This window comes from Rhodovulum sp. MB263 (genome assembly GCF_002073975.1).
Taxonomy (GTDB): domain Bacteria; phylum Pseudomonadota; class Alphaproteobacteria; order Rhodobacterales; family Rhodobacteraceae; genus Rhodovulum.
In genome coordinates this window covers 1,865,706-1,923,376 of record NZ_CP020384.1, presented here as the reverse complement: position 1 = coordinate 1,923,376, position 57,671 = coordinate 1,865,706, and the positions used below count along the sequence as shown (strand labels likewise).

44 protein-coding genes and 1 pseudogene (2 of these 45 cut by a window edge) are annotated in these 57,671 nt (G+C 67.7%); 24 read left to right on the top strand and 21 right to left on the bottom strand.

Going from position 1 to position 57,671, the window contains the following annotated elements; all coding sequences use genetic code 11:
• The 4 genes from B5V46_RS08980 to B5V46_RS08965 form a co-directional block, all read right to left on the bottom strand.
• On the bottom strand, positions 1 to 850 hold the 5' portion of the coding sequence (locus B5V46_RS08980) for an alpha-amylase family glycosyl hydrolase (protein ID WP_080616291.1). It extends 785 nt beyond the left edge of the window; 850 of the gene's 1,635 nt are visible here — the first part of the coding sequence; its start codon is at positions 848 to 850; its stop codon lies beyond the left edge, outside the window.
• A gap of 10 nt (positions 851 to 860) precedes the next feature.
• Positions 861 to 2,000, bottom strand: a complete 1,140-nt coding sequence (locus tag B5V46_RS08975) for a carbohydrate ABC transporter permease (RefSeq protein WP_080616290.1) — start codon at positions 1,998 to 2,000, stop codon at positions 861 to 863.
• Positions 2,000 to 2,980, bottom strand: coding sequence for a carbohydrate ABC transporter permease (locus tag B5V46_RS08970; RefSeq protein WP_080616289.1), 981 nt, complete (start codon positions 2,978 to 2,980; stop codon positions 2,000 to 2,002). The genes B5V46_RS08975 and B5V46_RS08970 overlap by 1 nt, the downstream gene beginning before the upstream one ends.
• 105 nt (positions 2,981 to 3,085) lie before the next feature.
• Positions 3,086 to 4,450 carry an ABC transporter substrate-binding protein gene (locus B5V46_RS08965; protein ID WP_080616288.1) on the bottom strand — a complete coding sequence of 455 codons (1,365 nt, stop codon included), beginning with the start codon at positions 4,448 to 4,450 and terminating at the stop codon, positions 3,086 to 3,088.
• 393 nt (positions 4,451 to 4,843) lie between these two features.
• Between B5V46_RS08965 and B5V46_RS08960 the strand changes: the two genes are divergently transcribed.
• From B5V46_RS08960 to B5V46_RS08915, 10 genes are all read left to right on the top strand, one after another.
• Positions 4,844 to 6,187, top strand: coding sequence for a GH1 family beta-glucosidase (locus B5V46_RS08960; RefSeq protein WP_080616287.1), 1,344 nt, complete (start codon positions 4,844 to 4,846; stop codon positions 6,185 to 6,187).
• Positions 6,184 to 7,125, top strand: a complete 942-nt coding sequence (locus B5V46_RS08955) for a glucokinase (protein WP_080616286.1) — start codon at positions 6,184 to 6,186, stop codon at positions 7,123 to 7,125. The genes B5V46_RS08960 and B5V46_RS08955 overlap by 4 nt, the downstream gene beginning before the upstream one ends.
• Positions 7,126 to 7,210: 85 nt before the next feature.
• The gene (gene mtnA, locus B5V46_RS08950; RefSeq protein WP_080616285.1) at positions 7,211 to 8,314 is read left to right on the top strand and encodes an S-methyl-5-thioribose-1-phosphate isomerase; all 1,104 of its coding nucleotides are present in this window, start codon (positions 7,211 to 7,213) and stop codon (positions 8,312 to 8,314) included.
• A gap of 292 nt (positions 8,315 to 8,606) precedes the next feature.
• A complete protein-coding gene (locus B5V46_RS08945; protein ID WP_080616284.1) occupies positions 8,607 to 9,107 on the top strand; it encodes a hypothetical protein in 501 nt (166 codons plus the stop codon).
• Between the two features lie 32 nt (positions 9,108 to 9,139).
• Positions 9,140 to 10,411, top strand: a complete 1,272-nt coding sequence (locus B5V46_RS08940; RefSeq protein WP_080616283.1) for an imelysin family protein — start codon at positions 9,140 to 9,142, stop codon at positions 10,409 to 10,411.
• Positions 10,412 to 10,469: 58 nt separating this feature from the next.
• Positions 10,470 to 10,745: a bacterioferritin-associated ferredoxin gene (locus B5V46_RS08935; RefSeq protein ID WP_080616282.1), complete on the top strand. Its 276-nt coding sequence runs from the start codon at positions 10,470 to 10,472 to the stop codon at positions 10,743 to 10,745.
• The gene (bfr, locus tag B5V46_RS08930; protein WP_080616281.1) at positions 10,712 to 11,197 is read left to right on the top strand and encodes a bacterioferritin; all 486 of its coding nucleotides are present in this window, start codon (positions 10,712 to 10,714) and stop codon (positions 11,195 to 11,197) included. Before B5V46_RS08935 ends, bfr begins: the two co-directional genes overlap by 34 nt.
• A 22-nt stretch (positions 11,198 to 11,219) precedes the next feature.
• Complete coding sequence (locus tag B5V46_RS08925) at positions 11,220 to 12,686, top strand: di-heme oxidoredictase family protein (RefSeq protein WP_080616280.1); 1,467 nt, start codon at positions 11,220 to 11,222, stop codon at positions 12,684 to 12,686.
• Positions 12,683 to 13,708, top strand: a complete 1,026-nt coding sequence (locus B5V46_RS08920; RefSeq protein WP_080616279.1) for an imelysin family protein — start codon at positions 12,683 to 12,685, stop codon at positions 13,706 to 13,708. The genes B5V46_RS08925 and B5V46_RS08920 overlap by 4 nt, the downstream gene beginning before the upstream one ends.
• 1 nt (position 13,709) lies before the next feature.
• Positions 13,710 to 14,798, top strand: coding sequence for a DUF1513 domain-containing protein (locus tag B5V46_RS08915; RefSeq protein WP_080616278.1), 1,089 nt, complete (start codon positions 13,710 to 13,712; stop codon positions 14,796 to 14,798).
• Positions 14,799 to 14,844: 46 nt separating this feature from the next.
• Here B5V46_RS08915 and B5V46_RS08910 read toward each other — a convergent pair whose 3' ends face one another.
• Positions 14,845 to 15,690: a GNAT family N-acetyltransferase gene (locus B5V46_RS08910; protein ID WP_080616277.1), complete on the bottom strand. Its 846-nt coding sequence runs from the start codon at positions 15,688 to 15,690 to the stop codon at positions 14,845 to 14,847.
• A complete protein-coding gene (locus B5V46_RS08905; RefSeq protein WP_155773996.1) occupies positions 15,687 to 16,397 on the bottom strand; it encodes a GntR family transcriptional regulator in 711 nt (236 codons plus the stop codon). Before B5V46_RS08905 ends, B5V46_RS08910 begins: the two co-directional genes overlap by 4 nt.
• 238 nt (positions 16,398 to 16,635) lie before the next feature.
• On the opposite strand from B5V46_RS08905, the gene B5V46_RS08900 reads away from it, so the two are divergent.
• The 4 genes from B5V46_RS08900 to B5V46_RS08885 all read left to right on the top strand — a co-directional run bounded on the left by B5V46_RS08900 (position 16,636) and on the right by B5V46_RS08885 (position 20,832).
• Positions 16,636 to 17,619, top strand: a complete 984-nt coding sequence (locus B5V46_RS08900) for an ABC transporter ATP-binding protein (protein WP_080616276.1) — start codon at positions 16,636 to 16,638, stop codon at positions 17,617 to 17,619.
• 28 nt (positions 17,620 to 17,647) lie between these two features.
• Complete coding sequence (locus B5V46_RS08895) at positions 17,648 to 18,922, top strand: PotD/PotF family extracellular solute-binding protein (RefSeq protein ID WP_080617994.1); 1,275 nt, start codon at positions 17,648 to 17,650, stop codon at positions 18,920 to 18,922.
• A gap of 160 nt (positions 18,923 to 19,082) precedes the next feature.
• A complete protein-coding gene (locus B5V46_RS08890) occupies positions 19,083 to 19,991 on the top strand; it encodes an ABC transporter permease (RefSeq protein ID WP_080616275.1) in 909 nt (302 codons plus the stop codon).
• Position 19,992: 1 nt separating this feature from the next.
• A complete protein-coding gene (locus tag B5V46_RS08885; protein WP_080616274.1) occupies positions 19,993 to 20,832 on the top strand; it encodes an ABC transporter permease in 840 nt (279 codons plus the stop codon).
• A 385-nt stretch (positions 20,833 to 21,217) separates the two neighbouring features.
• Here B5V46_RS08885 and B5V46_RS08880 read toward each other — a convergent pair whose 3' ends face one another.
• Genes B5V46_RS08880 through B5V46_RS08855 form a run of 6 tightly spaced genes read right to left on the bottom strand, consistent with a single transcriptional unit; the run spans position 21,218 to position 32,514 of the window.
• Positions 21,218 to 23,092 carry a 4-alpha-glucanotransferase gene (locus B5V46_RS08880; protein WP_080616273.1) on the bottom strand — a complete coding sequence of 625 codons (1,875 nt, stop codon included), beginning with the start codon at positions 23,090 to 23,092 and terminating at the stop codon, positions 21,218 to 21,220.
• Complete coding sequence (gene glgX, locus B5V46_RS08875) at positions 23,089 to 25,194, bottom strand: glycogen debranching protein GlgX (protein WP_080616272.1); 2,106 nt, start codon at positions 25,192 to 25,194, stop codon at positions 23,089 to 23,091. The genes B5V46_RS08880 and glgX overlap by 4 nt, the downstream gene beginning before the upstream one ends.
• Positions 25,191 to 26,621, bottom strand: coding sequence for a glycogen synthase GlgA (gene glgA / locus B5V46_RS08870; protein ID WP_080616271.1), 1,431 nt, complete (start codon positions 26,619 to 26,621; stop codon positions 25,191 to 25,193). Before glgA ends, glgX begins: the two co-directional genes overlap by 4 nt.
• Positions 26,618 to 27,880: a glucose-1-phosphate adenylyltransferase gene (glgC, locus tag B5V46_RS08865; protein ID WP_080616270.1), complete on the bottom strand. Its 1,263-nt coding sequence runs from the start codon at positions 27,878 to 27,880 to the stop codon at positions 26,618 to 26,620. Before glgC ends, glgA begins: the two co-directional genes overlap by 4 nt.
• A 13-nt stretch (positions 27,881 to 27,893) precedes the next feature.
• A complete protein-coding gene (glgB, locus tag B5V46_RS08860; RefSeq protein WP_080616269.1) occupies positions 27,894 to 30,107 on the bottom strand; it encodes a 1,4-alpha-glucan branching protein GlgB in 2,214 nt (737 codons plus the stop codon).
• Positions 30,108 to 30,150: 43 nt separating this feature from the next.
• On the bottom strand, positions 30,151 to 32,514 hold the full coding sequence (locus B5V46_RS08855; protein ID WP_231119274.1) for a glycogen/starch/alpha-glucan phosphorylase: 2,364 nt from the start codon (positions 32,512 to 32,514) through the stop codon (positions 30,151 to 30,153).
• A gap of 674 nt (positions 32,515 to 33,188) precedes the next feature.
• Here B5V46_RS08855 and B5V46_RS20825 point away from each other — a divergent pair.
• The 3 genes and pseudogenes from B5V46_RS20825 to B5V46_RS08845 all read left to right on the top strand — a co-directional run bounded on the left by B5V46_RS20825 (position 33,189) and on the right by B5V46_RS08845 (position 36,834).
• A pseudogene (locus B5V46_RS20825) lies at positions 33,189 to 33,737 on the top strand (NAD-dependent epimerase/dehydratase family protein).
• Positions 33,734 to 34,231, top strand: a complete 498-nt coding sequence (locus B5V46_RS20820; protein ID WP_369822827.1) for an NAD-dependent epimerase/dehydratase family protein — start codon at positions 33,734 to 33,736, stop codon at positions 34,229 to 34,231. Before B5V46_RS20825 ends, B5V46_RS20820 begins: the two are co-directional and overlap by 4 nt.
• Before the next feature lie 239 nt (positions 34,232 to 34,470).
• Positions 34,471 to 36,834 carry an ATP-binding protein gene (locus tag B5V46_RS08845; RefSeq protein ID WP_080616267.1) on the top strand — a complete coding sequence of 788 codons (2,364 nt, stop codon included), beginning with the start codon at positions 34,471 to 34,473 and terminating at the stop codon, positions 36,832 to 36,834.
• Between the two features lie 208 nt (positions 36,835 to 37,042).
• On the opposite strand, the gene dinB is transcribed toward B5V46_RS08845, so the two are convergent.
• Entirely contained in the window at positions 37,043 to 38,203 is a 1,161-nt protein-coding gene (gene dinB / locus B5V46_RS08840; protein WP_080616266.1) for a DNA polymerase IV, read from the bottom strand.
• 318 nt (positions 38,204 to 38,521) lie between these two features.
• On the opposite strand from dinB, the gene B5V46_RS08835 reads away from it, so the two are divergent.
• The gene (locus tag B5V46_RS08835) at positions 38,522 to 39,823 is read left to right on the top strand and encodes a PAS domain-containing methyl-accepting chemotaxis protein (protein WP_231119272.1); all 1,302 of its coding nucleotides are present in this window, start codon (positions 38,522 to 38,524) and stop codon (positions 39,821 to 39,823) included.
• Between the two features lie 747 nt (positions 39,824 to 40,570).
• Here B5V46_RS08835 and B5V46_RS08830 read toward each other — a convergent pair.
• The 3 genes from B5V46_RS08830 to proS all read right to left on the bottom strand — a co-directional run bounded on the left by B5V46_RS08830 (position 40,571) and on the right by proS (position 44,885).
• Positions 40,571 to 41,248 carry an ABC transporter ATP-binding protein gene (locus B5V46_RS08830; RefSeq protein ID WP_080616264.1) on the bottom strand — a complete coding sequence of 226 codons (678 nt, stop codon included), beginning with the start codon at positions 41,246 to 41,248 and terminating at the stop codon, positions 40,571 to 40,573.
• Positions 41,241 to 42,521 (bottom strand): lipoprotein-releasing ABC transporter permease subunit, encoded by a 1,281-nt coding sequence (locus B5V46_RS08825; protein WP_080616263.1) that lies wholly within the window; start codon positions 42,519 to 42,521, stop codon positions 41,241 to 41,243. Before B5V46_RS08825 ends, B5V46_RS08830 begins: the two co-directional genes overlap by 8 nt.
• Positions 42,522 to 43,493: 972 nt before the next feature.
• A complete protein-coding gene (gene proS, locus B5V46_RS08820; RefSeq protein WP_080616262.1) occupies positions 43,494 to 44,885 on the bottom strand; it encodes a proline--tRNA ligase in 1,392 nt (463 codons plus the stop codon).
• 130 nt (positions 44,886 to 45,015) lie between these two features.
• Between proS and B5V46_RS08815 the strand changes: the two genes are divergently transcribed.
• Genes B5V46_RS08815 through B5V46_RS08800 form a run of 4 tightly spaced genes read left to right on the top strand, consistent with a single transcriptional unit; the run spans position 45,016 to position 50,647 of the window.
• Positions 45,016 to 46,146 (top strand): AI-2E family transporter, encoded by a 1,131-nt coding sequence (locus B5V46_RS08815; protein ID WP_080616261.1) that lies wholly within the window; start codon positions 45,016 to 45,018, stop codon positions 46,144 to 46,146.
• A gap of 1 nt (position 46,147) precedes the next feature.
• The gene (locus B5V46_RS08810) at positions 46,148 to 46,834 is read left to right on the top strand and encodes a DnaA ATPase domain-containing protein (RefSeq protein WP_080616260.1); all 687 of its coding nucleotides are present in this window, start codon (positions 46,148 to 46,150) and stop codon (positions 46,832 to 46,834) included.
• Positions 46,835 to 46,875: 41 nt separating this feature from the next.
• Positions 46,876 to 49,044, top strand: coding sequence for an RNA degradosome polyphosphate kinase (locus B5V46_RS08805; protein ID WP_080616259.1), 2,169 nt, complete (start codon positions 46,876 to 46,878; stop codon positions 49,042 to 49,044).
• A gap of 55 nt (positions 49,045 to 49,099) precedes the next feature.
• Entirely contained in the window at positions 49,100 to 50,647 is a 1,548-nt protein-coding gene (locus B5V46_RS08800) for a Ppx/GppA family phosphatase (RefSeq protein WP_080616258.1), read from the top strand.
• Between the two features lie 113 nt (positions 50,648 to 50,760).
• Here B5V46_RS08800 and B5V46_RS08795 read toward each other — a convergent pair whose 3' ends face one another.
• From B5V46_RS08795 to B5V46_RS08785, 3 genes are read right to left on the bottom strand one after another with little or no spacing between them, the layout of a single operon-like run.
• Positions 50,761 to 51,120, bottom strand: coding sequence for a hypothetical protein (locus B5V46_RS08795; RefSeq protein WP_080616257.1), 360 nt, complete (start codon positions 51,118 to 51,120; stop codon positions 50,761 to 50,763).
• A 44-nt stretch (positions 51,121 to 51,164) separates the two neighbouring features.
• A complete protein-coding gene (locus B5V46_RS08790) occupies positions 51,165 to 52,196 on the bottom strand; it encodes an endonuclease/exonuclease/phosphatase family protein (protein WP_080616256.1) in 1,032 nt (343 codons plus the stop codon).
• Positions 52,193 to 52,876 (bottom strand): molecular chaperone DjiA, encoded by a 684-nt coding sequence (locus tag B5V46_RS08785; protein WP_080616255.1) that lies wholly within the window; start codon positions 52,874 to 52,876, stop codon positions 52,193 to 52,195. Before B5V46_RS08785 ends, B5V46_RS08790 begins: the two co-directional genes overlap by 4 nt.
• A gap of 627 nt (positions 52,877 to 53,503) precedes the next feature.
• Between B5V46_RS08785 and nhaA the strand changes: the two genes are divergently transcribed.
• Positions 53,504 to 54,691 (top strand): Na+/H+ antiporter NhaA, encoded by a 1,188-nt coding sequence (nhaA, locus tag B5V46_RS08780; RefSeq protein ID WP_080616254.1) that lies wholly within the window; start codon positions 53,504 to 53,506, stop codon positions 54,689 to 54,691.
• A gap of 96 nt (positions 54,692 to 54,787) precedes the next feature.
• On the opposite strand, the gene scpA is transcribed toward nhaA, so the two are convergent.
• A complete protein-coding gene (gene scpA, locus B5V46_RS08775; RefSeq protein WP_080616253.1) occupies positions 54,788 to 56,920 on the bottom strand; it encodes a methylmalonyl-CoA mutase in 2,133 nt (710 codons plus the stop codon).
• Positions 56,921 to 57,016: 96 nt separating this feature from the next.
• Between scpA and B5V46_RS08770 the strand changes: the two genes are divergently transcribed.
• Positions 57,017 to 57,478: a DUF4174 domain-containing protein gene (locus B5V46_RS08770; RefSeq protein WP_080616252.1), complete on the top strand. Its 462-nt coding sequence runs from the start codon at positions 57,017 to 57,019 to the stop codon at positions 57,476 to 57,478.
• 30 nt (positions 57,479 to 57,508) lie between these two features.
• On the opposite strand, the gene B5V46_RS08765 is transcribed toward B5V46_RS08770, so the two are convergent.
• Positions 57,509 to 57,671: the final stretch of a DUF6492 family protein gene (locus B5V46_RS08765; RefSeq protein ID WP_080616251.1), read on the bottom strand. 842 nt of this gene lie beyond the right edge of the window; the window shows 163 of its 1,005 coding nt (coding positions 843–1,005); the start codon falls outside the window, past its right edge — the gene reads right to left on this strand; the stop codon is at positions 57,509 to 57,511.

Genomic DNA, 57,671 nt, shown 5'->3' with positions numbered 1-57,671 from the left:
CGAGGATTTCCAGATCGCTTTGCGCATCGCCCACCTCGCCCAGTGCCACGGCCGAGTAGTCGTCGAGAACGGATCTGAATTTCGTCAGGAATTCAATATTTTCCGGCTGATTCTTGTCATAGATGTGAAGCTGGTGATTATAGGGGTTCACCCGGGGCGCGATATTGTCATTCCGCTCTTCGGGCGGCAGCGCAGGGTTGGAGCGGAACTCCTTGTCACAGAAGTAGAAATTGATGGTGTCGAGGCGAAATCCATCGACGCCGCGGTCGAGCCAGAAACGCGCGGTCTCGAAGATGGCCTGCTGCACCGCCTCGCAATGCAGGTTCAGGTCGGGCTGCGAGGCCAGGAAATTATGCAGGTAATACTGCTCGCGCCCCGCATCCCAGGCCCAGGCGGGCCCGCCGAAGATCGACAGCCAGTTATTGGGCGGCGTGCCATCGGGCCTCGGGTCCGACCAGACATACCACTCGGCCCTCGGATTGTCGCGGCTCGAGCGGCTTTCGATGAACCAGGGATGGCGGTCCGAGGAATGCGACAGCACCAGATCGATCATCACCCTGAGCCCCAACCCATGCGCGGCCGCGACCAGCGCGTCGAAATCGGCAAGGCTGCCGAACATCGGATCGACATCGCAATATTCCGAGATGTCATAGCCGAAATCCTTCATCGGCGAGGGGAAGAAGGGCGAGATCCAGATCGCGTCTACTCCCAGCGAGGCGACATGCGGCAGCCGCCGGATGATGCCCGAAAGGTCGCCCACACCGTCGCCATTCGAATCCTGGAAGCTGCGCGGGTAGATCTGGTAGATCACCGCGCCGCGCCACCAGTCGGGATCGTCGTTCAGGGCCAAGGCTGCCTCCTCATTTCACCGACCCGGCCAGCAGGCCGCGCACAAGATACCGTTGCAGCGCGAAGAACACAGCCAGCGGCACCGCCATCGAGATGAAGGCCGCCGCCGCCAGGATGCCCCAGTCCCCCCCGCGCGAGCCCAGAAGATCGTCGGCGATCTTGACCGTCATCACCTTGGTCTCCGAGGCCGCGGGCAAGAAGACCTTGGCGACCAGAAGGTCGTTCCAGGTCCAGAGGAACTGGAAGATGGCGAAGCTCGCCAGGGCCGGAAAGCTCAGCGGCAGCACGATCCGGGTGAAGACCTGGAAATCGGTGGCGCCGTCGACCTTGGCGCTTTCGATGATGTCGCGCGGCAGCCCGGCCATGTAGTTGCGCAGCAGATAGACGGCCAGCGGCAGGCCGAAACCGGTATGGGCGAACCAGATACCCATGAAGCTCTGGCCGATCCCCACCGTCTCATGCAGCCGCAGAAGCGGCACCAGCGCCAGTTGCAGCGGCACCACCAGAAGCCCTACCACCGCCGCGATCAGCAGGCCCCGCCCCGGGAACTCCATCCAGGCCAGCGCATAGGCCGCGAAGGCCGCGATCAGGATCGGGATGACCGTGGCCGGGATCGTCACCGTCAGCGTGTTGATGAAGGCCCGGTCCATGCCATCGGCGCCCAGAACCATGCGGTAATTGTCGAGCGTCACCTTGGGCGGGGTCTCGGCCTCGAAATAGATCGTGGGGCCGCGCCGACCGAAGGGCGCCTCAGCCTCGGCGGTGAAGCTGCCATCGCGCGCCACCGTCAGCCGGCCGCCGCCGCGCAGGCCGGCGCTCTCGCCCGGGGCGAATTCGGCGGGCGCACGGCCCGTGACGCCGAAGCCCGTGACCCTGCCCGCCCCGGCGCTGTCCTCGCTGTCGAAGACATTGCCGCTCAGGATGACCCGCCCGTCGCGCTCGACCGCCGCGCCGGGATCGGTGCGGACCCGGTAGGTCTGCTCGACCGGCAGCGGCGCCTCCCACCAGCCCGAGGCCGAGATCTGGTCGCGATCGCGGAAGGAGGACACCAGAAGCCCCACCGTCGGCAGCAGCCAGAGCAGGACCAGCGCCGCCACGCTCAGATGCACCGCCCAGACCAGACCCGATTTCCGCCCCGCATGTCCCGGCATCAGCGCATCTCCTTGCGGGCCTGAACGATGTTCCAGACCATCACCGGCAGCACGATCAGCATGATCACGAAGGCCACGGCGGTGGCGCGGCCGTCATCCTTGAACATGTAGCTCATCATGTAGCTGGGCAGGATCTGGGTACCGAAATTGCCCCCCGTCATGGTGTAGACGATGTCGAAGACCTTCAGCACGAGGATGGTGATGGTGGTCCAGACCACGAGGATGGTGCCGGTGATCTGCGGCACCATGATCCGGAAGAAGATCTGCAACGGATTGGCGCCGTCGAGGATCGCGGCCTCGATGGTCTCGTCGGGGATGCCGCGCAGCGCCGCCGACAGGATCACCATGGCAAAGCCGGTCTGGATCCAGATCAGGATCGCCATCAGGAAGAAATTGTTCCAGAACGGGATCTGGATCACGTCGAGCGGATCGTCGAAGCCCAGCGCCGCCCGGATCGCGTTGAGAAGCCCGATATCGGCCTCGTTCGCATAGACGAATTTCCAGATCAGCGAGGCGCCGACGAAAGAGATCGCCATCGGCATGAAGATGATCGACTTGGCGATGTTGCCCCAGCGGATGCGGTCGGTCAGCTGCGCCGCGACAAGCCCGATGAAGGTCGAGGCCGCGGGCACCACCAGCACCCAGAGAAGGTTGTTGAAGACCGCGGTGCGAAAGGCCGGATCGGCCGCCAGATCGGTGTAGTTGCCAGGCCCGATGAAGGTGCCGCCATCCCGGTTGTAAAGCGAACGCCAGAACGAACCAACGACCGGATAGACCAGATAAAGCCCCAGCGCCGCCATCGCGGGCGCCAGGAACAGCCAGGGCCGGACCGCGTTCGCGCGCGAGATGTTGGCCCCCGGATCGCGCCCCCGGGGCGGAAAGATCACCCGGTCGAGCAGCAGATTGGCGCCGTAGAAATAGCCGACGCAGCCTCCGACCCCGATCAGGATCGTCGCGATCCCCTGCAGCAGAGGCGACATCGGCTCTCCTCCTTTCGTACGGCGTGCCGGCATCTCCGGCATGGCTTGCGGGCCGTCCTTCCGGCCCTTCCCCTCAGGCCCCCGAACAGGCGGGGCACGGCGGCCTCAGCGGATCGCGTTCCAGCGTCGCTCGATCTCCTGCGCCACGGTCTCGGCGTCGCTCCGGCCGGTGGTGTAGGCGATCATGCCTTTCCAGAACGCATCCGCCCCGATCTCGCCCGGCATCAGGTCCGAGCCGTCGAAGCGGAAGGTGGTGGCGCTGGTCAGGATCTCGCCCTGCGCGCGCATGCTGTCGGTGGCATAGGCCTCGGGACTGGCGCCGGTGAAGGGTGTCAGGAAGCCCGATTGCGCCATCCATATCTCATGCGCGATCGGGGTCTTCAGGAAATCGATGAAGACATGCGCGGCCTCGCTGTCGCGGGTGATCGCCCAGAGCGTGCCCGCGCCCAGAACCGGCCGGCCGAGATCGCGCCCGGCATAGGCCGGAAAGTAGAAGAAATCGACATCGAGCCCGATCTCGGAGCCTTCGGGAAAATAGGTGTCGATGAAACTGGCCTGACGATGCATGTAGCAGCCCGGCGGAAAGGTGAAGAGCCCGGCCGGGCTTTCGCGGAAATCGGTGGTGGCGGCCGCCTGCGCGCCGCCCTCGACGAAGGCGTCGTTCCGCGCGAACCAGCCGTAATCCTCGATCGCGCCGACCACCGCGGGGTCGTTGAACGGGATCTCGTGGCTGACCCAGGCGTCATAGGTCTCGGGCCTCTCGCGGCGCAGCATCAGGTCCTCGACCCAGTCGGTGGCGGGCCAGCCCGTGGCCGCGCCCGAGCCCAGCCCGATGCACCAGGGCGTACCGCCATCTGCGGCGATGCGTTCGGTCAGCGCCTTGAGATCCTCGAGCGTTCCAGGCACCTCGTAGCCCGCCTCGGCAAAGGCATCCGGCACGTACCAGACCAGCGATTTCACGTCGATCTTGTAGAAGAAGCCGTAAAGCGCCTCGGCGCCGGTCTCGTTCTCGTAGCTGCCCAGATCGACCCAGCTCTCGCCCGCGGCGTAGTTCCGGCGCACCCAGTCGGCCGTGTCCTCGCCCAGCGGCGTGAGAAAGCCGCGCCGCGCCATGTCGGCGGCAAGGCCCGGCTGGGGAAAGACCGCGATATCGGGCGCCGATCCGGCCTGGGCGGCGATGACGATATCCTGCTCGAAGCTCTCCGAGCCGGAATAGCGCACCTGCGCGCCGGTCGCGGCCTCGAAATAGGCCAGCACGCTTTCGACCAGGTCCTTGTCGGGGCCGGTCCAGACCCCCGAGATGTCGAGCGTTTGGCCGCTCAGATCATGGCTGTCGGCGAAGGTCTCGTAGCTTTGCCACGAGAAGCGATCATCCTCGCCGGGGGTGAATTCGAGACCCTGCGCATGGGCCGAACCCGTCGCAAGGGCAAGCGCGGCGGCCACGCGGCCCGCCATCGCGATCAGTTGCATATCGACCTCCCCTCGGACCTGAGCGCATCGGCCAGGCCCCTGTCGTTTTGTCTTGTCGTTCTGTCGTCTTGCTCCCGTCCGGGGGCAGGCACGCCCCGGGGGGAGTCGCCCCGAAACGGTGGCCGATGGTCGCGAAGCTGTCAACTGAGGCGCGAGAGATGACCGGCCCGGCTTCCGAAAAGACGTCCCGCCTGCCCGTTTCGGTCGCGCCCCTGCCGGCATCTGCCCGCATGCGCCCGGCTCTGCGCGGGCGACGCTCCGGCAGGCTTGACGCCTCCCTTGCCGCAGGCAAGCATGCGGGGGAAACAGATCGCAGCACCCCCGCCCGATGCCCCGGCCCACCGCGACCGGCCGACCGAACGGCCCGGTCCCCAGCCCGCCCCGGAGGAGCGCATGATCCCGACCCGCGCCGATTTTCCGCCCGGCTTCCTGTTCGGAACCGCCACCTCGGCCTATCAGATCGAGGGCGCGGCCCTGGGCGGCGCCGGCCCCTGCCACTGGGACAGTTTCGCCGCCACGCCCGGCAATGTCGCGGGCGCGGCAGACGGGGCGCGGGCCTGCGATCACCTCACCCGCTACGAGGCCGATCTGGATCTGGTCGCAGGCGCGGGCTTCGACATCTACCGCTTCTCGACCTCCTGGGCGCGGGTGCTGCCCGGAGGCGCGGGGGCGCCCAATCCCGAGGGGCTCGATTTCTACGACCGGCTCGTCGACGCGACGCTTGCGCGCGGGCTCAGGCCCGCGCTGACGCTCTATCACTGGGAGCTGCCCTCGGCGCTGGCCGATCTGGGCGGCTGGGCCAATCGCGACACCGCGCATCGCTTTGCCGATTTCGCGGCGCTGATGGCAAAGCGGCTGGGCGACCGGGTCTGGTCCTGGGCCACCGTCAACGAGCCCTTCTGCGCGGGCTGGCTCGGGCATTTCGAGGGGATCCATGCGCCGGGTCTGCGCGACATCCGCGCCACCGCCCGGGCGATGCACCATCTGGCGCTCGCGCACGGGCTGGGGCTTGCCGCGCTCCGGGCGGCCGGGGCCTCCGAGATCGGGATCGTGCTGAATTTCGAACCCGCCTTCCCGGCCGACCCAGGCGAAGAATCGCGCGCGGCGACCCTGCGCTATGACGCGGTCTTCAACCGCTTCTTTCTGGGCGGCGTGGCGCGCGGGGCCTATCCGGATCTCGCGCTCGAGGGGCTCGGGCCGCATCTTCCGCCGGGCTGGCAGGCCGACATGGCGGCGATCTCGGCACCGATCGACTGGCTCGGCGTGAATTATTACACCGTCAAGCGCATCGCGCCGGCCCCCGGCCCCTGGCCCGGCTGGGCCGAGCGGCCAGCCCCCGGGCGCAAGACCGACATGGGCTGGGAGATCGCCCCGATGGCCCTGCCCGATCTTCTGCGCTGGATCAGCGGCAGCCACACGGGCGATCTGCCGCTTTACGTGACCGAGAACGGCATGGCCGCCCCCGACACGGTGTTCGCGGGCGCGAACGGCCCCGAGATCCGCGACGAGGACCGCATCGCCTTTCTTGCAGGCCATCTGGCCGCGGCGCGCGAGGCCATCGCCGGCGGCGTGCCGCTGAAGGGCTATATGCTCTGGTCGCTGCTCGACAATTTCGAATGGGCCTTCGGCTACGGCAAGCGCTTCGGCCTTGTCCATGTCGATTTCGAGAGCTTGCAGCGCACCCCCAAGGCATCCTACCACGCGCTCAGACGCATGCTGCAGGAGAGCACGCCGTGACATCGCTTGTCGCCGATATCGGGGGCACCAATACCCGTGTCGCTCTGGCCGAAGGGCCCGGTCTGCTGGCCGGAACGGTCCGGCGCTACCGCAATGCCGACCATGCCGATCTGGGCGATGTGTTGACCGACTATCTGCGGGCGGCGGGCTCGCCCGAGATCGCGGGCGCCTGCGCGGCGCTGGCCGGGCCGGTCCGCCACGGGCGCGGGCGGCTGACCAATCTTGACTGGACGATCGAGGAAGCGGCCATCGCCCGGGTGACGGGCACGCCGCGGGTCAGGCTTCTGAACGATCTGGCCGCCCAGGGCCATGCGCTCGACCATATCGCGCCCGGGACGCTGGTGCCGGTGCTGGATGGCCCCGCCCAGCCCGGCGCGACGCGGCTGGTGATCGGGATCGGCACCGGGTTCAACGCGGCCGCGGTCCATGCCCTGCCCCATGACCCCCTTGTCACCGAGGCCGAGGCCGGGCAGGTTTCCCTGCCGGTCGGCGATGCCGAGACTCTGTCGCTGGCGCACTTCCTCGCGGAACCCGACGGTTTCGCCCCGGTTGAGGAGGCGCTTTCGGGGCGCGGGCTGGGCCGGCTTTACGATTGGGCGACGGCCGGGGCCGGAACGCCGCGCAAGCTGGACGGCCACGGCGTTCTGGCCGCGCTCGGCACCGATCCCGAGGCGCTCCGGGCGACCCGGACCTTCATCGGGCTGCTGGGCACGGTCGCGGGCGATCTGGCGCTGCAGCATCTGCCCTATGGCGGGATCTACCTGATCGGCGGCATGGCCCGCGCGGTCACGCCCCATGCCGGGGCCATGGGCTTTGCCGGGGCGTTCCGGCGCAAGGGACGGTTCTCGGCGCTGATGGCCGAATTCCGGGTCTCGACCGTGATCGACGATTTCGCGGCGCTGACCGGATGCGCGGGCTTTCTGACCCGCGCCGAGTGAGACGACTGACCGCGTTTTCGCAAGGCCACCGGCCGGGCGAAAAGGCAGGTGGGGTGGACAGGGTGAAGGAAAGGACCGAGGGGCCATGAAGATCGACGGGACCCATTATCGTTCCATCTGGCGCGAGGCCGATGGAAGCGTGAAGATCATCGACCAGCGCTGGCTGCCGCATGAGCTACGGATCGTCGCGCTGACCAGCCGTCAGGACTTCGCCGCGGCGATCCGCGACATGTGGGTCCGGGGCGCGCCGCTGATCGGGGCCACGGCCGCCTATGGGGTGGCGGTGCAGATGGCCGATGACGCCTCGGACGCGGCGCTGGCCGAGACCTGGGAGGTGCTGCACGCGACCCGGCCGACCGCGATCAACCTGCGCTGGGCGCTGGACGAGATGACCCGGGAGCTGAAGCCGCTGCCGCCTTCCGAGCGTGCCGCGGCCGCCTTCCGCCGCGCCGCCGAGATCTGCGACGAGGATGTCGAGATCAACCGGCAGATCGGGCTGAACGGGCTCGAGCTCATCCGCGCCATCTCCGAGCGCAAGGGCGGCAAGCGGGTCAACGTGCTGACCCATTGCAATGCGGGCTGGCTGGCGACCGTCGACTGGGGCACCGCGACCTCGCCGATCTATCACGCGCTCGAGGCGGGGATCGACGTCCATGTCTTCGTCGACGAGACCCGGCCGCGCAACCAGGGCGCCCAGCTCACCGCCTGGGAGATGAACCATCACGGCGTCAGTCATGACCTGATCGTCGACAATGCCGGCGGCCATCTGATGCAGCATGGCGAGATCGATCTTTGCATCGTCGGCACCGACCGCACCACCGCACGGGGCGATGTCTGCAACAAGATCGGCACCTACCTGAAGGCTCTGGCCGCGAAGGACAATGGCGTGCCCTTCTATGTCGCCCTGCCCTCGCCCACCATCGACTGGACGGTGCAGGACGGGGTGAAGGAAATTCCGATAGAGGAGCGCGACGGCGGCGAGGTGACCCATGTCCAGGGCCGGATGCCGGGCGGCGTAGTGGGGCTGGTGCAGATCTCGCCCGATGGCACGCCCGCGCGCAACCCCGCCTTCGACGTGACGCCCGCGCGGCTGGTCTCGGGGCTGATCACCGAACGCGGCGTCGCCGAGGCCAGCACCGCGGGCCTGGCGCGCCTGTTTCCCGAACATGCAGCGTTGAAGCTGGGCTGAGCCCCGCCGCAACAGCGATCCCATGAGGGGCGTGCCGGTCTGGCGCGCCCCTTTTCGTTCCGGCGCCGGGTCCGCAACCCGGCCGCACTCCTATCCCGGCATCCCTGTATCCGAGCAAAAAAGTCAGGTTGACTTATCCGAGCATTTTCGTCAGTTTTCAGGGTAACGCGAACACCGACCCGAACCCACCCTGACGGAAGGCCCGGGCATTCTGACCGACCAGGACATGACGGCACAGAGGGGGCGGGGCAGCCCGGCTCCGGCCTGGCCGGATGCTGAGGAGAACCGACAGATGAATGCCGATCCCAACAGACGCGGCGGCGCCGCCGTTGGCTTTCTCGACGATCTCGACCCGGTAGAGGCGGGCGCGGTGCGCTGCCTGCGGCTCTGGGCCGATGGCGATGACGCGCAGGAGCGGCTGCGCAGCGAGTTTTCGGACCGTCTCGGGCCGCGTCAGGGCAGCGATGCAGCCGACAGCCTGCACGAGATCTGCACGCTCTGTGCCATGTATGGACGGCGGCCGCTGATGCGGCACGCCGCCGCCTGTCCCTGCCTTGGCGCGGACGAATCCTGTTTTGCCACATTTGTTGCCGCTGCCGGCGCGGGAGATCGCGAGGATGCGATGCTGCTGGCGGCAATGCTGGTCCGGGCCGACATGGCGCCGGGCCTGGTCGATCCCGCTGCAAGGCTGGCGATTGCGCTCCGGCGCCTCGCGCTTGCCGCGGTCTCGGCCCGCAGGGCGCCCGAGCGCGCCCCGAGCGCCCGGCCCTCACGCCGGGCAACATTGCACTGACGCAAGACCAGAAGACCAAAGGAAGGGAACGCATGACGAAACCGACGCTCGCCACCTGCACGCTGGCCATGGGACTGGCCGGAACGGCAGCCCTGGCCGACGCCCCGGCCCCGGATGCGGTGCTGTCCACCTATGCGGACATTGCCGCCGCCACCTATGGCGACGCGCTGACCGGCGCCGAACGGCTGCAACAGGCGGTGGACGCGCTTGTCGCCAAGCCCTCGCCGCAGGCGCTCGACGCCGCGCGCCGGGCATGGCTCGCGGCCCGCGTGCCCTATCAGCAGAGCGAGGCGTTCCGCTTCGGCAACCCGATCGTCGATGACTGGGAGGGCAAGGTGAATGCCTGGCCGCTCGACGAAGGGCTGATCGACTATGTCGATGCCGGCTATGGCGGCGCGACCGACGAGAACCCGCTGGCCGCAATCAACGTGATCGCCTCGCCGAGCTTCGAGATCGCGGGCGAGACCATCGACGCCTCGGAGATCACCCCCGAGCTGCTGTCCGAGACGCTGCACGAGGCCGACGGGGTCGAAGCCAATGTCGCGACCGGCTATCACGCCATCGAATTCCTGCTCTGGGGGCAGGATCTGAACGGCACCGATCCCGGTGCGGGCGAGCGGCCCTGGACCGATTATGCCCGGGGCGATGACTGCACCAACGACAATTGCGACCGGCGCGGCGCCTATCTCAAGGCCGCGACCGATCTTCTGGTCTCCGATCTCGGCTGGATGGTGGCGCAATGGGAAGAGGGCGGCGAGGCCCGCGCGGCGGTGATGGCCGATAACGCGGCCGGGCTGTCGGCGATCCTGACCGGCATGGGCAGCCTGTCCTATGGCGAGCAGGCCGGCGAGCGGATGCGCCTGGGGCTGATGCTGAACGATCCCGAGGAAGAGCATGACTGCTTCTCGGACAACACCCATAACAGCCATTACTATGACGGGCTGGGCATCCGGAACGTCTATCTGGGCAGCTATACCCGGATCGACGGCACCGAGGTCTCGGGGCCTTCGGTCTCGGATCTGGTCGCGGCTAAGGATGCCGATCTCGACATCGAGATGAAGACCAAGCTCGACGCCACCATGGCGGCGCTGGCCCGGCTGAAGACCGCAGCCGAGGCGGGCTTTGCCTATGACCAGATGCTGGCGCGCGGCAACGAGGCCGGCGAAGCGCTGATCATGGGCGGCGTGAACGCGCTTGTCGACCAGACCGCCAGCATCGAACGCGTGGTCGAGACGCTCGGCGTCAGTGGGGTCTCGGTCGAGGGCTCGGACAGCCTCGACAACCCCTCGGCCGTTTTCCAGTGACGTCCTGACCCGGGGCCCCGCAAGCCGGGGCCCCGCACCTTTCCGAAGGAGCCCCCGGATGATCGTCTGCCACTGCCAGTGCATTTCCGATCAGGATATCAACGCCGCCATCGACTGGATGCGTGCCTCGGATCCGGCAACCATCATCACCCCGGGCAAGGTGTTCCGCTCGCTCGGCAAACGCGCCGACTGCGGCGACTGCATGACGCTCTTCCTAGACACGATGCGTGCAAACGCTAGTCTAGAGGTTCCACCTGGCTTACAGAACCTCAGGCCCAAGCATCGAAAGGAAAAGACCTCATGCAAGGCGACCCAAAGGTCATCGAATACCTGAACAGCGCGCTCCGCAGCGAACTGACCGCCATCAGCCAGTACTGGCTGCATTACCGTCTGCAGGATGACTGGGGGCTCGGCCATATGGCCAAGAAGAGCCGCGAGGAAAGCATCGAGGAGATGAACCACGCCGACAAGCTGATGGCGCGGATCCTGTTCCTCGAAGGCCACCCCAACCTGCAAAAGCTCGACCCGCTCCGGATCGGGCAGAGCCCCAAGGAGACCCTCGAATGCGATCTGGCCGCCGAACAGGATGCCCGCGCGCTTTACAAGGAAGCGCGGGAATACTGCGCCGAGATCGGCGATCACGTCACCAAGGAGCTGTTCGATGAGCTTCTGGCCGACGAGGAAGGCCATATCGACTTCCTCGAGACCCAGCTCGACCTCTACGGCCGTGTCGGCGCCGAGAATTACGCGCTGCTCAACGCCTCGAAGATGGACGAGGCCGAGTAAGGCCGCCCTTCTCGGGCTCTGGATGGGGTCGGCGGCCGCCGCCGGCCCCCTGACCCAGGCCGTCACCGGACCGGGTCTTTCCGCCCTGCCCTTCACCGCAGCCGAACAGGCCCGCATCGCGGAGGCGACCGCCCTGCCGCGCGACTTCACGCGCCCGCAGCCCTTCGAGGCGCTGGCGGGCGGCGCGGGCACGGTGGCGGGGGCCGCCGCCTTCTCGTCGCCGCTGGCCAACCTGCCCCCGGGCGAGGGACTCGATTTTCGCGGCGGGCAGGCGCTTTTCGACCGCGGCTGGGTCTCGGCGCCGTCCTCGACCATCGCCTCGGACGGGCTCGGCCCGCTGTTCAATGCGCGCTCCTGCCTGGCCTGCCATCCGGGCGGCGGCCGGGGCGCGGCGCCCAAGGGGCCGGGCGATCTGCCCGCCGCGCTGATGCTGCAGCTCTCGGTTCCCGACCCCGGCGCATCCGGCATCGAGGGCTATCTCGCCGCAGGGCCCGACCCGGTCTATGGCCGCCAGATCCAGCCGCTGGGCCTGCCCGGGCTGACCGCCGAAGGCCGCCCGAGGGTCGCCTATGACGAGATCGAGATGGCGCTGTCCGGGGGCGAAAGCGCCCTGCTCAGGCGCCCCCGCTACGAACTGGCCGATCCGGGATATGGCCCGCTTGGCGCCGACACTGTCATCAGCCCGCGCATCGCGCCGGGGCTGGCGGGGCTGGGGCTCCTCGAGGCGATCCCCGAAGAGGCGATCCTGGCTCTGGCCGATCCCGAGGATGAAGATGGCGACGGCATTTCCGGACGGGCCAGACTGCTGCCCGGCCCCGACGGGCGCCCGGTGCTGGGCCGCTTCGGCTGGACCGCCGCGCAGCCGACGCTGGAGGCCCAGATCGCCCATGCCTTCGCCCATGACATCGGGCTGAGCTCGCCGCTTTATCCCGAGGGCCACGGCGACTGCACCCCGGCCCAGACCGCCTGCCGCGCCGCGCCCGATGGCGGCGATCCGGAACAGGGCGGTTTCGAGATCTCGGCAACCGCGCTCGATCTGGTGACGCGGCATTCCCGCCATACCGCCGTGCCCGCCCGGCGCGATGCCGCCGCCCCCGGGGTGCTGGCGGGCAAGAAGCTGTTCCACGACAGCGGCTGCGCCGCCTGCCACCGCCCTGCCTTCGTCACCCGCCGTCTGCCCGAGGCCCCGGCGCTCAGCTTTCAGCTGATCTGGCCCTATAGCGACCTTCTGCTGCATGACATGGGCGAGGGTCTGGCCGGAGGCGGCGCCGGGCCCTCGGGGCGCGAATGGCGCACGCCGCCGCTCTGGGGGCTGGGTCTGGCCCGCGCGCTGGAACCGAAGGCGGGCTATCTGCATGACGGCCGCGCCCGGAGCCTGCTCGAAGCCGTGCTCTGGCATGGCGGCGAGGCCGCCCCCGCCCGCGACCGCGTGGCGACGATGCCAGCGGCCGACCGCGCCGCCCTGATCCGTTTCCTGGAGAGCCTATGATCCGAAGAACCGTCCTTTCCCTCGCACTGGCGCTTGCCGCAGCGCCACTTGCCGCAGCGCCACTTGCCGCCGCGCCCGCCGATATCGCCGATGCGGTGATCGAGCGCCATGTGCTGCCCGGGTTTGCCCGGCTCGAAGCCTCGACCGCCGCGCTCGAGGCCGCGGCCGGGACGGATTGCACCCCCGGCTCGGAACCGCTGCGCGCGGCCTGGAACGAGGCCTTCGATGCCTGGCTTGCGGTCAGCCATCTGCGGCTCGGCCCGACCGAGACCGATAACCGCGCCTTCGCGCTCGCCTTCTGGCCCGACCCGCGCGGCATGACGCCCAGGACGCTGTCCGGGCTGATCGCCGATGCCGATCCGGTGGTCGGGAACGAAGCGGAATTCGCCACCGTCTCGGTCGCGGCGCGGGGCTTTTACGCGCTCGAATACCTGCTTTACGATCCGGATTTCGCCGAGCCCACGCCCTATGGCTGCGCCCTGATCCGGGCCGAGGCGCGCGACATCCATGCGCTGGCCGCGGCGATCCTCGCCGACTGGCAGGACGGCTATGCCAAGATGATGCGCAATCCCGGCCCCGGCACGCCCTACAAGGACGAACGCGAGGTGCTAAAGGCCTTCTTCACCGCGCTCCATGAAGGGCTGCAGGTCGATGTCGACCTCAGGCTCGGCCGTCCGCTCGGCACCTTCGAGCGGCCGCGCCCGAACCGGGCCGAAAGCCGGCGCTCGGGACGGTCGCTGCATAACGTGACGGTGACGCTGGACGCGCTGCGCGAGCTGGCGCTGCTGATGGCTGCGGAAGACCCGGCCAGCGCCGCCGCCCTGAAGGCCGATTTCGACCGCGCCGACGGGATCGCGGCCAATCTGGACGATCCGGTCTTTGCCGGGGTCGCAACGCCACAGGGGCGGCTAAGGGTCGAGATCCTGCAACAGGCGATCCACGAGATCGCCGAGGAAAGCCGGGCAAGCCTCGGCCCCGCGCTCGGCGTCGCGGCCGGGTTCAATTCGAGAGACGGAGACTGAGATGGCCGATCGCCGAAGCTTCCTGACCGGGGCGCTTGCCGCCTCGCTCTGCCCCCGGGTGGGCTGGGCCGATGCCGGCAGCCCGGCCTTTCTGAGCGCCGCGCAGGAAAGCGACGGGCGGCAGATGCTGGTCGGGCTAGATGCCGGGGGCGGCGAGAGGTTCCGCCTGCCCCTGCCCCAGCGCGGCCATGCCGCCGCCGCCCATCCGATCCGGCCCGAGGCCACGGCGTTTGCCCGCCGCCCCGGCACCTTCGCGCTGGTGATCGACTGTCGCGAGGGGCGGATCAACGCCGTGCTCGACGCACCCGAGGGGCGGCATTTCTACGGCCATGGCGCCTATTCCGCCGACGGGCGCTACATGTACACGGCCGAAAACGACTATGATGCGGCGCGCGGCGTGATCGGGGTCTGGGACACCGAGGCAGGCTATCTTCGGGTCGGCGAATTCGACAGCCATGGCACCGGTCCGCATGAGATCAGGCTGATGCCCGACGGCCGCAGCCTGGTGATCGCCAATGGCGGGATCGAGACCCATCCTGACAGCGGCCGGACCAAGCTCAACATCCCGTTCATGGCGCCGAACCTCGCCTATGTGAGCCTCGAGGGGACGCTGCTTGAAACCGTCGCGCCGCCCGAGGAGTGGCACATGAATTCGATCCGGCATCTGGCGCTGGGCCCGGGCGGCACCGTCGCCTTCGCCATGCAATGGCAGGGCCCGAGGGAAGAGCGGCCGCCGCTTCTGGGCCTGCACCGGCCGGGAACCGCGCCGGTCTGGCTTGACGCTCCCGGCGAGGAACATGCCGCGATGCAGGGCTATGCGGGCTCGGTCGCGATCTCCGGGGATGGGGCCGAGGTCGCGATCTCGTCGCCGCGCGGCGGCCGGGTACAGGTCTTCGACATCGCGGCAGAGCGGTTTACGGGCGCGATCGAGGCCCACGATGTCTGCGGCCTGGCCCCCGCCGAGGGCGGCGGCTTCGTTGCCACGACCGGGACCGGGACGGTGCTGGGGCTGCAGGGCCTGCGCCCGGTCTGGACGGTCCGGCAGGCCCGTTCCTTCGACAACCACCTGGTGACGGTGGGCGTGGCCTGACAGCCCGCCTAGGGGCGCGCCGAGCCCCCCGAGGACGCAAGGGCGCTCAGCCGAGTTCCAGCGTCGCCACCGCTGCGATTGCGGGGCCCGGCACCGGCGCCGGGCCGCGATACATCCGCGCCGTGCCGAAGACCGGGACCAGCCCCAGCGCCCGGCAATGCCCGGCAAGCCAGGGGCTCGACTGCGGCACGTCGATCATCGCGGGGGCGCCATGGGCGACACGGCCGCAGGTCTCGATCAAGGCCGCCGCGACCGCCCCGTCCGCAGCAACCAGCGGGCCGATCTTCCAGCCCTCGCGGCAGGCCCGGATGGTGGCAAAACCCGCGACCTCGCCTGCCGCACGGCAAACCAGCGTGCGCCGGGTCTCGCAATCGGTTGTCCATGCCGACAGGAAGGCGCGCTTCTCATAGCCCGTGGCCCCGGCCTCCATCGCGATCAGCGGCCCGAGATCGCCTTGCAGCACGGGCCCGATGCCGGAATGGGCGCGTCCGGGCAGCACCCCGGCATAGCGCACCGTCCGTCCGGCCGGTTCGAACCCGCTCTTGCGGTAATTCTCCTGCTGCGCCTCGACCCCGTCGAGCCCCACCGTCCGCGCCCCCGCATGCCCGAGCGCATGGGTCCAGAGCGCATGGCCGATGCCCTGCTTGCGCCAGTCGGGACGGCAAAGGTAAAGCCCCAGAAAGGCGACAGCGTCGGTATGGTTCACGACCGAAATGGCGGCCACGATCCTCCCCCCGGCCTTGGCCCCGGCCTCGGCCACGAAAAAGCCCGCGGGATCGGCGGCATGGAAGGCCGCCGCATCGTCGAGCCCGGGGTTCCAGCCCTCCTCGGCGGCCCAGTCCAGCACCACGGGCAGTTCGTCGGCGGTCATCCTGCGCAGGTTCAGGTTCATTCGCCTGTCAGAGCCTCCCTCAGTGTCAGTGGCACCGGCGCTGGCTCGTGCAGATCGAGAAGCGACAGAAGGTCGAGCAGATGGCCCTTCATGATCTCGGCGGCCCGGTCGCCGTCGCGGTCCTCAAGCGCCCGCATGAGCGCGTGATGGGCATGAGCCTCGCACATCGCCTGCGGTCGCCGCCAGTATAGCGCGATCACCAGCGACGAGCGCGAGATCAGTTGCGTGATGAAGCCCGCGAGGATGGCCTGATCGGCGATCCGCGCGATCTCGATATGGAACTGCCCCGACAGTCGCAGCGCCTGCCCGTTGCGGCCCGCCGCCATGGCCTCGTGCTCCTGCTCGATATGCTGGGCGAGCAACGCGATATCCTGCGCCGTCGCGCGCAGGGCGGCCGAGCGCGCGGTGCGCGGTTCGACAAGGGCGCGCGCCTCGAACACCTCGCGCGCCTCGCGCACGGTCGGATGGGCGACGAAGGCGCCGCGATGGGGTTCGATGACGACCAGGCAGTCATGGGCGAGCTGTTGCAGCGCCGCCCGCACGATGGTGCGGCTGACCCCGAAGATCTCTCCCACCTCGTCCTCGGACAGCTTCATCCCGGGCCCCAGCCGGCGTTCGTGGATCGCGCGGGTCAGATGCCCGGCCACGTCGCGGGCACGGCTGGCCCGCCTGCTCTCCTGGCGCGGTGTCGGGGACAGGTCGGTCACGGCGTTCTCCTCGTCTGCCCCTGTCCTGCCGCGACTCGGGCAGCCGGACAAGACTCCCCAAGGTTGTGAGGGTCAGGCGAGGAGATCGTATACAATCTTCGATCATCCTCCCGACAATATTGTCCGCATCCGCCCAAAATTCCGGCGTGCCGCGAAAGGCCCGGGCATGCCGGGCGCAAGGGCCTTTTCGCGCCCGGCATGCCTCGGAAAGGTAAGGCAATGGCTTCTGGGGAGCGGCATGCGCACTGAACTCGATCTGGAACTCGTGGCCCTGACGAAACGCTATGGCGAGACTGTCGCGGTCGATGGCATCCAACATCTGTTCCGGGGCGGCACCTATGCCTGTCTGCTGGGGCCGTCGGGCTGCGGCAAGTCCTCGACGCTCAGGATGATCGCAGGCCATGAAGAGGTCTCGGACGGCGCCATCGTGCTGGCCGGGCAGGATATCTCGCGCCTGCCGCCCGCGCGTCGCGGCACCGCGATGATGTTCCAGAACTATGCGCTTTTCCCGCATCTGTCGGTCGCCGACAATGTGGCCTTCAGCCTGAAGATGAAGGGGGTCGAGCGCGAGACCCGCCGCCGCCGCGCGATGGAGCTTCTGGAGCTCGTGCACATGACCGCCTATGCCGGACGCCTGCCCGCCCAGCTGTCGGGCGGCCAGCAGCAGCGGGTGGCGCTGGCCAGGGCGCTGATCACCAATCCGCAGGTGCTGCTGCTGGACGAGCCGCTGTCGGCGCTCGACCCGTTCCTGCGCATCCGGATGCGGTCCGAGCTGAAGAAGCTGCAGCGCGAGCTGGGCATCACCTTCGTCCATGTCACCCATGGCCAGGACGAGGCGCTGGCGCTCGCCGACGAGATCGTGGTGATGAACGATGCGGTGATCGAGCAGGCGGGCCCCGCGCGTGAGGTGTTCAACAGCCCGCGCACCGAATTCGTGGCGCGCTTCATGGGCGGGCATAACGTCATCGCCCTGCCGCGCGGCCATTTCGCGATCCGTGCCGACCAGATCGCCGTGACCGAGGCCCAGACCGGCAAGCTCGAGGGTCTTGTCACCGGCATCGAATACCAGGGCACCAGCGTCGCGCTGACGCTGATGACCGCGGGCGATCAGGAGCTGACCGCGATCCTGCCCGAAGACCGCTATTTTGCCCGCCCCATCCAGCCCGGCGACGGCGTCGGACTGAGCTGGGACGACGCCCACCTCCACGCGCTTACCGCGTGATCCGATGAAGTCCAGCATGGAGACAGAGATGACAAAAGCCACCGGGACCGGCCTGAACCGGCGCAGCCTGCTGAAGGGCGCCGCCGCGGGCGTTGCGGCCAGCGCCTTTCCGGCGCCGCTGATCTGGGCCCAGAACATCAGGGACGTGACCCTGCGCCAGTTCGGCACCGGCGTGTCGAACATCAACGAAGTGGCGCAGAAGGTGAAGGAGGATCTGGGCTTCACCCTCGAGATGACCGCGCTTGACAGCGACGCCGTCACCCAGCGCGCCGCGACCCAGCCCAAATCCTTCGACATCGCCGATATCGAATACTGGATCTGCAAGAAGGTCTGGCCGACCGGCAACCTGCAGGGCATGGATGTCGCCAGGATCAGGAACTACGACAAGATCGTCGGCATCTTCAAGGATGGCCGGCTGACGCCCGGCGCGACCATCGCCCAGGGCACCTCGCCCCATAGCGTGGGCTTCACCGACGGCCCCGACGGGACCGGCTTCGCCGATCACGAGACCGGCTGGATGACGCTGATCCCGACGATCTACAATGCCGACACGCTGGGCATCCGCCCCGATCTCATCGACCACCCGGTCGAGAGCTGGGCCGAGCTTCTGAACCCCGCCTTCCGGGGCAAGGCCTCGATCCTCGACATCTCGGCCATCGGCATCATGGATGCGGCCATGGTCTGCGAGGCGATGGGCGAGATCACCTATGGCGACAAGGGCAACATGACCCGCGACGAGATCGACCGGACGCTCGCGATCATGACCGAGGCCAAGAAGGCCGGACAGTTCCGCGCCTTCTGGAAGACCTTCGACGAAAGCGTGAACCTGATGGCCTCGGGCGAGGTGGTGATCCAGTCGATGTGGTCGCCCGCCATCGCCGCGGTCAAGTCGCGCGGCATCCCCTGCGTGTACCAGCCGCTGAAGGAAGGCTACCGCGCCTGGGGCGGCGGCATCGGGCTGTCGAGGAACCTCTCGGGGATCGAGCTCGACGCGGCCTACGACTACATCAACTGGTATCTCGACGGCTGGGTCGGCGGCTTTCTGATGCGGCAGGGCTACTATTCGGCCGTTCCGGAAACCTCGAAGGCCTATATGAGCGAGAACGAATGGGGCTACTGGTTCGAGGGCAAGCCCGCGACCGAGGTCATCACCGATCCTTACGGCAAGCCCATGGCACAGCCCGGCGAGACCCGCGATGGCGGCTCTTTCGACGACCGCATGAGCCATATCGCCTGCTGGAACGCGGTCATGGACGAGAACCAGTACATGATCCGCAAGTGGAACGAGTTCATCGCTGCCTGACGGCCAAGTCTTGAGTCAAGTCTTGGGTCGGGGCGAGGAAGCCAGGACCCCCTGACCGACGGGACCGGCGCGGGTTTCCCATCTTCCGTGGCGCCCGGTCCCCGCCCTTCCCCCGGCCCCCCGGGGGAGGGGCTCCATTCCGGAACAGAAGAGAGCGCGCATGGCCGCCCATCCGAAGACCTTTCCCGCCGCCTCGCGGCTTTTGTCCGGCGCGTCTCTGAAGAACCGCCATGTCTCGGGCTGGTTGCTGGCCTCGCCGCTGGGGCTTGTGCTCGCAGTCTTCCTGCTGCTGCCGATCGCGATGATCGTGATCGTCAGCTTCTGGGGCGCGACCGAATTCTCGATCTACCCGGCCTTCCGCTGGGACAATTACGAATTCCTGCTGACCTCGCCCGTGACCTGGAAGGTGTTCCTGAACACCTTCAAATACGCGGCACTGACCTGGGCCTTCACGCTGACCATAGGCTTCACGGTGGCCTATTTCCTGGCCTTCCATGTCCGCTCGCTGACCTGGCAGATCGCGCTGTTTCTTCTGTGCACCATTCCGTTCTGGACCTCGAACATCATCCGGATGATTTCCTGGATCCCGTTTCTGGGGCGCAACGGCATCGCCAATTCGACGCTGATGTCGCTGGGCGTGACCGACCGGCCGATGGACTGGCTGCTTTATTCCGATTTCTCGGTGATCCTGGCCTTCGTCCATCTCTACACGCTGTTCATGGTGGTGCCGATCTTCAACACCATGATGCGGATCGACCGCTCGCTGATCGAGGCGGCCTATGATTCCGGCGCGACCGGGTTCCAGACCCTGACCAATGTCATCATCCCGCTCTGCAAGCCCGGCATCATGATCGGCTCGATCTTCGTGGTGACGCTGGTGATGGGCGATTTCATCACCGTGCGCTTCATGTCGGGCTCGCAATCCGCGAATGTCGGACGCCTGATCTCGAACGACATCGCGCTTCTGCAATACCCTTCGGCCGCCGCCACCGCCGTCATCCTGCTGATCACGGTCTTGCTGGTCATCGGCATCCTGCTGCGCTTCGTCGACATCCGGAAGGAGCTTTGACATGGACCGCCGCCCGCGTTCCTTCTACCTGCTGGCCGCGTTCTTCACGCTGTTCCTGCTGTTTCTCTACGGCCCGACCCTGACCATCGCCATTCTCAGCTTTCAGGGGCCCGAAGGCGGGCTGACCTTCCCGATGCGAGGGGCCTCGCTGCACTGGTTCCGCGATCTCTTCGAGCAGCAGGCGGTGGGCGATATCTGGGGCAGCTTCGGGCGGTCCTTCACGCTGGGGCTGATGGTGATGGGGACGACGATCGTCGTGTCGGTGATGGGGGGGCTTGCCTTCCGCAAGCGCTTTGCCGGGTCGGGGGTGCTGTTCTATCTGGTGGTGACCTCGCTCGTGATCCCGTCGATCCTGGTCTCGCTGGGGGTCGGGCTGATCTTCAGCCAGTCGGGGCTCGACGTCCATTGGGCGACATCGGGCTTCGGTGCGCAGCTGACCTGGACCCTGCCCTTCGGCCTTCTGATCATGTTCGCGGTCTTCAACCGCTTCGACAAGAGCTATGAGGAGGCCGCGCGCGATCAGGGCGCCAGTGCCTGGCAGACCATCCGCCATGTGGTGCTGCCGATCATCGCGCCCTCGCTGATCGGGGTGGCGCTGTTCGGCTTCACGCTGTCCTACGACGAATTCGCCCGGACCCTGCTGACCGCCGGCAGCCACAATACCCTGCCGCTGGAGATCTACGGCATGACCACCAATGTCACGACGCCCGTGATCTTCGCGCTGGGCACGCTGACCACCGCCTTCTCGCTGGTCGTGATCGGCGCCTTCCTCGCCGCAGTCTGGGCGATGAATCGCAGCCGCGCGCGGCAGGGCTCGGATGCCGGCCGGGGGATGGTCTGAGCCCCGTCCGCATTCCATGCCGAAGCACGGGAAAGAAGCACCGGGCATGGCCTTCGCGCAGGAGCTCCCGGAGTGCGCGGCCGCGACGCGGGCGCGGGGCCGAAGCTGCCCCCTTGCCCGAAGAGAGACCGGGACAGGCAGGTTTTCACCCGGCGGAACCTCGCGTTTTCGGGGCGGCCTTCGGCCCGGTGCCAAGGCGGAACTTGGGGCTGATCTCCGCGCGGAGCGGCTGACAGCCCGTCCCGCGCGGGCCCGGCCGAGAGATCCGCCGCTGGCCGCCTCTTGAGGAGGATACAGCCTCCGGCTCTCGGCCGGGGCGATGGATGGCGACGGACCACCGCGCGCCATGTCTCGAAGCTGTGAGGTCCTGTCAAAAGCCGGGGTCTCAGCGCCCGGCGCGCGCCATGACATGAGCCGCGCGCCGGACCGGCTCGCAGTCTGCCAGATCGGCGGCGGCCGGGCCGATCCGGCGGCGCCAGTTCGGATGGCTGTCAACGGTCCCGGGCAGGTTCGCCTGCTCGGTTGCGCCCAGCATGTCCTCGGTCTGAAGCGCGACCAGCCGGGCCGGAGAGGCCGCGAGCGCGGCATGCAGAGCATCGACCCCGACCCCGCCGAGCCGGACGCTGAGCGCCTGGGCCCGGGCCGCGCGCTCGGCCCCGAGCGCCTCGGCCTGCTCGGGCGCAATATGACCCAGCCGCAGATGCCAGTCGATGTCGCGCCCCGCGCCCCAGGCGGCGAAAGGCGGCAGGTCGTGGCTGCCGAAACTGCCCAGAACCGGCTCGGGCCAGTCCGCCATATCGGGGTCGAACATCGCCAGACGGCAGCCCAGAAGCCCGGAAGCCGCCAGATCCTCGCGCAGCCCCTCGGGCACATTGCCCAGATCCTCGCCCACGATCACGGCCCCCGCCCGCGCCGCCTCGATCCGCGCCACCGCCAGCAATGCAGCGCGCGGCATCTTCACATAGCCGCCCGGCGCGCCGCCTTCGGGCACCCAGAAGGTGCGCTCGAAGCCGAGGATATGATCGATCCGCAAAAGCCCGGCAAAGCGCAGCTGGGCCCGCAGGATCTCGGCCAGCGGGCGGAAGCCGCGCGCGGCCAGCGCCCCGGGCCGCATCGGCGCAAGCCCCCAGCTTTGGCCTTGCGGGGCGAAGGCATCGGGCGGCGCCCCAAGCGAGACTCCCCGCGCGAAAAGCCCCGGATCGCCCCCGGTTTCGGCCCAGGTCTCGGCCCCTGCGGGATGGGTGCCGACGGCAAGATCGAGATAGAGCCCCTGCCGCATTCCCGCCGCCGCCCCCGCCTTGCGGATCGCGGCCAGCTGGGTCCCGGCCAGAAGCTGCAGCCAGGCATGGAACGCCACGGCCTCGCCATTGGCCGCCGCGAAGGCCGAAACCGCCGGGCCGTCGCAGATGCGGTAGTCGGCGGGCCAGTCGGGCCAATAGGGGCCGAAGCGGTCCGAAAGCGCCTGATGGCGTGCGAAACGCTCCAGCTCCGGGCCTTCGGCGGCGCGGAACGCGGCCAGCTCGGACAGCGCATCCGCTTGAAGCCCGGCGAAAGCGGCCTTCAGCGCCGCGAGACGCGCGGCGATGGCGGAGGGATAATCGACCAGATCGCCCCCGGGCCGGGCAGCCTCGCCGGGCACCGCAAGATGCGCGACATTGAAGCGGCGCCGGTGCGAGGGCGAATAGGGGCTGATCGCGCGCGGGTCGGCGGGAAAGCCCGCATGGATCGGATTGACGCCGACAAAGCCCGCGCCAAGCCCGGCGAAGCCCTCCAGCGCCTGCCGCAGATCGGCGTAATCGCCGAGCCCGCCGCGCCCGGCATCGCGCAATCCGTAAAGCGGCAGAACGACCCCCCAGCCGCGCGCGGGCAGCGGCAGCGCAGGCGGTGCGGACAGCAAAGTCGCCTCATCAGAACCGACGCTCAGCCGGTGGATCCCGAGCGGCAGCGCGGGCAGCGGATCCTCCGCGCGGCCCTCCAGCACATCGCCGCCTTCAAGCTCGATCCGCCAGTCGGCCGGAACAGTCAGTTCGGGCGCGCAGCCCTCGGGCACGACCAGCCAGTCGGGAAGATGGCGCGCGGACCGGGCGGCCTCGAGCGCGGCCAGCGACGCCGCCGCCTCGATCTCGGTCGCGGCCGCCAGCCCCATCGCCGCCAGCAGCGCCTGCGCCGTCTCGGGCCCGGTCGGCCGATCGGTGCCGGTCAGGTCGCGATAGCCGGGCAGGATCCCCGCAGCCTGGGCAAGGGCAGCAAGGCTGCTCAAACCGGGGGGTCCTCTTCGAGTACGAAGACCGCGACCGCCTCGGCCGACATCTCGAAGCTGCCCGCGACCGGCTCTGGCGCCAGATCGGGACGCGAGCTGTCCAGATGCAGGGCCCAGTGCTGGCCCTCGGGCGCCTCGGGCACCGTCACCCCGACAGCGCCGCCGGCATTGAACACCGCGAAGATCGCGTATTCGAGCGCGCCATAGCGCGGCGTACCCGAGGCAGTGCGGATCTCGACCGCCAGCAGCCGCAGATCGGGATCTTCCCAGTCGGACCGGCACATCGGCTGGCCATCGGCCCGGCGCCAGAACAGATCCTCGATGCCGTCAAGCGCACGCTCGCGCGAATGCAGGAACAGCTTCTGGCGCAGGATCGGATGGGCCTTGCGGAAGGCGACGCATTTCGCGGTGAAGGCCAGAAAGGCCTCGTCGGCACCCTGCCAGTCGACCCAGGCGGTGGCATTGTCCTGGCAATAGGCGTTGTTGTTGCCATGCTGGCTATGGCCGATCTCGTCGCCCGCGAGGATCATCGGCACGCCCTGGCTGAGCAGGAGCGTCGCCATCATGTTGCGCCGTCGCTGCGCGCGGGCGGCGATGATGGCGGGGTCCTGGCTCGGCCCCTCGGCGCCCATATTGTCAGAGTAGTTCGCCGAATGGCCGTCGCGATTATCCTCGCCATTGGCCTCGTTATGCTTGTCGTTGTAGCTGACCGTATCCAGGAGCGTGAAGCCGTCATGGGCGGTCAGCAGGTTCACGCTCGAGGTCGCGGGCCGCCCGGAATGGTCGAATTGCGGCGAGGAGCCCACCAGTCGCGCCGCCAGATCGGGCACCCGCCCCGGATCGCCCCGCCAGAACCGCCGCACGCCGTCGCGGAACTTGTCGTTCCATTCCGAGAAGGGCGGCGGAAAGGCGCCCAGCTGATAACCGCCCGGGCCGATGTCCCAGGGTTCGGCGATCAGCTTGACCCGCGACAGTACCGGGTCCTGCCGCATCGCCTGGAAGATCGCGGCATCGGGGTCGAACCCATCGGGTCCCCGCCCCAGCGTCGCCGCCAGATCGAAGCGGAAGCCGTCGACATGCATGGTCTCGACCCAGTAGCGCAGGCTGTCCAGCACCATCCGCAGCACCATCGGATGGCCGGTATTGAGGGTATTGCCGCAGCCGGTATCGTTGACGTAATAGCGCCGGTCCCCGGCCAGCCGGTAATAGCTGGCATTGTCGATGCCCCGGAAGGACAACGTCGGCCCCATCTCGTTGCCTTCGCAGGTATGGTTGTAGACCACGTCCAGCAGCACCTCGATGCCCGCGGCATGCAGCCGGGCCACCATGCGCTGGAACTCGGTGATGTCGCCGGTCTCCATGTAGCGCGGATCGGGGGCGAAGAAGGCCAGAGTCTGGTAGCCCCAGTAATTGGTCAGCCCCTTCTCGACCAGGAAGCGGTCATTGAGAAAGGCCTGCACCGGCAGAAGCTCGATCGCGGTCACGCCCAGCCCTTGCAGATGCTCCAGCATCGGGTCCGAGCCGAGCGCCCGGAAATGGCCCGGCGCCTGCAGCCGCGGATGGCGGCAGGTCAGGCCCTTGACATGGGCCTCGTAGATCACGGTCTCGGCCATGGGCGTTGCGGGCGGCGCGTCACCGGCCCAGTCGAAGACGGGCGCGGCCACGATCGAGCGCGGCGCATAGGGCGCGCTGTCGCGTTTGTCGAAGCTGAGATCGGCCTGCGCCGCCCCCACCTCATAGCCCATCAGCGCGTCATGCCAGCGCGGATGACCCGAGATCCGCCGGGCATAGGGATCGAGCAGCAGCTTGTTGGGATTGAAGCGGTGGCCCTGGTCGGGGTGATAGGGGCCCGAGATCCGGTAGCCGTAATGCTGGCCCGGCTCGAGCCCGTCGATCCGGCCGTGCCAGACATGATGCGTGCGCTCGGGCAGATCGATATTGGCAAGCTCTGTCTGGCCGGTCTCGTCGAACAGGCACAGCGAGACCCGGCTGGCATGTTCCGAGAAGATCGCGAAGTTGACGCCCTCGCCATCATATCGGGCCCCGAGCGTATCCGGGCAGCCGGCGGCGATGGAGGTGGGGATCGTGGGGGATGGCGTCATGTGGCGGGGACAATCTCTCGGAAGAGGCGCGCATAGGCGGCGGCAGAGCCCTGCCAGCCGACCGGGGCGCGCATGGCGTTGCGCCGGAGCTTGGTGAAGAGGGCGGTATCGGCGTAGAGATCGCAGAGCCGGTCGAGCGCGACCGACAGCGCCTCGGCGGTGACCGGCGCGAACTGGATGCCGGTGGCCACGCCCGCCGCCAGCGCCGCCGGGTTGGCGTCGATCACGGTATCGGCAAGACCGCCGGTGCGGGCGACGACCGGGATGGTGCCATAGCGCAACCCGTAGAGCTGGGTCAGCCCGCAGGGCTCGAAGCGCGACGGCAAGAGGATCGCATCGCCCCCCGCGATCAGCCGGTGCGCGAGCGCCTCGTCATAGCCGATGCGGACCGCGACGCCCTCATGGCGCCGGGCGGCCGAGCGCCAGGCCTGTTCCAGCGGCGGCTCGCCCGAACCCAGAAGCACCAGCCGCCCGCCCCGCGCCACCAGATCGGGCAGCGCCTGCAAGAGCAGATCGAGCCCCTTCTGCCCGGTCAGCCGCGAGACCACGACGCAAAGCGGCCCGGGCCCGTCGTCCAGACCCATTTCCTCGAGAAGCGCCGTGCGCGCCCTGGCCTTGCCGCGGGGCTGCCTGAAGCGCAGCACATGAGGGTCGGTCGCCGGGTCCCAGTCGGCCTCGTCGATGCCGTTCAGGATGCCCAGTACGTCACCCGCCCGCGCCCGGATCACCCCGTCGAGCCCGCCGCCGAATTCGGGCGTGCGCAGCTCGCGCGCATAGGTCGGGCTGACGGTCGTCACCTTCCAGGCATAGACCAGCCCCGCCTTCAGTGCCGAGACCTGGCCATAGTACTCCATGCCGCCGGGATGGAAGGCCCAGCCCGGCAGGCCGAGCGCCGCCATCCGGCTTGACGGCATCAGCCCGTGGAAGGCGATATTGTGCACCGTCATCACCGTCGGCAGATCGACATTGCGCGCCTTGAGATAGAGCGGCACAAGACCGGCCTGCCAGTCATGGCACTGGATCAGCTCGGGGCGCCAGTCGCCCGCGCCCTCAGCGCCGATCTGCGCCCCCATCCAGGACAGCGCACCGAAGCGGATGTCGTTATCGGGCCAGTCGCTGCCGCCGCCGTCGAGATAGGGGCCGCCGGGCCGGTCGTAAAGATGCGCGGCCTCGAGCACGTAAAGCCGCAGATCGCCATGGGTCGCGAAGGAAAGCCGCGCCGGACCGCCGAAGAAATCCTGGCTTTCCCACAGCGTCTCGCCGGTCTCGACCTTTGCCAGCACCGCCGGATAGCCCGGGATCAGCACACGCATCTCGACCCCTTCGGCCTTCAGGGCGCCCGGCAGGGCCCCGGCCACATCGGCAAGCCCGCCGGTCTTGACCAGCGGCACGCATTCCGAGGCGACGGACAGCACGCGCAGGCTCATGCCCCGGCCCTCCGCTCCAGCATCGACTGGGTGATGAGGGTGATGCCGCCCTCGGTCACGCGGAACCATTTCGCATCCTCTTCCGGATCCTCGCCGACGACCAGCCCCGGCGGGATCACGACGCCGCGGTCGATCACCACATTGCTGAGCCGCGCGCGCCGGCCGACCTCGACATAGGGCAGCACCACCGCATGGTCGAGCACGGCGTAGGAATTGGTCCGGACCATGGTGAAGAGCAGCGAATTGCGCACCTCGGTGCCCGAGATGATGCAGCCGCCCGAAATCATCGAGGATACCGCCGAGCCGCGCCGGTTCTCCTCGTCATGGATGAATTTCGCGGGCGGCACCGATTCCGAATAGGTCCAGATCGGCCAGCTCTTGTCCCAGAGATTGAGATCGGGGGTGAAATCGGTCAGATCGATATTGGCCTTCCAGAAGGCGTCGATGGTGCCGACATCGCGCCAGTAGGCGGGCGAATCCGCGCGATCCTTGACGCAGGAAGAGGTGAAGCGATGCGCCATCGCCTTGCCGCCCTTCACGATCTGCGGGATCAGGTCGGAGCCGAAATCATGGCTGGAGCCGGGGTCCCCGGCATCGCGCAGAAGCAGATCGCGCAGGAATTTCCAGTCGAAGACATAGATCCCCATCGAGACCAGGCATTGCCCGGGATCGCCGGGCATCCCGGGCGGGTCCTTCGGCTTCTCGATGAAGTCGACGATCCGGTCGGTCTCGTCCACCTTCATCACCCCGAAGGCCGAGCCCTCCGTGCGCGGCACGGTCAGGCAGCCCACCGTCACCTCGGCGCCGGTTTCGACATGCTGGCGCAGCATGATCTCGTAATCCATCTTGTAGATGTGGTCGCCCGCGAGGATCAGCACGTAATCGACGCCGTAGCTGTCGACGATGTCGATATTCTGGGTCACCGCATCGGCCGTGCCGAGATACCACTGGTTCTCGGCGACACGCTGGCTGGCGGGCAGGATGTCGAGATATTCGTTGCGCTCGGCGCGGAAGAAATTCCAGCCGCGCTGACAGTGGCGGATCAGCGAATGCGCCTTGTACTGGGTCGCGACCGCCATCTTGCGGATGCCGGAATTCAGCGCATTCGACAGCGCGAAGTCGACGATCCGGGTCTTGCCGCCGAAATAGACCGCGGGCTTGGCCCGCATGTCGGTCAGTTCCTTCAGCCGGCTGCCCCGCCCGCCCGCCAGCACGAAAGCCATGCTTCGGCTCGCGAGCCTGCTGTAGCGCGTCTCCATCATCCTCTCCTCGTCAATCCTCACCCGGCATCAGATACAGCACCGACAGCGGCGGCAGGGTCAGCTCGGCCGAGAATGGCAGCCCCTGATGCTCGCGCTCCCCGGCAAGAACGCCGCCCAGATTGCCCCTGTTGCCGCCGCCATAGATCGCCGCGTCGGTATTCATCACCTCGCGCCAGCGCCCGGGCCGCGGCAGCCCCAGCCGGAAGCCCGTCCGTTCCACCGGGGTGAGGTTCGCGACCACCGCCACCGGCGGATCGCCATCGAGTCCCTGCCGGAGCCAGGCATAGACGGACATGTCGGCCGCATTGGCCTCGACCCAGCGGAAGCCCTCGGGCTCGCAATCCCGCACATGGAGCGCGGGCGTCGCCCGGTAGAGCGTGTTGAGATCGCGCACCAGCCGCTGCATGCCGCCATGCCAGTCTGCGCCCAGCACGCCCCAGTCCAGCTCGCCTGCCCTGTCCCATTCGGCACGCTGGGCGAATTCCTGGCCCATGAACAGAAGCTTCTTGCCGGGATGGCCCCACATGAAACCGTAATAGGCGCGCAGGTTGGCGAATTTCTCCCAATCGTTGCCCGGCATCTTCGCCAGCATCGAGCCCTTGCCATGCACGACCTCGTCATGGCTGATCGGCAGGATGAAATTCTCGGAGAAGGCATAGACCAGCCCGAAGGTCATCTGGTGGTGATGGTATCTCCGGTGCACGGGATCATGGGCGATATAGGACAGGGTGTCATTCATCCAGCCCATGTTCCACTTGTAGCCGAAGCCGAGCCCGCCGGCATCGACCGGCCGCGAGACGCCGGGAAAGGAGGTGCTTTCCTCGGCCGCGGTCAGGATGCCCGGCACCTCGCCATAGCAGAGCGCGTTCATCCGCTGCATCATCGCGATGGCTTCGAGATTCTCGCGCCCGCCATGCACGTTGGGGATCCACTCGCCCTCCTTGCGGGAATAGTCGCGGTAGAGCATCGAGGCCACCGCATCGACCCGAAGCCCGTCGACGTGATATTCCTCGAGCCAGTACAGCGCGTTCGAGTAGAGGAAATTGGCGACCTCGGTCCGGCCGTAATTGTAGATCAGGGTATTCCAGTCGTGATGGAAGCCCTCGCGCGGGTCGGCATGTTCGTAGAGCGCGGTGCCGTCGAAGCGGATCAGCCCGTGGGCATCGCTGGGGAAATGCCCCGGCACCCAGTCGAGGATCACCCCCAGCCCCTTGCGATGCGCCGCATCGACCAGATCGCGGAATTCATGCGGCGGCCCGTGCCGCACGGTGGGCGCGAACAGCCCGACCGGCTGATAGCCCCAGGAGCCGTCGAAGGGATGTTCCGAGAGCGGCAGGAATTCGAGATGGGTGAAGCCCATGTCGGCGGCGTAATCGACCAGTTCCTCGGCGGCCTCCCGGTAGGAGAGCGGCCGGTTGCCCTCGGCGCCCCGCCGCCGCCAGGAGCCCAGATGCACCTCGTAGATCGAAATCGGCGCGGTCCGGGCATTGTTGCCCGCCCGGTAGCTCATCCAGGCATCGTCATGCCAGCCATAGCCCCGGATGTCGCGCACCACGCTTGCGGTCTTCGGCGGATGCTCGGCGCCGAACCCCACCGGATCGGCCTTGAGCGGCTGCATGCTGCCATCCGCCCCGAGGATCTCGTATTTGTAGCACTCGCCCTCGCCGATGCCGGGCAGGAAGATCTCCCACACCCCGGTGGCGCCGCGCCGCCGCATCGGGTGCCGGCGCCCGTCCCAGGCATTGAACGGGCCCACGACCGAGACCCGGCGCGCATTCGGCGCCCAGACCGCGAAATGGGTGCCCGCCACGCCCTCATGGCTCCGGACATGGGCGCCCAGCACCTGCCAGATCCGCTGATGGGTGCCCTCGGCAAGCAGATATTCGTCCAGCTCGCCGATGACGGGGCCGAAGCGGTAGGGGTCGTCGAATTCCCAGGCATGGCCGGCACCATCGGTCGCGCGCAGGCGGTAGACATCCTTGCCGGGAACCGCGCCAGTGAACAGATCGGGCGCTTCGGCCCGCCGGGTCAGCGGATGGGCCTTGTCCCCGACCACCGCCTCGAGCGTCGCGGCCCCGGGAAGGAAGGCCGCCACGATCCGGTCGCGGCCGCTGCCATGCGGGCCGAGCACGGCGAATGGGTCGTCATGCCGGCCGGCCTGCAGCAAAAGCGCATCCTGGCGGGAGGGAAACGGATCCTTCGAGGCGGAGCGAGCGAAATTCATGCCCCGAAGCCTAAGCCCGCCAGATCCAAATGCAACGCCATCCTCACTCTGCCGCCAGCGGCACCGTGCCCCAGATCTCCTCCATGTAGCCCCGGATCGTGCGGTCCGACGAGAACCAGCCCGCGCGCGCGGTGTTGCAGGCCGCCATCCGGTGCCAGACCGCCGGATCGGCAAAGGCCGCCTCGGCCCGGCGCTGGGCGTCCCAATAGGCGGTGAAATCCGAGCAGACCAGGAAATAGTCCTGCCCGGTCAGATTTGCGACCACGCCGCGATAGCGGTGCCTGTCGGTGGGCGAGAAGGCGCCCTGGCTGATCGTCGTCAGCGCGCCGCCCAACCGAGGATCGGCCTGAATCGCCTGGCGGGCGTGATCTTGAACCGCGCGCCGCGCCTCGACCTCCTGGGCGGTCATCCCAAACAGGAAGAAGTTGCGCGCGCCCACCCGGTCGCGGATCTCGACATTGGCGCCGTCGAGCGTGCCGATGGTCGGCGCGCCGTTCAGCGCGAATTTCATGTTGCCGGTGCCCGAGGCCTCCTTGCCCGCGGTCGAGATCTGCTCCGACAGATCCGCGGCCGGGATCAGCCGCTCGGCGAGGCTGACATTGTAATTGGGCAGGAACAGCACCTTGAGATAGGGGCTGGTGACCGGATCGGCATTCAGCACCTCGGCCACGTCGTTGATCAGATGGATGATCTCCTTGGCGAAGACATAGCCGGGCGCGGCCTTGCCCGCGAAGATCTTGACCCGCGGCACCCAGCCCGCGCCCGGATTGGCCCGGATCTCCTGCCAGAGCGCAACCGCTTCGAGGATGTTCAGATGCTGGCGCTTGTATTCGTGGATGCGCTTGATCTGGACGTCGAACAGGGCCGCGGGATCGACCCGCACCCCCTGCTCGGCCGCCAGCCAGTCGGAGAAGTCTTCCTTGTTCCGGCGCTTGGCTCTGGCATAGGCGTCGAGAAAGCCGGGATCGGAGATCGAGGCCTCGAGCTGCCCGAGCTGCCCGAGATCGTCGACCCAGCCCTCGCCGATGGTGTCGGTGATCAGCCGGCTGAGGCGCGGGTTGGCCGACAGCAGCCAGCGCCGCGGCGTGACGCCATTGGTCTCGTTGACGATCCGGTCGGGATGCAGCCGGTGCAGCTCGGCGAAGACGGTTTCCTTCATCAGATCGGTATGGAGCGCCGAGACCCCGTTGACCTTGTGCGCCATGGTGAAGGCGATCTCGCCCATCTTCACCTCGCCATTCTCGCGCAGCGTGACCCGGCGGCCGGGCATCTCGGCGGCATGGGCCTCGTCGATCCGCTCGATCAGCTGCATGTGGCGCGGCAGCAGGTGGGTCATCAGATCCTCGGACCAGCGCTCCAGCGCCTCGGGCATCAGCGTGTGGTTGGTATAGCTGAGGCAGCCCCGCGCGGTGGCGATGGCCTCGTCGAGCGCCATGCCGCGCTCGTCATGCAAAAGCCGCACCAGTTCCGGCCCGGCAATCGCCGGATGGGTGTCGTTGAGCTGGATCGCGGCCTTCTTCGGCAGATCGGCCAGCGCGCCACCCTCTTCCTCGAACCGGCGCAGGATGTCGCGGAGCGACGCGGCGGTGAAGAAATATTCCTGCTTCAGCCGCAATTCCTTGCCCGGCCCGGTGGTGTCATCGGGATAAAGCACCCGGCTGATGGTGCGGGCCAGGGCCTCGGGTTCGGCCGCGGCCGCGTATTCGCCGCGATTGAAGCGCGCCAGATCGAAGCCGTGTAGCGGCTGCGCCGACCAGAGCCTGAGCGTATTGGCCCAGCGCCCCTTCCAGCCGATGATCGGCGTGTCGAAGGCCGCCGCGATCACCGCCTCGGCCCCGGTCCAGACCGCGCGCCCGTCCTTCCGGGTGACCTCTCCGCCGAAGCGGATCTCCTGGGCCACGTCGCGCCGCTCGAATTCCCAGGCATGGAACTGGCTCAGCCAGTCCTCGGGCTCCTCGACCTGGCGGCCGTCCTGGAAGGACTGCCGGAACAGGCCGTTCTCGTAGCGGATGCCATAGCCGAAAGCCGGGCAACCGATGGTCGCGAGCGATTCCATGAAACAGGCAGCCAGCCGCCCGAGCCCGCCATTGCCAAGCGCGGCATCGGGCTCGTTCTGGATCACCGCGTCGAAGTCCAGCCCCAGATCGGCCAGCGCGGTCCCGACCTGCTCTTCGAGGCGCAGGTTGACGATGGCGTCTTCCAGCAGGCGGCCGATCAGGAATTCCATCGACAGGTAATAGACCCGCTTGGGCCGGGCTGCCCGGGTCGCCCGATTGGCTGCGAACCATCGGTCGACCAGCCGGTCGCGTACCGCCAGTGACAACGCGATCCGCCAGTCGTGCAGGGTGGCATGGTCGGGATCGGTGCCAAGCTCGTAGGCGAGATGGCGCAGGATGGAATCGCGCATATCGGCGGCGGTCAAGGAAGAGGCCTCCATCTTTGGAATTGTCGGAATGTGGTGCTGCCGCGATATGGAAGGAAAAGGGCCTCCGCTTCAAGCGAGAGTTCGTTCGGAAGCTTCAAATGCCCTGTTCCGCGCCAGGGCGGTCGGCCTGCGTCCCTTTTCCGGGCACTGTCCGAAACGCCCCAAAGCCCTGCCCGGTGCGGACCCGGCGCCGGATCGGGGCAGGAACGAAGCTGCCGGGAACAAACGCATCGCCCGGTGCCCCCCCTCCGGCTCTGCCGGAGAGGGGATGGCATAGAGGGGGCGATACCGGCGGATCGCGGCCGGACAGGACGGCCTGCCCCGGTTACAGAGTTCCAGAATACACCTATAGCTTGTTTTTTATTGATATTTATTTTAAACTGCATTCCGCTGTTACACAGTCTGAGGCAAGGCGCAGCCGGGATCCGGTCATGTCCAGACCGGTCCTGGGGCGGATCGGACCAAGCCTTTCCGGCCGTCGGCCCGAACTGTGATATGCCGCGTTTCTCAGGTTTCTGGCTCCAGTATCTGGCACCGCGTTTGGTGCCGTGTTTGGTTCTGCCGGCTGGCTCTCCGCCCGCCGGCCCCGACACTGATGTCCGCCGCATCGCTGCGGGCAGGCCGTATCCAGCAACCTCAGGACAGGCAGCATTCCCTTGACGCATTTCCCGAAACGCATCCTCGTCACCGGCGGCGCCGGGTTCATCGGCTCGCATCTCTGCAGGGCGCTGCTGGCCAGGGGCCATGCGGTGACCTGACTCGACAATTTCTCGACCGGGCGCGAGAGCAATATCGCCGCCCTGCTCGGCCAGCCCGGTTTCACGCTCCTGCGCCATGACGCGGCGCGGCCGCTGGAACGCGATGTCGACGAGATCTACAATCTGGCCTGTCCCGCCTCGCCCGCCCAATACGGCCGCGATCCGGTCCAGACCGTCAAGACCTCGGTGATCGGCATATCGAACCTGCTCGAGCTTGCCCGGAAGGGCGGCGCGCGGCTCGTGCAATGCTCGACCTCCGAGGTCTATGGCGATCCGCAGGTCCATCCCCGGACCGAGGAATACCGGGGGCATGTCAACCCGATCGGGCCGCGAGCCTGCTATGACGAGGGCAAGCGCTGCGCCGAGACGCTGATCTTCGATTTCCGGCGGCGCTACGGTGTTTCGGTCAAGGTGGCGCTGCTGTTCAACGTCTACGGACCGGCATGAGCCCGGATGACGGCCGCGTGGTGTCGAAGAATTTCGCGATGCAGGCGCCGACCGGCGCACCGCTCACCGTTTATGGCGACGGCAGCCAGACCCGCTCCTTCTGCTATGTCTCGGACATGGTCGAGGCGCTGATCCAGCTGATGGCGACACCGCCCGAGGTCACCGGGCCGCTCAACCTGGGCAATCCCGCCGAGATGCGGGTGCTCGACCTCGCCCGGACCGCGCAGAGGCTGACCGGCGCGCGCTCGCCGCTGGTGTTTCATCCGCTGCACTGTGACGACCCGTTACAGCGCAGACCCGACATCACCCGGGCCCGCGCGGTGCTGGGCTGGTCGCCCGCAATCGGCCTTGAGGCCGGGCTGCGCGCCACGCTGGCCCGTTTCGCGGCCGAGGGCCTTGCCCCTGCGCCGGATGCCCCCCCCGGTTCCGCCTGCTCTGCCCGCCGCGCCTCTGGAAATCGGTCTGGCCATGGGCTGAGCGCAGTCGCCATGTGACGCCGCCCCAGCCCCTGCCCCGGCGCCCGTCCGGGACGTCCCGGGTGCTTCACGCAGGATACGAAACAACGCCGATCACGGAACGCCGATCGTCCGGCAGACAGAAACGGGGCGGCCGACCGTCGCCCCGGATCGCCAGAGCCCGGGCGGAATTCCTTAAAATTGACGCAAACATGCGATGATCTCGGGAGCAGTGAGGCCGTCTCCTGCGGCCTTGCCGCCCTGCCGAGGACGACCGCATGCCCGCCGACCAGCCGCTCCGCCGCCCCGCCCTTGCCGCCGTCCTGCTGCTGGGACGGCGCCTGCCGCCGCGTTGCGTGTTCGAGACGCTCGCCGCGGCGGCCGCGCTGGCGATTCTGGTGAGTGCCATCGTTGTGCTCGCCTTCGACATCCAGGACCGCGAGGCCCACCTGCACGATATCACGGCCGAGACGGCGCAATCCCAGCTGACCCGTCTCGAGATCGAACATGCCGAGCTGCATACCGCGCTTTATCTGACGGAACGGGGGGGGATGCCGCTCGACCGGCTGCGGCACGATTTCGCCGATTTCAGCGCGCAGGTGAAGGCGGTGACCGAGACCGCCCCCTTCGGAGAGCTTTTGCGCCGTTCGGGGCTCGAAGGGCAGGCTGGCCGCATCACCGATGCGCTGCGCGAGATGGCCAACGCCTTCGCCGGGTCCGACGCGCGCCTGCGGGCGCAGTTGCCCGAGCTGTCGCGGACCGTCGACGCGATCGAACCCGATGTGCGGCGCTATTCGGCCGCGGGCGCGGATCTGATGGTCGAGTCGCATCTGAACGGGCATGCCCATGTCGAGCGGCTCGAAACCCTGCTGGCGCTGATCGGTCTGGCGGTGATCGTGCTGCTGCTGGCGGGGGTGGCGGCGCTGGCCCGGCTGAACCACCGGATGCGAAGCCGCAGCCGCACGCTCCGCGCGACCACCTCGCGGCTGAATGCCGTCGTCACCACAGCGCTCGACGCGGTGATCGTGACCGACGAGGCCGGAACCGTGCTGGAATACAATGCCGCCGCCGAAGCCATCTTCGGCTATGACCGTGACGAGGTGCTCGGCCGCCCGCTTGAAGAGACCCTGGTGCCCGCCGCGCTGCGGGCGGACCATCCGGAGGTCATGGCGCGCTATCGCGACGCGATCCGGCAGGGCAGAGACGCGACCGGCCGCTTCGAACTGCCCGCGCAGCGCAAATCGGGCGCCCGCTTTCCCGCGGAAATCTCGTTCGGCCCCGCCGTGACCGAGGAAGGGACGGTCTTAGTGACCTTCCTGCGCGACATCTCCGAGCGCAAGCGTGTCGAAACCGAGCTGACCGCCGCCCGCGACCGGGCACTGGCCGGCGAGAAGGCCAAGGCACGGCTGCTGGCGGTGATGAGCCACGAGATGCGCACGCCGCTCAACGGGCTGCTCGGCACCATGGAGCTGTTGCAGCGCAGCGGTCTGGACGACGCCCAGCGCCAGTATCTCGACATCATGTCCTGCTCGGGCGAGATCCTGCTGCACCATGTCGAGGACGTGCTGGAAGTCTCGCGCATAGATGCCGGGCGCTCGGAAACCCGGATCACCGATTTCGACCTGCCCGCGAAGCTCAAGCGTCTGGTGGCGCTGCATCAGCCGCTGGCCGCCGAGCGCGACACCCGGCTCGGGCTCGAAATCGGCGCCGGTCTCGGCCCGGCCGGTCTCGGCATTGTAAGGGGCGACTCGCAGCGACTGCGTCAGATCGTGATCAACCTGATCTCGAACGCGGTCAAGTTCACCCAGGGTGGCCGGGTCACGGTCTCGGCGATGCGCCCCGCGCGCGACATGGTCGAGATCCGGGTTGCCGATACCGGCATCGGCATCGCTCCCGAGGACCAGCCGCGGATCTTCGACGAGTTCTTCATCGCCGATGCGACCTACAAGCGCGAGACGGGCGGCACCGGGCTGGGACTGGCCATCGTCGCCCGTCAGGTGAAACTGCTCGGCGGCAGGATCGAGGTCTCCAGCGAACCGGGCCAGGGCAGCACCTTCACCGTGACCCTGCCGCTTCCCAAGGCCGCGGCGACCGCCGAGCCCGGCGCAACGCCCCAGGCCGCCCCTGCCCCGGAGCCGGCCCCGGCCCCGGTCCGATGTCTCGACGTGCTGGTGGTCGAGGACAACCGCGTCAACCGCTTCATCGCGCGGCGCCTGCTCGAAGGGCTCGGTCACCGCGTCACCGAGGCCGTCGACGGGCTCGACGGGGTCGAAGCCGCCGCCGCCCGGGCCTTCGATGTCATCCTGATGGATATCAGCATGCCCCGTCTCGACGGGGTCGAGGCGGCCCGGCGCATCCGCGCGACCAACGACTGCCCGCCCCGGATCGTGGCGATGACCGCCCATGCCCTTCCCGAGGATCTCGCCCGTTTCCGCGCCGCCGGAATGGCGGATGTGGCGTTGAAACCGGTCTCGGGCGCACGGCTGACGGAAATTCTGGTCGACATACCGGGCAAGGCACCAGTCGAGCCGCCGAGTGACGTTCCGGACATTCGGGCGGAGGACGAGACTGGCTCTGCCGCGGCGCTTTCAGGTCAGGGGTGGCACAGCCAGGCCGAGCACCGCCGCAGCGCCGCTGGCTGACAGCGCCGAGCCGGCAGCCAGCGGCGGATCCATATTATATGTGCCCCGGGCCAAACCGGACAGGCCCGGGACCGGCCGGGGGCGTTGAGACCCCGGCAGGAAAGGCCCGCCCGCCTTCACCGGCAGAGCCTGACCGAAGGTCGGAGCCGCCTGAGGGCCGACGCGCGCGCCCCACAGCGCTGTCGCCGGGCCCGCCCGGGCGGGCCGCTCAGCCGCCCCCCGGGCCGGCCTCGTCGAACAGGTCGAGCTGTCTCGCGGCGGCGCCCTCCGTCCTGTGCACAAGCCCCGAAAGCGTGATCCCAAGCAGCCGCACCGGACGCGGAAAGGGATGAAGACCGGCCAGAAGCTGCCGTGCCACCTCCAGCATTTCATGGGTCTCTGTCAGCGGCCGGGACAGCGTGCGCCGCCGGGTGATCTGCTCGAAATCCGTGAACCGGACCTTCAGCGTCACCGTCCGCCCCGCCAGCCCCTTCTCGGCGCAGGGGCCGGACAGCTTGGCCGCCAGCCGCTCCAGCACCTCGGTCGCGGCCTCCAGCGCGCTCAGATCCTGCGACAGCGTGGTCTCGGCCCCGATTGACTTGCGCGGCCGGTCGGGCCGGACGGGACGCGGATCGATCCCCCGCGAGATGGCATGGTAATGCGCGGCCGAGGACCCGAAATGCGCCTGCAGGAAGGCGAGGCTCCTTGCCCTCAGATCGGCCCCGCTGCGGATGCCGAGCCGGTGCATCTTCGCCTCGGTCACCGGCCCGACCCCGTGGAACCGTCCGACCGGCAGCCCGGCCACGAAGGCCCCGGCGCGGCGCGGCGGGATCACCGTCAGACCGTCGGGCTTGTTCTGATCCGAGGCGAGCTTGGCGAGAAACTTGTTGTAGCTCACCCCGGCCGAGGCGGTCAGCCCGGTCGTTGCATGGATCCGGGCCCGGATCTCTTCCGCGATCGCGCTGGCCGGCCGGCCGCCGGCGCAGGCAAGGCTGACGTCGAGATAGGCCTCGTCCAGCGACAGCGGCTCGACGAGCTCTGTATAATCCGCGAAAATCGCGTGAATCTCGGCCGAGATCCCGCGATAGACATCGAAACGGGGCGGCACGAAGATCAGCTCGGGACATTTGCGCAGCGCCGTCACCGACGGCATCGCCGAGCGCACCCCGAATTCCCGCGCTTCGTAACTCGCCGCCGCCACGACGCCGCGCGAGCGACCATGCCCGACCGCAACCGGCCGACCGCGAAGCTCGGGCCGGTCGCGCTGTTCGACCGAGGCGAAAAAGGCGTCCATGTCGACATGGAGGATGCGCCGCGGCGGGGCGCTCTCCGAAGCGTCCGGCCCCTGTCCGGCCCCCGCCACGCTCTGCCGGCTGTCGCCGCCACACATCCCGCCAACCTCCCGGAGCCCGCCGCATCGGCGCAGGGAACGAGAGGCGGCATGCCTGCCCGCCCATGCACAGCGCCCCGATCATAGCCCGTCGCAAGGCCGGTCTCAACGCCGCCTCCGGCCCGGACCGGTCGCGGCAACCGGGTCCGCCCAATGGGCAGTTCTCTTAACCGGATTTTGAAGAACTTCTCACTATAGAGGCAAAAGGACGTAAGGTCAGCCTGCTTCCCATTACCCCGGAGAGAAGTCATCGCCATGTTCGGACGGCCCAGGAAATCTGCAGCAGAGAAAGAGGCGCATGCGATCGCGGAAGTCTTCATGTCGGTGATCGACCGGACCCAGGCGACGATTCAATTCGCGCCGGACGGCACCATCCTGACCGCGAATGCCAATTTCCTCGATGTGCTCGGCTACGCCCTGGATGAAGTCGTGGGCAAGCACCATTCGATGTTCGTCGATCCGGCCTATGTCAAGACCGAGGCCTATCGCAATTTCTGGAAGGCTCTGGCCGACGGCAAGTCGTTCACCGACCAGTTTCCACGCCTCCACAAGAATGGGCAGGTTGTCTGGATCCAGGCCACCTATGCGGCCCATGTCGACGAGACCGGCCGGACCACCCGGGTGCTCAAGATCGCCACCGACATCACCGAGCGTCAGCACGGGATCGAGGCCATCGCCAAAGGGCTCGAACATCTGCAGCAACGCGATCTGTCCCATCGCGTCCCGATCTCGAAACTCCCCGATCTCGCCATTCTCGGCAAGGCCTACAACACCGCCGTCGCGCAGCTGTCCTCCGCGATGTCGGCGGTCAAGTCCCTCTCGGGCAAGGTCGAACGCACCGCCAAGGAGGTTGGCGATGCCTCCTCGCATCTGTCCCAGCGCACCGAAACCCAGGCGGCGACGCTGGAACAGACCGCCGCCGCGATCGAGGAACTGACCGCAAGCGCCCGCTCGGCCGCGACATTGGCCAAGGAAGTCGAGGCATCGGCCAGCAACGCCCAGAATACCGCCGAGGCGGGCGGCAAGATCGTCGAGGACGCGGTCGGCGCGATGTCGAATATCGAAGCCTCCTCGCGCAAGATCGGCCAGATCCTGGGCGTCATCGACGATATCGCCTTCCAGACCAATCTGCTGGCCCTGAACGCCGGGGTCGAGGCGGCCCGTGCCGGCGATGCCGGCCGGGGCTTTGCCGTGGTCGCCTCCGAGGTGCGCGCCCTGGCCCAGCGTGCCAGCGACGCGGCCGGTGAAATCAAGGGGCTGGTCCATGAAAGCTCGGCAAGCGTCAAGCAGGGGGTCGGGCTGGTCAGCAGCGCGGGCGATCAGTTGCAGAAGATCATCTCGGCCGTGGCCGGGATTTACAGCCATATCGGCCAGATCGCGACAGGCGTCTCCGATCAGTCCTTCACCCTGAACGAGATCAATACCGGCGTCTCGCAGCTCGATACGGTCACCCAGCAGAACGCGGCCATGGTCGAGCAGTCGACCGCCGCCAGCCAGGTCCTCGCCAGCGACGCCCAAGATCTCGGCCGGCAGGTCGAGCTCTTCCACACCGAAGAGGACGGCTCCTCTCAGGGGCGCTTCGGTGCCTCCGGCCATCGTCAGAACCGGCCCGCCGCCTGAGCCCGGACCGCGTCCCGTCGAACAGTAACACCGTCATCCGCTCCTTCCATCGCACAGTCTCGGGACACGCGCCTTGCGAGCCTCAAGCGAGCGTGGCCTCGCGGACCACGCGACAGGTGGCAGTGGACCTCTCCTTCCGCCCACTCGGTCATGCAGGCCAGGCTCGACCGAACCGGCCAGATTGAGGCGTACATTGTCAATCATGATGACGTCGCGATCCGACCCCGGCTGAGCGAGCTTGGTGAAGCCCCTGGCGAACATGCCCATGCCGGAGCAGCGGCCGCCCCGGTAGCAGAACAATCTGCGGCAGCCCATACATGGCGGGCGGGTCCTGCCGCTGTAACCCGTTTCAGGAAATGGACCCGATCTGACCCCGGCGGTCATACAGACGGGTCTTGCCTTGAAATTGCGGGTGTCTGGAGGATCAGAAGACAGTCCGGGCGACTGTTATTCCGACAAACGGCCGAAGCCGTTCGATATGTGCCTCGCTCAACCAGAAAGGCCCGCTCCTTATGCCCTCGCTGCCCGGGCAGCCTGAAACAGGCAGGCGATGCAGTCTCAAACAGGTTTATCGGTCCTGACCTCCGGCAGCCCTGGCCACTATCGCCCAGGCAAGAAGACCCACTCAGGCGGCACTGCCTTGCCCCCCTGACCGCAAGCCTCGGAAATCTGTCAGAGGGGGCGGTAGCCTCATGGCATGGCCGTTATCCGGGCGTCCGCAGCCCCTCCTCTCCGAGAGCTTCCGCGTCAGACCAGCCGCCCGGCCTCCAAATGCAGGGTCCGGTCCATGCGCGCGGCAAGGTCGAGATTATGCGTGGCGATCAGGGCCGCAAGACCGGTGTCGCGCACCAGTTCCATGAGCGCCGAGAAAACGGTCTCGGAGGTCCCGGGATCGAGGTTGCCGGTCGGCTCGTCGGCCAGCAGGAGCCGCGGCCGGTTGGCCAGTGCCCGGCAGAAGGCCACGCGCTGCTGCTCGCCGCCCGACAGCGCGGCCGGCCGGTGCCCGGCGCGAGGCGCGATACCGACCCGGGTCAGGAGATCCATCGCCCGCGCCTCGGCCGCCGCCCGCGACGTCCCGGCGGCGAGTTGCGGCAACAGGATGTTCTCGAGGGCCGTAAATTCCGGCAGCAGATGGTGAAACTGGTAGACGAAGCCGATATCGGCGCGGCGTGCCGCCGTCCGGCGGCGGTCGCTCTGGCCGGTCATGTCGGCCCCGGCGATCCGTACCGCCCCGCTATCGGGCGTGTCGAGCAGCCCCGCGATATGCAGAAGCGTCGATTTGCCAGCCCCCGACGGCGCGACCAGCGCCACCACCTCGCCGGGCACGACCCTCAGCGAGGCGCCCCGCAACACCATGACCTCTCCGGGCAGGCCCCGGTTGTAGCATTTCTCGACCGCCTCGAGGCTCAGCACGGGATCACTCATAGCGCAGCGCCTCGACCGGGTTCATCCGGGCCGCGCGGCGGGCCGGAAACAGGGTGATGACAAAGGACAAGCCCAGCGACAGGATCACCGCGGACAGCACATCCTTGAGTTCCAGCTTGGCGGGCAGATTGTAGATGCCCCGGATCGAGGGGTCCCAGACGCCCCCGCCCGCCACGTAATTCACGAAGGAGAAGATCGGGTCGATATAGATCGCGAAGAGACAGCCCAGCACCACCCCGAAGGCGGTGCCGATCAGCCCGACCGAAGCGCCGCAGATGAAGAACACCCTGAGAATAGAGCCCTCGGACAGCCCCATGGTGCGCAGGATGCCGATGTCGCGGCCCTTGTTCTTGACCAGCATGATCAGCCCCGAGACGATGTTCATGGTCGCGATCAGAACGAGGATCGAGAGGATGATGAACATCACGTTATCCTCGACATCGAGCGCGCGCAGGAACGAGCCCGAGGCGTCGCGCCAGCTCCAGATCAGCGCCCGCTCGCCCGCCGCGCGCAGAAGCGCAGGCGTCAGGGCGTCGACATGTTCGGGATCCGCGACCATCACCTCGAATTCATCGGCCACGCCCTCGCGGTTGAAATAGCTCTGGGCCTCGGCGAAAGGCATGTAGACCCGGGTGCGGTCGATATCGTAGCGCCCGGCGGTGAAGATATAGGTGACCTTGTAGGCGTTGACCCGAGGCGAGGTACCGAAGGGCGTCTTGACCCCGTCGGGCGAGATCAGCCGGATCCGGTCGCCGATGCCGACCCCCAGCTCGCGCGCCACGCCCGAGCCGATGGCGATGCCCTCGCCGAACCGCTCGAGCGATCCCGCCCGCGCCTCTGGATGGGCGATGCGCGGGATCGTGGCCAGATCGGCGGGCGCGATGCCGAAGACCTCGACGCCCGCGGTGCCACCTGGGGCGGCCGCCATCACCTGGCCCTTGATCAGCGGTGCGACCCGGGTCACGCCGGGCACCGCGCGCAACTTATCGGCGATGGGCTCGTAGTCAGAGATGGTCCGGCTCCGCACACCGGCGGCGTTGACCTCGCTTGCGGCATAGACCGTGACATGGGCATTGGCGCCGAGGATGGTGTCGACGAATTCCTCGCGAAAGCCCGAACGCACGGCCAGCGTCGCGATCAGCGCGAAGACCGCAAGCGTGATGCCCGCGAGGCTGATCCAGGTCATGGTACTGACCCCGCCCTCGGCCTTGCGGGCGCGCAGATAGCGCCAGGCGATCATCCATTCGAAACGGGAGAAGGGGACGGCGGTCATGGGATCTCCGGTCGCTGTGCCGGGCGCAAAGAGCAGGATTTGCGGATCGGGGTCAAGGGCAGGCCGGATCGCCCGCGCTTTCGTGAAGGCGGGACAGGCGGAGACCCTGGCGGGCCCGTTCGGGTCGAAGACGCGTTCTGACCCCGCCAGCAATCAGGCCAGACCGTCCATGCCAATGCGAGCCGGTGCATCCGAAGCGCCGCGCGTGATCCCGAAAATTGCCTCCTGTGATTGCGGCCCCGGTCGGCTGGACGCCATCCCGCAGGAGCCGAGCCCCCTTTCACGGATGGGGCGGCGCTGCGCGGAAGACCGGCGAGATCGGGGGATGAACGGCGAGCCGACAGCGCCCCCTTGCCGGGACGGGCGCTCGAGGCCAACGGCCTTCCCCTGTGCGCCTGTCTGCCAATGAAGGCCATCCCTTGGTACGATGCCCCGGCCAACCGGCCCGCGCGGGTTCTGAAGGAAAGCGCTGTCCATAACCGAAGCCTCGTGATGGACGCGAGCGAGACTCTGGGCCTGCGTCTCGGGCGACAGGTCCCGGCAAAGCGCGCGGTATCTGGACCTGCCGGACCGCGTCGAGATCCGGAAACTGCCTCATCCGGGGCGTGTCCGAGGCACAAAAACGGCTGATCGCAGGCGTCGCGCTGCGCTGATAGGGCCCGTGCGGCCACCACACCGAACCAAAGACAGGAAATTGTATTTATTTTACAATCATTGATTTTGCCCGAACAGGCTTCGCCGCTGACAAGACTGTCGGGTTGCGCCGTCGGCGCAGGGGTGCAGCGGTGGGTCGAGACCGATATCAGCTTCGATCCCGCAAACCATCGCCCGCCTCGCGAAGCGAACAGACCACCAGCGCACCAATCCGCGCGTCCGGGCCCCGGGGGCACATATGAAGGCCGGCGCGCACGGTATCCGCGCCGGCTTTCATCTCGACAATCCGGGCGCTACCCCAGACCCCTGGCCTGCCGTTCAGAGCCAGGTATGGAAGCTCGATTTTGCCATCGGCTCCCAATGCGAGCCGGTGCGGTGGGGCGCGTAGATCTCGGCGACCCGGGCGATGGCTGCCTCGGGGCTCATCTCCTCGCTTTCGCCGGTCCGGCGCGAGGTCAGTTCGACCACGCCGGTCTTCAGCCCGCGCGGGCCGACGGTGATCCGCCAGGGCAGGCCGATCAGATCCATGGTGGCGAATTTGGCGCCGGCGCGTTCCTCGCGGTCATCGTAAAGCGGCTCGAGCCCCTTCTCGGTCAGCGCCTGGTAGAGCCCCTTGCAGGCGGCGTCGGCCTCGGCATCGCCCTGCTTGAGATTGACGATGCCGCAATGGAAGGGCGTCACGCCTTCGGGCCAGATGATGCCCCTGTCATCATGATTGGCCTCGATCAGCGCGCCGACCAGACGCGACACGCCGATGCCGTGGCTGCCCATATGGACCGGCACCCGCTCGCCCTTGTCATTGACGACGGTGGCGCCCATCGGCTCGGAATACTTGGTGCCGAAATAGAAGATCTGGCCGACCTCGATCCCGCGCGAGGTCTTGCGGCGGTCCTCGGGGATGGCGGCGTAAAGCGCCTCGTCATGGGTCTCGTCGGTGCGGGCATAGGGCGCGGTCCATTCCTTCACGATCTGCGCGCATTCGGCGCGGTCGTCGTAATTCACCTGCCGCGCGCCCAGGGTCAGATCGAGAATGGCACTGTCATAGAACACCTCGGATTCGCCGGTATCGGCCAGCACCAGGAATTCATGGGTGTCGTCGCCACCGATCGGCCCGCTATCGGCGCGCATCGGGATCGCCTTCAGCCCCATCCGTTCATAGCTGCGCAGATAGCTGACCATATGCCGGTTATAGGCATGGATCGCGCTGTCGTAGTCGATGTCGAAATTATAGCCGTCCTTCATGTAGAATTCGCGGCCCCGCATCACCCCGAAACGCGGACGGACCTCGTCGCGGAACTTCCACTGGATGTGATAAAGCGTCAGCGGCAGATCCTTGTAGCTGGCCACATGCGCGCGGAAGATGTCGGTGATCATCTCCTCGTTGGTGGGCCCGTACAGCATGTCGCGGCCATGGCGGTCGGTGATCCGCAGCATCTCGGGACCATAGGCGTCGTAGCGCCCGCTCTCGCGCCACAGATCGGCCGATTGCAGGGTCGGCATCAGCATCGGGATATGGCCCGCGCGGATCTGTTCCTCGTGGACGATGGCCTCGATCCTCTTGAGCACCTTGAAGCCCAGCGGCAGCCAGGAATAGATCCCCGCCGCCTGCTGGCGGATCATGCCCGCGCGCAGCATGAAGCGGTGGCTGGCGATCTGGGCTTCGGAAGGGGTCTCCTTCAGGACGGGCAGGAAATAGCGGGACAGGCGCATTTTCGGATCGGGCCTCGTGAATTGACGTCCCTGCCCTCCTATGTCATCGCGAACGACCAGACAAGCGCCGCCCTTGCGCGGAGCCCCGGTCTGGGCCAATACGGAATGCAACCGATACGGGAGAGAACGCATGGGCTTGCCGGTCCGGGCGCAGGCAAAATACTGGGGTATCGCGGCAGCGGTGATCATTCTGATCCTGATGCTGCTGGGCGATGTGATGATGCCCTTCCTGGTGGGGATGGCGGTGGCCTATTTCCTAGATCCGGTCGCCGACCGGCTGGAGCGGGCAGGCCTGTCGCGGGTGGGCGCGACGGTGACGATCACGCTTTGCGCACTGGTGATCTTCGTGCTGGGCGCGCTCCTGGTGCTGCCGACGCTGATCGAGCAGGCGGTGGCGCTGGCCAATACCGCACCCGATATCGCGGGCCATCTCCATGCCTTCCTGACCGAACGCTTCCCGTCCCTGGCCGATAACGGCTCGACCATCCGCAAGACCCTGACCGGCATCGGCGAGGCGATACAGGCCAAGGGCGGCGAGCTTCTGAACGGGGTGTTGACCTCGGTCGTGGGCATCGTCGATCTGGTCGTGCTGATCGTGCTGGTGCCGGTCATCACCTTCTATCTGCTGATGGACTGGGACCGGATGGTGGCCGAGGTCGACAAGCTGTTGCCGCGCGACCATGCGCCGGTGATCCGTCGCCTGGCGGGCGAGGTCGACCGGACGCTGGCGGGCTTCATCCGCGGCCAGGGCACGGTCTGCCTGATCCTGGGCGTGTTCTATGCGGTGGCGCTGGGCCTTCTGGGGCTGAATTACGGGCTGATCGTGGGCTTCGTCGCCGGGATGATCTCGTTCATTCCCTATGTCGGCGCGGTGGTGGGCGGCACGCTGGCGCTGGGGCTGGCGCTGTTCCAGTTCTGGGGCGAGTGGTGGATGATCGCGATTGCGGGCGGCATCTTCCTTGCCGGCCAGCAGATCGAGGGCCATGTGCTGACGCCGAAACTGGTCGGCGGCTCGGTCGGGCTGCATCCGGTCTGGCTGATCTTCGCGCTGTCGGCCTTCGGATCGCTGTTCGGCTTCGTCGGCCTGCTGGCGGCGGTCCCGGTGGCGGCCTCTCTGGGGGTGCTCACCCGCTTCTTCATCGCGCAATACAAGGACAGCCGGCTTTATCGCGGCACCTCGGGCCAGACCGGACCGGAGGCGCCCCCCGCCTTCGAAAGTGACGCCTGCGAAGGTCTCGCCTCCGACGAGGATAGTGCCTGAGATGGCCCGGCAACTCGCATTCGACCTTCCCGTGCGGCCCGCCCGCGGCCGGGCCGCCTTTTTCGTCGCCCCCGCCAATGCGCTTGCGGTGCAGCAGATCGAGGCCTGGCAGGACTGGCCCGCGCGCAAGCTTGTGCTGATCGGTTCCGAGGGCTCGGGCAAGACCCATCTCGTGCATGTCTGGGCCGATCTCGCCGCGGCCGAGGTGATCCATGCCCGCGACCTGCCCCAGGCCGAGCTGCCGGCGCTGGCCGCCCATGGCGCGATCGCCGTCGAGGATGCCGACCGGATCGCGGGCCGGATGCCGGCCGAGGATGCCTTGTTCCATCTGCACAACCTGCTGGCCGCCGAGGGCGGGACGCTGCTGATGACCGCCCGCCGCGCGCCGCTCGAATGGGGGCTGCACCTGCCCGATCTCGCAAGCCGGGTGCAGGCCGCCGCAACCGCCCATCTCACGCCGCCCGACGACGCGCTGCTGGCCGCGGTGCTGGTCAAGCTGTTCTCGGACCGCCAGATCGCCGTCGGCCCCGAACTCATCGACTATCTCGTCGGGCGCATGGAACGCTCTTTCGCCGCAGCGGCCGAAACCGTGGCCGCGATCGACCGCGAGGCCCTGGCCAGCGGCCGCAAGCCCGGTCTTCGCCTCGCCCGCGAAGTGCTGGACAATGGCTCGGGGCCGCGCGATTAGATGTCATCCTTCCTTCACAGTGATCGCCCATAAGCGCCGCCATGACCCAAGCCGATTTCCTGGTTGCCCCGTTTCCGGATGCCGTCGAGATCCCCGAACCCCAACGGCTCGGCCCGAAGCGGTTCCATAATCGCGAGCTGTCCTGGCTCGGCTTCAACTGGCGCGTCCTCGAAGAGGCGTCCAATCCGCGGGTGCCGCTGCTCGAGCGGGTGCGCTTCCTGTCGATCTCGGCGACCAATCTCGATGAATTCTACACCGTGCGGGTGGCCGGTCTGCGCGAGCTGGCCAGGAAGGGCAGCATCGTGCCGGCTGCCGACGGGCTGACACCGGCCGAGCAACTGGTGCTGATCGACCGCGACGCCCGCAAGCTTTTGCAATCGCAACAGACCGCCTGGAACAGGCTCCGGCGCGAGATGGAGGATGCGGGCATCCACATCCTCACCCGCGCGCGGCTGACCGCGGCCGACCGCGCCCATCTCGAGGAATACTTCCTGCAGAAGGTGTTTCCGGTGCTCTCGCCGCTGGCGATCGACCCGGCCCACCCCTTCCCCTTCATTCCTAATACCGGCTTCTGCCTGGCGCTGCAGCTTGAACGCGAGCGGGACGGCCACCCGCTGCAGGCGCTGCTGCCGATCCCGCATCAGATCCAGCGATTCGTGCGGCTGCCGGCCGAGGACGGGCAACAGCGCTTCCTGCCGATGGAAGAGCTGCTGCTGGTGCATCTGGGCTCGCTCTTCCCGGGCTATCGCGAGGTCGGAAGCTGCACCTTCCGGGTGCTGCGCGACAGCGATCTCGAGGTCGAGGACGAGGCCGAGGACCTGGTGCGCGAATTCGAGGTCGCGCTCAAACGCCGCCGCCGCGGCGAGGTGGTGCGCATGAAGCTGTCGGCGGGCGCGCCCGAACGGCTGCGCTCGGTCATCATCCGCGAGCTGCACATCACCGAGGAAGAGGTGATCGAGGTGCGCGGCATCATCGGCGTGGCCGATCTGAAGGAACTGGTGATCGACGAGCGCCCCGACCTCTTGTGGCCGCCCTTCACACCGCGTGTGCCCGAACGCGTCCAGGACCATGACGGCGACATGTTCGCCGCGATCCGGCAGAAGGACATGCTGCTGCATCACCCCTACGAGACCTTCGACATGGTGGTGCGCTTCCTGCAGCAGGCGGCGCGCGACCCGGATGTGGTGGCGATCAAGCAGACGCTCTACCGGACCTCGAAGAATTCGCCCATCGTCGAGGCGCTGTGCGAGGCGGCCGAGGACGGCAAGTCGGTCACCGCGCTGGTCGAGCTGAAGGCCCGCTTCGACGAGGCCGCGAACATCCGCCAGTCGCGCCGGCTGGAGCGCTCGGGCGCGCATGTGATCTACGGCTTCATCAACTACAAGACCCATGCCAAGATCAGCACCGTGGTACGGCGCGAGGGCGATCAGCTGGTGACCTATACCCATTACGGCACCGGCAACTACCACCCGATCACCGCCCGGATCTATACCGACCTGTCGCTGTTCACCTGCGATCCGGCGCTGGGACGCGACGCGACCAAGGTCTTCAACTATGTCGGCGGCTATGCCGAGCCTGCGCATCTGGAGAACCTGTCGATCTCGCCGCTGTCGCTGAAATCGACGCTGATGCAGCGGATCGCCGAAGAGACCGAGCATGCCCGCAACGGCCGGCCCGCCCATATCTGGGCCAAGATGAATTCGCTGATCGAATCCGACGTGATCGACGCGCTTTACGCGGCCTCGAATGCGGGCGTGAAGATCGAGCTGGTGGTGCGCGGCATCTGCGGCATCCGGCCCGGCATCAAGGGCCTGTCCGAGAACATCCGGGTCAAGTCGATCATCGGCCGCTTTCTCGAGCATTCGCGCATCGTCTGCTTCGGCAACGGCTATGGCCTGCCCTCGCCCGATGCCCGCGTCTACATCTCGTCGGCAGACTGGATGGGCCGCAACCTCAACCGCAGGGTCGAGACACTGGTCGAATGCACGAACCCCACGGTGAAGGCGCAGATCACCGACCAGATCATGACCGCCAATCTCGCCGACGAGGCGCAAAGCTGGGTGATGCAGCCCAATGGCAGCTTCCTGCGCGCCGAGGCCGGACCGAACGCCTTCAACTGCCACCGTTTCTTCATGGAGAACGCGTCGCTTTCGGGCCGGGGCTCGGCCGGGGCCGGCGATGTGCGGCAGCTTGCGAAGGTCAAGGATTGACCGCGACTTCGGAAGTTTGGCATTGTCCCCGCGCACGCCGCAGGAAAGGCTCTTCATGGACGGACAGGCCGAGGATCGCCCCAATGCATGGGATCCTTTCGGGCGACCTCTGTTCGGCGGACCGGAAGCGCGCGCGCTTTCGCGCGTCGGCGTGGTCGATATCGGATCGAACTCTGTCAGGATGGTGGTCTTCGACGGCGCGGCGCGCAGTCCGGCCTATTTCTTCAACGAAAAGGTCATGTGCGCGCTCGGCGCGGGCCTGAGCGAAACCAACCGCCTGTCGCCCGAGGGGCGTGTCCGGGCACTGGCCGCGCTGCGCCGCTTTGCCCTTCTGGCCGAGGCGATGGATGCCACCCCGCTCAGCGTGGTCGCCACCGCGGCGATGCGCGATGCCGAGGACGGGCCCGAATTCCGCGCCGAGATCGAGCGCGAGACCGGGCTGAGCCCGCTGGTGATCGACGGCACGGAAGAGGCACGCCTGTCGGCGCAGGGCGTGCTGCTGGGCTGGCCCGGGGCCGAAGGCATCGTCTGCGATATCGGCGGCTCTTCGATGGAGCTGGCCGAACTCAGGAGCGGCACGGTCGGCGCGCGCGGCACCGCGCCGCTGGGACCGCTCAAGCTGCGCGACCTCCCCGGCGACAGGAAGGATCTGGAGCGCTACATCGCCCGGGAAATCGAAGACCTCGCCGCCGCGATGCCGGTCGCGCCGCCCCGGCTCTATCTCGTCGGGGGCTCCTGGCGCGCCATCGCCCGGCTCGACATCGAGCGGCGCGGCTATCCGCTGACCGTGCTTCACGAATATCGCATGACCCAGGCCTCGCTGTCGGACACCATCGACTGGATCGCCGCCTCGGATCCGGACGCGCTGCGCCAGAGGACCGGGACCTCGGCCGACCGCATGGCGCTGGTGCCCTATGCCGGGCAGGTGCTCAGGAAGCTCGTCGCGCATCTGCGCCCCTGCGAGATCGCGGTCTCGAGCTATGGCATTCGCGAAGGGCTTCTTTACGAGCAGATGCCCGAGGATCTACGCGCCCGGGACCCGCTGATCGAGGCCTGCCGCTTCGCCGAGCAAAGCTCGGCCCGCCAGCCCGGTTTCGGCAGCCGGCTTTACAATTTCATCCTGCCGCTCTTCGGCGATGCCGCTCCCGACAAGCGGCGGCTGATCCGCGCGGCCTGCCTGCTGCATGACACCGCCTGGCGCGCGCATCCCGATTACCGCCACGAGATCTGTTTCGATATCGCCACACAGGCCAATCTGGGCGGGCTGGAACACTGGGAACGGGTGTTCCTCGGCGTCTCGCTGCTGCATCGCTACAAGAACAGCCGCGCGGGCAGCCGGTTCGAGCCGCTCTTCTCGCTGCTCGACGCCGCCCGGATGCGCCAGGCCGAAGTGCTGGGCAAGGCAATGCGCTTCGGCGCGATGTTCTCGCTGCATGCCCCTGACAGCCTGGCCGAGCTGCGCCACTACCCCCGGAAAAAGCAACTGGAACTGATCCTTGCCGAGCCGGCAGTGCCGCTGTTCGGCGAGGTCGCTCAGGCGCGCTTCGCCTCGCTTGCCAAGGCGCTCGGGGTCGAGACCAGCATGCGGGTCCGAGACGACTGAAGGGCGCGGGGCGCATCAGGGCCGCCGGATGGCGCAGCCGCCCGGTCCCAGGAAGACCGCCGGCAGGCCAGGGCCGGCCGCCGGATCAGGCCTGCTGCCCCCGGGACGGCCGCTCAGATCTCGATCTCGGCCCCGGGGCGTGCCTCGGGCTCGGACAGCGGCGGCGCATCGGGCTTGCGGCGGATGATGATGTCGCCATTGGGCAGGCGCTCGGGCAGCTCATAGGCATCGAGATCGTCGATCAGTTCCATCAGCCGGGTCAGCGCGGGCTTTGCCGTCTCGGCGAAGTCGCGCAGCCGCGGCTCGAGCTCGTCGCCGAGCCCCTTGAGAAACATCTGCATCCCCTCGCCGAGCAGGCCTAGCCCCTCGCTCATGCCACTCTCGCCGTCGGCCCCTCCCCTGTCCTGGGCAAGGACCGGCGAGGCGCTCAGCAGAAGCGCCAGAAGCGGAACCAAGGCAAGCCTGTGTCTCATGCGCTCAATATAGGCCCGCGATGCGGAAAAATGAAGCGCACGGTTCAGATCGCGATATCGAGGCTGACCGGAAAATGGTCGGAAGCCGTCAGCAGCGCCTCGCGCAGCTCGGGGATGCGGTAGAGATCCGGATCGTCGAAGGGATGCCAGATCCGCCAGCGCGGTCCGTGCGCACGAAGATCCTCCGATATCATGACATAGTCGAGCAGCGCCGACAGGTACCGCCCGGTTGTCGGCACGAAGAACCGCGCCGAGGCGGGCTGTGCCGCCAGAAGCCCCTGCAGCGCCTCGCGCGCATGCGGATCGAACAGCCGCCGCTCGGGCGCCTCGCCCTGCCCCAGAACGATCTCGACGCCCGAACGACCGAAGAGCTTCTCGTATTCGTCGAGCCCCGGACCGTCGTTGAAATCGCCCAGCACGATCAGGGGCACGCTCGCGTCGAGATGGGTCTCGATCCGCTGCCGAAGCCAGATGCATTGCGCCAGCTGCTTGCGCCGGTTCTGGATCGAGATCCGGATCGCCTCATCGGGACTGCGCGCGCCATGCGGTGCCTTCGACTTGGCATGGACCCCGATCATCCGGAACCGGACCCCGGCCGCCGTCTCGACCGCCAGTTCGAGCGGCGGTTTGGAGAAGCGGATCAGATCGGGCGCCGCATCGACATCGACATCCCAGCGAAAGACGCCGTCGAAGCGCGGCGCATCCGCTGCCCCCTTGCGGCCGGTCGGCGCGCCCTGCGGGTCGTGGCGGGCCTTCAGCCGGTCGGGGTCGTAGAGCAGCGCGATTTCCTGCTGGGTGTCGTTGCCGAAGCCGATCAGCGCCCGCCGCGCCCGGAGCCCGAAGACCCGGGCGAAGTTCTCGAGCGCCCGGACGGTGCTGCGCCGCCCGTTCTCGGCGGGCGCCTCGACCACCAGCACCGCATCGGCATCGAGCGCGGAAAAGACGATCCCCAGCGCCGCGATGCGATCCTGCCGCGCGAGACCATGGCGTCCCGACGGGCCCTCGCCCCCGAGAAGCTGGCCCTCGTCGTCGAAGAGCGCATTGAACCATTCGACATTATAGGTGGCGATCCTCACGCCGCGTGGTCCGCGACGATGGTCTCCCAGGCCTGGTTGATCGCGACCAGCCGGCGCTCGGCCAGCTTGATCGCCTCTTCGGGCACGCCCCGCGCCTGCATCCGGTCGGGATGGGTCTCGCGCACCTCGGCCCGCCAGACCTTGCGGATGGTGTCCAGATCATCGGTCGGATCGACGCCGAGAACGGTATAGGGATCGGGCACGGCCTCGGGCACGAAACGGGCGCGGAGCGTGCGGAACTGACGCTCGCTCAGCCCGAAGATCTCGGCCACCCGGGCCAGGAAGGCGTCCTCGCCGGGATGATAGTCGCCATCGGCCAGGGCGATGAAGAACAGCCCCTCCATCAGGTCGCTGAGCGGCCCCCGGGTCTCGCGGAACATGCGGCGGATGCGGCGGGCATAATCCTCGAAGCCGGCCACGTCCTGCCGGGCCAGATCGAAGACCCGGGCCGCGTTGGCCTCTTCGCCCGGCGGGATGGAAAACACCTCGCGGAAGGCCGCGACCTCGTCGCGGGTAACCCGGCCATCGGCCTTGGCCATCTTCGCCCCGAGCGCGATCACCGCGATGGTGAAGGCGACGCTGCGTTCGGGCGGCGTGCGCAGCCGGTCGAAGACGGCCGCAAGACTCTCGCCCTTGGCCAGGGCGGAAACGGCGTCGGCGATGCGGGACCAGAGCGACATGGAACGAGATTAGCCCGCCATCGCGGCAGAGTCAGGTCGGTCATTCGGCCGCCCTGCACGTCCCCCGGCGCCCTTGCGGCAAATATCCGCCGTCATTCGAGAATCCCGGCATGGATGCGGGGCGCGGCCCGTCGCCGGGCTGCCAGAGCGACACCGGAGGCCGCGCCTCCGGCAAGGCATCCGCGAGCCCGGCGAAAGCACAGCGGGCCGCCCTGCGAAGAACGCCCGGGTCCGGGCGATCGGTCGACAGGGCAAGAAAGGGCTCCGGAGGCGACCGCCCGTCCCTGTGCCTGCCCCTGTGCCCGCCCCTGCGCCGTGGCTTTCGTAAGGGCCTTGATACCGGCCGTCGTACGGGCCGTCACGCATGCCTCGACAGCCCCCGGCAAGGCGCCGTTCAGGCCCGGGCCGGCCGCTTCTCGGGCCGGGCCTTTCGATGCAAAGCCCGCTGCGAAACGATCTCCGCGCGAGCGATCCCCAAGATCTGCGCATAGTGCCCCATTCCTGCCGCAGGCTCACACCCGGCGGTCGCATGTTCAGAGTTTCACGGCAGGATCGCCGGGCGCAATTGACATCCACAGGCCAGACCCCATTTCGCAAACGTAGAATCAAATAAAATCGGGAGATTCAATGCTGCTCCGCGCGCTCGACAAGTTTTTCGGCCACGAAGCCTCAGGCGGTATCCTGCTGATGCTTGCGGCCCTCGCCGCCCTGATCGTCGCAAATTCGCCCCTGCAACCCTTTTACGACGACACCCTCGGAGCGACCTTCTCGGTCCTGCTCAATGGCGGGGGGCTGGAGAAACCGCTGATCCTGTGGATCAATGACGGCCTGATGGCCGTTTTCTTCTTCCTCATCGGGCTGGAACTTAAGCGCGAGATGATGGAAGGCAAGCTCAAGAAACCGGCCGATGTGGTCTTGCCGGGCATGGCGGCAGTGGGCGGCATGGCGGTGCCCGCGCTGATCTTCGCGGCCTTCAACTGGGGCAGCCCCGAGACGCTGTCGGGATGGGCCATCCCGGCCGCGACCGACATCGCCTTCGCGCTCGGGGTGCTGGCGCTTCTGGGCGACCGCGTGCCGGCGGCGCTGAAGGTGTTTCTTCTGACCCTGGCGATCCTCGACGATCTCGGGGCCATCGTCATCATCGCGCTGTTCTATACCGCAGATCTGAAGGTCGACTATCTGCTGATGGCGCTGCTGCCGCTGGCCGGGCTGATCTGGCTGAACCTCAAGGGCGCGCACCGGGTGGCGCCGATGGTGCTGCTGGGGACCATCATGTGGTTCTTCGTGCTGAAATCGGGCGTGCATGCGACCATCGCGGGCGTGGCCACCGCCTTCTGCATTCCGCTGCGCGACAAATGGGGAAAATCGCCGCTGCACGCGCTCGAGCACGCGCTCTCGCCCTATGTGCTCTATCTGATCCTGCCGATCTTCGCCTTCGGCAATGCAGGCGTGGTGCTGACCGGCATTTCCTTCTCGGACCTGCTGCAACCACTGCCGATGGGGGTGGCGCTGGGTCTTGTGCTCGGCAAGCAGGTCGGGGTCTTCGCGATCACCTTCGCGATGGTCAAATCCGGCCTCGCGCGGCTGCCTGACGGGGTCGGATGGATCCATATCTACGGCTTGTCCTGCCTTGCCGGGATCGGCTTCACAATGTCGCTCTTCATCGGCTCGCTGAGCTATGCCGATCCGGTCCTGATGAACGACGTCCGCCTCGGCGTGCTGAGCGGCTCTGCGATCTCGGCGGTTCTGGGCTATGCCGCGCTCAGGTTGCTCGCAGCACCGACAGGCAGAAAGGGCGCGGCCCCTGCGCAATAGGCCCACAGGACTTTTCGACGAAAAGTCCTGCAAAAGTTTTCGCCGAAAACTTTTGGCCCGGGCCGCCCGAAAGGGCGGCCCGGGCCTTGCTCCCGATCAGCCGCGGGCTTCGCGGATCAGGCGCAGGATATCATTGGCCGCCGCGGGAATGTTCGTTCCGGGCCCGAAGATCGCCTTGACGCCCGCCTGCCGCAGGAAATCGTAATCCTGATGCGGGATCACCCCCCCGCAGATCACGATGATATCCTCGGCCCCCTGCGCCTTCAGCGCCTCGATCAGCTTGGGCGCCAGGGTCTTGTGACCCGCCGCCAGGGACGAGATCCCGACCACGTGCACGTCATTGTCGACCGCGTCCTGCGCCGCTTCCTCGGGGGTCTGGAACAGCGTGCCCACATCGACGTCGAAGCCGATATCGGCAAAGGCCGTCGCGATCACCTTGGCGCCGCGGTCATGCCCGTCCTGCCCCATCTTCACGACCAGCATCCGCGGCCGCCGTCCTTCTTCCTCGGCGAAATCCTCCACCGATTTCTGGATCGCGGCGAATCCCTCATCGCCCTCATAGGCCGCGCCATAGACGCCCGAGAGCGTCCTGACCTCGGCGCGGTGTCTCCCGAACACCTTTTCCATCGCCATGCTGATTTCTCCCACCGTGGCGCGCGTGCGGGCGGCCTCGACCGCCAGCCGCAAGAGGTTCCCTTCGCCGCTTCGCGCGGCCTCTTCCAGAGCCGCCAGCGCGTGATCGCAGGCGGCCTGATCGCGGGTGGCCCGGATCTTCTCGATGCGGGCCACCTGGCTCTGGCGGACTCTGACATTGTCGACATCCAGGATGTCGATCTCGTCTTCCTTCTCGAGCCGGAACTTGTTGACGCCGACGATCACCTCTTCGCCGCGGTCGACCCGGGCCTGCCAGCGGGCGGCGGCCTCCTCGATCCGGAGCTTGGGCATGCCAGAGGCCACCGCCTTGGTCATGCCGCCCATCTCGTCGATCTCGCAGATGATCGCCCAGGCCGCATCGGCCAGGTCCGCGGTCAGCTTCTCGACATAGTAGGACCCCGCCAGCGGATCGACGACCTTCGTGACCTTGGTCTCGTTCTGCAGGATCAGCTGGGTGTTCCGCGCGATCCGGGCCGAGAATTCGGTCGGCAGCGCGATCGCCTCGTCGAAGGCGTTGGTATGGAGCGACTGGGTGCCGCCCAGAACCGCGCTCATCGCCTCATAGGCGGTGCGGACGACGTTGTTATAGGGGTCCTGCTCGGCCAGGCTGACGCCCGAGGTCTGGCAATGGGTGCGCAGCATCAGCGATTTCGGGTTCTTGGGCCCGAACTCGGACATGATCCGGTGCCACAGGAACCGCGCGGCACGGAGCTTCGCGATCTCCATGAAGAAGTTCGTTCCGATGGCGAAGAAGAAGCTGAGCCTGCCGGCGAAGGCATCGACATCGAGCCCGCGCGCAAGCGCCGTCTTCACGTATTCCTTGCCGTCCGCGAGCGTGAAGGCAAGCTCCTGCACCAGGTTCGCGCCCGCCTCCTGCATGTGATAGCCCGAGATCGAGATCGAGTTGAAGCGCGGCATGTCGGTCGAGGTGTACTCGATGATGTCGGCTATGATCCGCATCGAGGGTTCGGGCGGATAGATATAGGTGTTCCGGACCATGAACTCCTTCAGGATGTCGTTCTGGATTGTGCCGGAAAGCTGCCTGCGGTCGACGCCCTGCTCTTCGCCCGCGACGATGAAGCTCGCGAGGATCGGGATCACCGCGCCGTTCATGGTCATCGAGACGGAAATGTCGCCCAGCGGGATGCCGTCGAAGAGGATCTTCATGTCCTCGACGCTGTCGATGGCCACGCCCGCCTTGCCGACATCGCCGACGACGCGCGGATGGTCGCTGTCATAGCCCCGGTGGGTCGCGAGGTCGAAGGCCACCGACACGCCCTGCTGCCCGGCAGCCAGCGCCTTGCGGTAGAAGGCGTTCGATTCCTCGGCCGTCGAGAAGCCCGCATATTGCCGGATCGTCCAGGGCCGGCCGGCATACATCGTGGCCTTGGGTCCGCGCGTGAAGGGCGCCTCGCCGGGGATCGAGCCCATATGGGCCAGCCCTTCGGTATCGGCCTCGGTGTAAAGCGGCTTGACCGGAATGCCCTCGGGCGTCTCCCAGGTCAGGGCGTCGAGCGGCTTGCCGCGCAATTCCTTCTCGGCCAGCGCGGCCCAGCGTGTGGTCTTGTCCGTCATCGGATCCGTCCTTCTTCTGCATGAACCGCGCCGGGCGCGGGTTCAGACTTCGCTTTCCGCCCGCCTGCGCCTATATCTTGGCCGACAGGAGGGCTCATGAAAAAACACCTGACGATCATGGCATGGGTCGCGCTCGTGCCGCTGGCCGGAACCGCCGACGCGGTCAGCGAACCCGACCCGCTGGCGCGCTGGGAAGCCGACCGCAACGAGGTGCTCGCGGCCGAAGGTGTCCGGCTGTCCGACTTCCACTGGATGGCGCGGCCGGTGGTGGTCTTTGCCGACAGCCCGGCCGACCCGCAATACCGGACCCAGATGCAGCTTCTGACCGAGCGCATCGACGAGCTTGCCGAACGTGACGTGGTTGTGATCGTCGATACCGACCCCGACGCCCGCTCCGAGTTGCGCATGAAACTGCGCCCGCGCGGCTTCATGCTGGTGCTGATCGGCAAGGATGGCGAGGTCAAGTTCCGCAAGCCGATGCCCTGGAACGTCCGCGAGATCTCGCGCTCGATCGACAAGATCCCGCTGCGCCAGCAGGAAGTCCGCGACCGGCGCTGAACGAAACCGCCCCCGCTTTGCCCCGACGCCCTAGGCATGAAACACTGCCTCGATCTCGCTGTCGGAGCGTATGAGGTCGCGCTCGCGCCAGAAGGCGACAAGCTCCTTGCGGGCGGTATCGTTGGTGGCCTCGTTGAGGGCGGACAGGAGGCGGCGATGGATGCCGATCAGCTTGCAATCGCCGCGCCGCGCA

Excerpts from the sequence above, each read along its gene's own strand:
- B5V46_RS20820 (WP_369822827.1), top strand. The coding sequence starts at position 33,734 with ATGAGCCCGGATGACGGCCGCGTGGTGTCGAAGAATTTCGCGATGCAG.
- B5V46_RS08855 (WP_231119274.1), bottom strand. The coding sequence starts at position 32,514 with ATGCGCGATTCCATCCTGCGCCATCTCGCCTACGAGCTTGGCACCGAT.
- B5V46_RS08805 (WP_080616259.1), top strand. The coding sequence starts at position 46,876 with ATGACCCAAGCCGATTTCCTGGTTGCCCCGTTTCCGGATGCCGTCGAG.
- nhaA (WP_080616254.1), top strand. The coding sequence starts at position 53,504 with ATGCTGCTCCGCGCGCTCGACAAGTTTTTCGGCCACGAAGCCTCAGGC.
- scpA (WP_080616253.1), bottom strand. The coding sequence starts at position 56,920 with ATGACGGACAAGACCACACGCTGGGCCGCGCTGGCCGAGAAGGAATTG.
- B5V46_RS08885 (WP_080616274.1), top strand. The coding sequence starts at position 19,993 with ATGGACCGCCGCCCGCGTTCCTTCTACCTGCTGGCCGCGTTCTTCACG.
- glgC (WP_080616270.1), bottom strand. The coding sequence starts at position 27,880 with ATGGAGACGCGCTACAGCAGGCTCGCGAGCCGAAGCATGGCTTTCGTG.
- B5V46_RS08835 (WP_231119272.1), top strand. The coding sequence starts at position 38,522 with ATGTCGGTGATCGACCGGACCCAGGCGACGATTCAATTCGCGCCGGAC.
- B5V46_RS08935 (WP_080616282.1), top strand. The coding sequence starts at position 10,470 with ATGATCGTCTGCCACTGCCAGTGCATTTCCGATCAGGATATCAACGCC.
- B5V46_RS08825 (WP_080616263.1), bottom strand. The coding sequence starts at position 42,521 with ATGACCGCCGTCCCCTTCTCCCGTTTCGAATGGATGATCGCCTGGCGC.
- B5V46_RS08830 (WP_080616264.1), bottom strand. The coding sequence starts at position 41,248 with ATGAGTGATCCCGTGCTGAGCCTCGAGGCGGTCGAGAAATGCTACAAC.
- B5V46_RS08900 (WP_080616276.1), top strand. The coding sequence starts at position 16,636 with ATGCGCACTGAACTCGATCTGGAACTCGTGGCCCTGACGAAACGCTAT.
- dinB (WP_080616266.1), bottom strand. The coding sequence starts at position 38,203 with ATGTGTGGCGGCGACAGCCGGCAGAGCGTGGCGGGGGCCGGACAGGGG.
- B5V46_RS08895 (WP_080617994.1), top strand. The coding sequence starts at position 17,648 with ATGACAAAAGCCACCGGGACCGGCCTGAACCGGCGCAGCCTGCTGAAG.
- glgX (WP_080616272.1), bottom strand. The coding sequence starts at position 25,194 with ATGACGCCATCCCCCACGATCCCCACCTCCATCGCCGCCGGCTGCCCG.
- B5V46_RS08785 (WP_080616255.1), bottom strand. The coding sequence starts at position 52,876 with ATGTCGCTCTGGTCCCGCATCGCCGACGCCGTTTCCGCCCTGGCCAAG.
- B5V46_RS08945 (WP_080616284.1), top strand. The coding sequence starts at position 8,607 with ATGAATGCCGATCCCAACAGACGCGGCGGCGCCGCCGTTGGCTTTCTC.
- B5V46_RS08920 (WP_080616279.1), top strand. The coding sequence starts at position 12,683 with ATGATCCGAAGAACCGTCCTTTCCCTCGCACTGGCGCTTGCCGCAGCG.
- B5V46_RS08800 (WP_080616258.1), top strand. The coding sequence starts at position 49,100 with ATGGACGGACAGGCCGAGGATCGCCCCAATGCATGGGATCCTTTCGGG.
- B5V46_RS08915 (WP_080616278.1), top strand. The coding sequence starts at position 13,710 with ATGGCCGATCGCCGAAGCTTCCTGACCGGGGCGCTTGCCGCCTCGCTC.
- B5V46_RS08960 (WP_080616287.1), top strand. The coding sequence starts at position 4,844 with ATGATCCCGACCCGCGCCGATTTTCCGCCCGGCTTCCTGTTCGGAACC.
- B5V46_RS08940 (WP_080616283.1), top strand. The coding sequence starts at position 9,140 with ATGACGAAACCGACGCTCGCCACCTGCACGCTGGCCATGGGACTGGCC.
- B5V46_RS08925 (WP_080616280.1), top strand. The coding sequence starts at position 11,220 with ATGGGGTCGGCGGCCGCCGCCGGCCCCCTGACCCAGGCCGTCACCGGA.
- bfr (WP_080616281.1), top strand. The coding sequence starts at position 10,712 with ATGCAAGGCGACCCAAAGGTCATCGAATACCTGAACAGCGCGCTCCGC.
- glgA (WP_080616271.1), bottom strand. The coding sequence starts at position 26,621 with ATGAGCCTGCGCGTGCTGTCCGTCGCCTCGGAATGCGTGCCGCTGGTC.
- B5V46_RS08975 (WP_080616290.1), bottom strand. The coding sequence starts at position 2,000 with ATGCCGGGACATGCGGGGCGGAAATCGGGTCTGGTCTGGGCGGTGCAT.
- B5V46_RS08795 (WP_080616257.1), bottom strand. The coding sequence starts at position 51,120 with ATGAGACACAGGCTTGCCTTGGTTCCGCTTCTGGCGCTTCTGCTGAGC.
- B5V46_RS08815 (WP_080616261.1), top strand. The coding sequence starts at position 45,016 with ATGGGCTTGCCGGTCCGGGCGCAGGCAAAATACTGGGGTATCGCGGCA.
- B5V46_RS08810 (WP_080616260.1), top strand. The coding sequence starts at position 46,148 with ATGGCCCGGCAACTCGCATTCGACCTTCCCGTGCGGCCCGCCCGCGGC.
- B5V46_RS08845 (WP_080616267.1), top strand. The coding sequence starts at position 34,471 with ATGCCCGCCGACCAGCCGCTCCGCCGCCCCGCCCTTGCCGCCGTCCTG.
- proS (WP_080616262.1), bottom strand. The coding sequence starts at position 44,885 with ATGCGCCTGTCCCGCTATTTCCTGCCCGTCCTGAAGGAGACCCCTTCC.
- B5V46_RS08910 (WP_080616277.1), bottom strand. The coding sequence starts at position 15,690 with ATGAACCTGAACCTGCGCAGGATGACCGCCGACGAACTGCCCGTGGTG.
- B5V46_RS08970 (WP_080616289.1), bottom strand. The coding sequence starts at position 2,980 with ATGTCGCCTCTGCTGCAGGGGATCGCGACGATCCTGATCGGGGTCGGA.
- mtnA (WP_080616285.1), top strand. The coding sequence starts at position 7,211 with ATGAAGATCGACGGGACCCATTATCGTTCCATCTGGCGCGAGGCCGAT.
- B5V46_RS08890 (WP_080616275.1), top strand. The coding sequence starts at position 19,083 with ATGGCCGCCCATCCGAAGACCTTTCCCGCCGCCTCGCGGCTTTTGTCC.
- B5V46_RS08770 (WP_080616252.1), top strand. The coding sequence starts at position 57,017 with ATGAAAAAACACCTGACGATCATGGCATGGGTCGCGCTCGTGCCGCTG.
- glgB (WP_080616269.1), bottom strand. The coding sequence starts at position 30,107 with ATGAATTTCGCTCGCTCCGCCTCGAAGGATCCGTTTCCCTCCCGCCAG.
- B5V46_RS08965 (WP_080616288.1), bottom strand. The coding sequence starts at position 4,450 with ATGCAACTGATCGCGATGGCGGGCCGCGTGGCCGCCGCGCTTGCCCTT.